Origin of the sequence: Pseudidiomarina tainanensis, from assembly GCF_900115255.1 — a bacterium.
GTDB lineage: Bacteria > Pseudomonadota > Gammaproteobacteria > Enterobacterales > Alteromonadaceae > Pseudidiomarina > Pseudidiomarina tainanensis.
Window position 1 is genome coordinate 115,344 of the sequence record NZ_FOYU01000004.1, and the last position, 57,671, is coordinate 173,014.

A 57,671-nucleotide genomic window follows, 5' to 3' on the forward strand; every position below is an offset into this window, starting at 1 on the left:
TGCTCGTCTATCAACAGGAATTCCACCCAGCCAACGCAATAAGCCATTTACTGGGAAACGAAAAATGGTGTGTTTGCCGAGGTAACTTAAGTTCAGGCCAAGTGCCAACATGGCAAAAACACCAATAAAGAAATCCCAATTCGAGGTATGCGGTGCAACCGGTATAATCGCCTTTTTCACATGCGGCAAATCGCCAACGACACGCCAGCCACCCAACAAACGCAAGCCAACACGACCAACCCAACGACTAAAGGCATTCCCGCGTAACGGAAATGCCCCTTTAACGTTATCCGGTATGGGCTCAGGATAAGATTGTGTCATGGTTGCTTACTGCATTAATGCGTCTTGAATCGCTTCAAGTTTCAATTTGATACGGCGAATATTATCTGGACCGGTACGTAACATTTGCTTCTGTGCTGCTGGCAATGCTTCCAAGGTCGGGTCGGCATAGCGATACATGACGCTATCATCATTTAATTCGATAACGGTTCCAACCGACGGAGTTTCCAGCAACACGTTAATCGCTTCTAACAACATCTGGTTTGGATCTTGGTCGGGGTAACCAATTTCACCAAGGGCTTGCTTCACCAGCGGTTGATAGCGTTCAAACATCGACACCAACACATCTGTATCTAAACTAACAAACCAGTCAACCATTGGGTTGTAGCGATCATAGCTACGCGGGTCGATATAAATTTTGCCGTTTTGTTCGAGCACTCGGAATGACGCGGTAGGGCCTGCAATAACAGCTTTCTCGCGAATCACTAACCCCTGGCGCAAGTTATCGACAAACACAACGGTATCGCGAATCAGTTGCTGACCAGTGATAGGCTCAACGTTTTGCTCTGCAGCTTTCAGTTCATCTAACACTGCCGTGGTGCTATTGGCCATGTCTGGCAACGGTACTTTCGGCTCAGGTTCAGGCTCTAGTTCAACTGTTTCGCTAATTTCAGGCACCGGCTCATCAATTTCTGGCGAGGTTTCGGGTTCAGCTTCGGGCTCTGGTTGTTGAGACTCTTGAACAACTGGCGCAGGTTGCTTGATTTCTGGCTTCGCCGCTTGCTCCTGTTGCTTGGCAAGATAGAACACCACAGCAATTGCTATTGCGAGTAACACAATAACACTGATAATCAACTTACCTTTATTGGTGGTGGTTGTTGCTGCCGGTGATGGATCTTGCCCAAAATCTCTCATTATTTGCCCCTTGCTCGATTATTTCTGATCGCGCTCAGCTCGATAAAAAACCAATTCACTATCGGTAGATTCATCGGCGTTAAATCGATAACCACCGGCGTTGAACTGGCGCAGTTCTGCCACTGACTTCGGCTGTTCGGTCATAATATAGCGCGCCATCATGCCGCGTGCTTTTTTAGCCCAAAAGCTAATAACCTTGTACTCACCGTTTTTCTCGTCCTTGAACACTGGGGTCACAATTTGCGCTTTCAAACGTTTTGTTTGCACGCTTGAGAAGTATTCGTGTGACGCTAAATTAATGACCAGCTCTGAATCGATCGTCTCTAAATCTTCATTGAGCATGTCAGTAATTTCATCGCCCCAAAACTCATACAAATTACGTCCACGCGACGTGTCGAGCTTGGTGCCCATCTCTAATCGGTAAGGCTGCATTAAGTCGAGTGGCCTCAATACACCATATAGACCTGACAATATGCGTAAATGTTCCTGAGCATAGGCAATTGATTCAGCAGATAACTTTTCTGCGGCTAAACCACTGTATACATCACCGTCAAATGCATAAATAGCAGGACGCGCATTGTTTGGCGTAAAGGGCGTATGCCACTCGGCGAACCGAGCAGCATTGAGACCTGCCAACTTATCGCTAATTTTCATTAATTCGCTTAACTGCATCGGAGATAGCGCTTGGCACCGATCCACCAGTTCCTGCGCCCGTTCTAACATGCGCGGCTGCGAATGTTCAGCGGTTGGCAATGGACTGTCGTAATCTAAGTTCTTTGCTGGCGATATGACTACTAGCATCGTTATCTCCGTTTATTTGTGACTTTAGCCCTATGGCATCGGGTCTAAATCTTCACCCTCTTTTTCCACCTCTGACGGCATTAAGTCTTCACGACTGACACCAAGCGCAAGCGCTAATGAGCTGGCAATATAGATTGATGAATAGGTACCAATGATGACACCAAACAATAACGCTGTCGCAAAACCGTGGATTAACTGGCCGCCTAAGAAAAATAGTGCCATCAATACTAAAATCGTGGTTAACGACGTGATCACCGTCCGGCTCATCGTATCTGTTAAGGCACCGTCAATAATCTCCTGCGAGGTACCTTTGTGGTACTTACGGAAGTTTTCACGAATTCGGTCACATACCACCACGGTATCGTTAATTGAATAACCAATCACCGCGAGCAACGCTGCCAATACCGTCAAATCGAACTCAAGCCCGAGAACTGAGAACAAGCCTAGGGTGATGATGACATCGTGTGCCAATGCGCCTACAGCACCGAGAGCAAGTCGCCATTCAAAGCGCAAAGCAATATAAATGAGGATACAGATCAGCGCCGTTAACATTGCTAAGCCGCCCTGTTCCGTCAATTCGTCACCTACTTGCGGCCCAACGAACTCGATCCGACGCATTTCCACTTGACCGTCAGATTCGGCTTGTAGCAAAGATAAGATTTGATTACCTAGCTCTTGTGCTTTAACGCCTTCACGCGGCTCGATACGAATCAATACATCTTGTTGTGTACCGAAGTTTTGTACAACGGCGCCACCGAACCCATTGGCGTCTAGTGTTTGGCGCACTGCTGGCAAATCAGCGGCGGTTTCGTAGCCAACTTCAATCACGGTACCACCGGTGAAATCAAGCCCCCAGTTCAACTGGTTCACGCTCAAACTCACGATAGACGCGATAATCAATAAGCCACTAATAAACCATGCGCCAAGACGATAGCGCATGAATGGTATCGTTTTATTTGTCTTAATAATCTCATGCATAACAGTACCCCTTATACCGACAATTTATCGATGCGCTTGCCACCCCAAACAGCGTTTATAACTGCACGGGTACCGACAATTGCGGTAAACATCGAGGTGATAATGCCGATTGCGAGGGTTACCGCAAAGCCTTTAACTGGCCCTGTACCCACCGCAAACAAGATAATTGCAACAATCAACGTGGTGATGTTGGCATCCATAATAGTCGAAAATGCGCTGTCATAACCATGATGAATGGCTTGTTGCGGACTTCGTTTGTCACGAATTTCCTCGCGAATACGCTCAAATATGAGTACGTTCGCATCAACCGCCATACCAACAGTCAAAACAATACCGGCCATACCTGGCAAGGTAAGCGTGGCGCCAGGGATCATGGACATAACGCCAACAATAAGAACTAGGTTAGCCGTTAGAGCAAGGTTCGCAACCAGACCAAACTTCTTGTAATACAGCACCATAAAGAAGATAACGAGGATAAAGCCCCATAATATGGCTTGTGTTCCCAAGGCGATATTCTCTTTACCGAGACTCGGACCTAGAGTTCGTTCTTCTACGATTTGGATTGGTGCAATCAAAGCACCGGCACGCAGTAACAGCGCTAAGTTCTGAGCTTCTTGTTGCGAACTGATACCAGTAATTCGGAAATTGCTACCTAGGCGGGCTTGAATAGTGGCAACGTTAATCACTTCCGCGTGACGTTCGAACACGATGCGATCGTTCTCGTCACGCTCGCCAGTTGCTTTAAATTCAATAAACAACGTGGCCATCGGTTTGCCAATGTTGTCACGTGTCGCCAGCGACATTTTGTCGCCGCCAGCACCATCGAGTGAGATACTCACTTGGGGACGCTGGTTTTCGTCAAAACCTGACGTGGCATTAACAATATGGTCACCCGTTAAGATCACGTCTTCGCGTAATAAGGTGTTACCACCGTTACGGTTAGGAAACAATTCTGAACCAAACGGCACACGACCCATTTCGGCATCACGCAAACTATTTTCATCATCGACCAAACGGAACTCGAGGGTCGCTGTTGCGCCCAAGATTTCCTTAGCGCGAGCTGTATCTTGCACACCCGGTAATTGAACCACAATGCGCTCAGCACCTTGACGCTGCACGATAGGCTCGGCAACACCAAGCTCGTTCACACGGTTACGAAGAATCGTCACGTTTTGTGAAATGGCGTAATCTTGGGTCTCTTTCAGTTTTGCTTCAGTCATACGCAGACGCAGCGTTTGCGTTGCTTCGTCTTCAATGAGCGTATATCCAGGGTAACGGTTATCTAAGTACTGCTCCGCTGCGGCGTAATCTTCGGCACTGCGCAATTCGACCACAACGTCTGAATCGTCACGGCGAATACTGGTTGAACGAATGCGTTCTTCGCGCAATTCAGAGCGAACGGTGTCACGCATTTGGTCTTGAATTTTACGCACTGCTTCTTGCATATCCACTTCCATTAAGAAGTGAACACCGCCGCGCAAATCAAGACCGAGTTTCATCGGCTCTGCACCGATATCTGCCAACCAGTCTGGCGTCGCCGGGGCTAGATTCAAAGCAACGATATAGTTGGTACCTAGCTCTTTTAACAGCGCATCCCGAGCTTGCAATTGTTCAACATCAGAATTGACGCGAACCAAAATCTGCTCGTTCTCAAGTGTGACACCCTTGGGCGTGATGTCCAATTGCTCAAGGGTTTGTTCAACACGCCCTAACGTATCTGTCGTTACAGATGCATTACGACTTGCCGAGATTTGCACGGCGTAATCTTCACCGTACAAATTAGGGAGTGCGTACAAGGCGGCAATCGCCAGTACGGCGATCACCATCAAGTTCTTCCACAACGGAAACTTATTTAACACGTTAAATCCTTATCTCTTATTACAGAGATTTCATCGTACCTTTTGGCAGTACTGCAGTAACCGCTGATTTCTGAACTGTTACTTCCATACCTTCGGCAACTGTGATCACCATAAAGTCTTTATCGTCTGAAATTTTGCTGATACGGCCAACAAAACCACCGTTCATCAGTACTTCATCACCTTTGCTGATGCTTGATACCAATTCTTTATGCGCTTTCACACGTTTTGCTTGTGGACGGTAAATCATGAAGTAGAAAATCAAGCCGAACATAACCAGCATGAAAACCAGTTCCATACCGCCACCTTGTGGTGCTCCGGCTTCTTGTGCGTACGCTGTTGGAATTAAGAAATCCATGAATATCCCCTTACTGTATTTTTAAGTTATTGAGGTTAGAAATGGGGCTGAATATATTGCAAACAAGCCCTAATTTCTAATTTTTAATGAATGGCGGGCATTCTAACGAATTTCTGCTTAAATAGGGAGTAAATTGACGTAAACTAGTATTTCGTTAGGCGCAACGGTTAGGAACCATATTAGGAAGCACAATAACAACATGGAATTGACCACATTATTTTATTGGATTGACCATTTAGGCGTCGCCGTTTTCGCGGTGTCTGGCACCCTATTGGCGTTTCGCAAAAACATGGATGGCTTTGGCGTCATCGTTCTAGCAACCGTGACAGCTATCGGCGGCGGCACGACTCGTGATCTCATTTTAGATATGCCGGTGTTTTGGGTATACGATCCATACTACTTATACACCGTTGCCCTTGCCGCTTTGGTCACTATTCTATGGTTACGCTACAAAGATTACATTCATCAAAAAACCTTGTTACTCGCTGATGCGGTGGGCGTTTCGTTTTTTACCGTGATGGGCGCCCTGAAAGCCTTTGAAGCAGGTTTTTCACCACTCATCTGCGTGATTATGGGCACCATGACGGCCTGTTTTGGCGGTATGCTACGCGATGTCCTCGCACGCGATATCCCCATGGTGTTAAAAGGTGAGTTGTATGCCACAACTTGTCTCATTGGTGCATCAGTGTTTGTGCTAATTGAGCCATACTCGCAACTGTTTGCCATTTTAATCGGTGGCATCACCACATTATTAATACGCTTAGGCGCGATTCGCTGGCAATGGTCACTCATAGTCTTTCATGAGAATCAGGATGGGCACCGTTAACCATGCTCAGTACTGGGTTTGCTATACTCATCGCAATTATTTATATCGCCATCTTATACAGCATCGCGTATCGCGGTGAGCGCAAACCTCCCAATCAAGTCAAACCCTATCGTTATGCGCTTGCACAAGGTATTCACTGCACCACTTGGGCGTTTTACGGCACCATCACGCAATCCGCTTATTACGGTTGGTCGGTTGCGCCGACATACATTGGCGCCATGTTGGTGTTTTTATTTGCGCACCGCATTCAAATGCGCCTACTACACGTCTGTAAACAGCAAAACTTAACCTCAATCGCTGATGTTATTAGCCATCGTTATGGCAAATCACCCACGCTTGCAGTAACTGTGGCACTGATTGCCCTGATTGGTATCGTGCCCTACATTGCACTGCAATTACGCGCTGTTACCGGAAGCTTTGCGGCGGTTACTGGACTGGCAGAAAAACCGTTGCCATGGTTTGGTGATGTAGCGGCCCTCGTGGCGCTGGCGATGATGATGTTTGCAATATTATTCGGTACTCGACGCATGAGCTTGGCCGAACAGCATTCTGGCTTAATGGACGCCGTTGCATTTGAATCCATTGTTAAGCTACTAGCGTTTATGGGCGTTGGCGCATTCGTGAGTTACGCCATGTTCGATGGCGTTGCCGATGTGTTCATTCAAGCTTCGCAAACAGCCGAAATTAGCACTGTTCTAACGGGTCGCGATGACGGCGCCTTTGTGTATGTCACGCATATTCTACTGGGCGCCATTTCAATGTTTTGTTTACCGCGCCAGTTCCATGTCAGTTACATCGAAAATACCGATCCCGAAGAGCTAAGAGCCGCACGCTGGGCATTTCCGCTGTATTTATTTGCCATTAATTTGTTCATTTTGCCAATTGCCCTGGCTGGTTTGTTACTTGTTCCCGAAGCGGCACAAACGGATACGTTCATGATTACGTTGCTGTTAGAAGCCGACCAACCAGCGGTTACCGCCGTTGCCTTTGTTGGTGGGCTTGCCTCGGCGACCAGTATGGTTATCATCGCGACGCTGGCTCTGAGTATTATGATGTCCAACGACGTTGTGATGCCATTTTGGTTAAAGGCAACCAAGCGTAAATTACGTAATGTGTCATTTACTTCGCAACGTATTTTAGCTATTCGGCGCACCACCATCGCACTGATTATTATTCTGGCGTTTGGCTTTCACAAGTTAACCGAAGCGAATTTACCATTAGTCAACGCCGGCCTCCTGTCGTTAGCTTTATTGGCACAGTTAGCGCCAGCTTTACTCGGCGGTATCATCTGGCAGCGCGGCAACTACACGGGGGCCACTTTTGGCATTGCCGCCGGTACCGCATTGTGGCTATGGCTGTTGTTTCTGCCGTCAGTCCAACTCAACCGCGGTCTATCCGATACTGAATTAAGTTTTGGGGTACTGGTAAGCCTTGGCGTTAACTTAGCGCTATACGTGTTTGCCTCATTCGTTTCTAAATCTTCGACTATCGAGCAACAGCAACGACGTTTGTTCACAGACCCGACGGGTGGTCATGCCGAGCTTTATCAGCATCAGCCCATCACTTGGGGCCGCTTACGCCAATTGTTAGCACGATTTTTCGATTCGGTTGAGCTTGAGCGTTTGAGCGAACGCCTAAATCACGGTCTGACTATCGACAATGCTGACGAGCTGGTGCCTGGCTCATTGCTTGCCCGAATTGAACGTGAACTCTCAGCGGTCATTGGTAGCGCCGCCAGCCGTATCCTGCTCGATACCGTAACCCAGCAACCTTCGGTACCGATTGCGCAAGTAGTCACTTGGGCCACTGAGGCATCGCAGCTTTATAAATTCAATCGTGAGTTATTACAGGCCTCAGTCGAAAATATTCCGCAAGGAATTAGCGTGATTGACCAAGACCTTCGCCTCGTGGCTTGGAATCACCGCTACGTTGAAGTATTTGAATATCCATCAGGATTTCTGCAAGCTGGCATGCCGGTAGCCGATCTCCTCCGTTACAACGCGCAACGTGGCTTAATTAATACGGACTCACAATCTGATTTAAACGATGAAGTTGAAAAGCGCTTAAACTATCTACGCCAAGGCAGCGCCTATCGTTACCAGCGCCAGCAAGGCCAACATGTGATTGAATTACAGGGTGCGCCAATGCCGGGTGGCGGGTTTGTCACGACGTACACCGACATTACGGAGCTCGTTGAAGCGCAGCGCGCACTTGAGAAAGTAAATTTAGAGTTGGAACAACGGGTCGCCGATAGAACCGTTCAGTTGGTTGAAGCAAAACAAGCAGAAGAGCGCGCGCATCAGAGTAAGTCGCGTTTCTTTGCGGCGGTTAGTCACGATTTGATGCAACCATTTAATGCCGCAACATTGTTCTGCGACATGCTAACGCAACGGCTTGACGGTGATGCGGCCAAGCTATCGCGTCAAATACAGCAATCATTACAAAATGCAGAAGAACTGCTGACCATGCTGCTTGAAATGACCCGACTTGAAGCGGGTAACCTTCCGGTCAACAAACAACAAATCGCCTTGCACGATGTGATTCAACCACTGGTTGATAGCCAACGCATTATTGCGGCAGAAAAAAATCTTCAAATACGTTATGTCGCAACTCACGCTCAGCTATTTACTGACCGGAAGATGATTAGCCGTATCATTCAAAATCTTCTGTCTAATGCGGTGCGCTACACCGATTCAGGGAAAGTTATGATCGGTTTGAAACGCCACGGTGATAGCGTCCAACTCAAAATTTATGACACCGGTAGAGGCATACCAGCGGATCAACGCGACAAAATATTCCGCGAGTTTCATCAAGTCAGCCAATCGGGAGATAACCCAGGTTTGGGGCTGGGATTAGCGATTGTAGAGCGAATGTGTCGGCTACTGGGTATTCCACTTTCATTAGAATCAACGGTTGGCAAAGGTACGGTATTCACCTTATCGCTACATAATGTGACGTGGCAAAAGTCGATACCACGGGTCGCACCGCCGCAAACATTGAGCGCTGAACGATTTCTGGAAAATACCAACGTTTGGTTACTCGATAATGATGCGCAAGTGCTGCAAGCAATGGAACAGTTATTTACGCACTGGGGAGCCCGAGTGGTTGTGGCAACCAGTCGCGCGCAATTGCCATGGCATGAACACGAGCCGGACTTGTTAGTATTTGACTACCATTTGGACGAGCAAGATACCGGCATTGCGGTACTTGAAGCGGTTCGCGAGCACTATGAAAATGCGACCATTCCTGCCATTATCAACTCCGCTGACCCCGATGAAACAGTGCGTGAGCAGGTTATTGCCAAGTCGGCACTGTTTACCCCGAAGCCAATCAAAACGGCGGCGTTAAAGCGGCTGGTTAAACGTCTGTTGCGTCGCTAAATTCACTGGCATTCAGCATTTGTTTGAAGAGGATGCCAGCTTGGGTTCGATTGATGACGTTTAGCTTGCGCAAAATGGCAGACACATGCTGTTTAATCGTTGTCTCTTGCACATTCAATTCATAAGCAATCTGCTTATTTAACAAGCCATCAGCTAAACATTCCAACACGCGAAATTGCTGTGGTGTTAGCTGCTCAAGACGCTGCGCAAAATCGAGATATTGTTCTGGATGTTCGGCTTCAACTGCATCACGTAAATGCGTCGGCAACCAAGTGTCGCCCGCAAGCACACAGTGAACAGCTTGCTGTAATTCAGCGAGCGGCATCGATTTTGGAATATAGGCACTAGCACCAAATGCCATGGCTTGACGAATTGTCTGCAATTGTTCGTTAGCCGACACTATAACGACCAAGATATCAGGGTAACGACTACGCAAGGAGGTAAGTCCGGTTAGCCCGCGATTACCTGGCATGGTCAAATCTAACAATACAAGTTCAACTTGGGGTTCTTGCTCAATAACTTGCAACAACTGCTCAAATGAGGCGACTTCGAGAATAGGGGCAACCAGAGTTTCAAGTAATGCTTGTTTTAACGCTGCCCGAAATAATGGATGATCATCTGCAATGATTGCTCGCGCCATGCCTGAACCTATGGAATGTTTATCGAAAGTATCCATGCTAGCGCGTCCAATGAAAAAAGTCAGTGGTTACCTGCCATTTGCGACAGGTAACCACCAAGTGGGGATAAATTAAAACTTATACCCCACAGCCAGGGAAACAGTGCGTGGATCACCGTAGTAACCGACAACTGCGTCATCGCCGAAGGTTGGTCCGAAGTTGTAACCACCAACACGATATTCTTCGTCAGTTAGGTTCTTGCCGTGTACGCCAACCGTCCAGTTGCCGTTAGCCGAATACCACACTACGCTGGTGTTGAGTAAACCGTAACCTTCTTGGTCAAGCGGTGACGGGGCTTCAAACATTTGCACGTCATCACGATAGGCATAGTTTGCTGACCATACAATTTCACCACCCGCCATTTCGAATGACTTATTAAAGCCAATGCTGTACGTCAATTCTGGTGTATTTTGGAATGACCAAGCATCGGTTACATCAGTGGTTTCACCGGTTGCCGGCTCTTCATAGACAACTGAATCGAATTCAGCATCGATATAGCCAAGCATAGCAGTGAAGTTCAAGGTATCGGTTGCCGCGAATACTGATTCAACCTCAAAACCTTTCACCGTCGACTCACCGGCGTTCAATACTTGCGATGAAATACCTGCTGGCACAACACGCTGTACCGTCACTTGCATATCTTGATAATCAGAGTAGAAGATGGCGCTGTTCAGACGCATACGGCCGTCCAACAACTCAGACTTCACCCCGAACTCGACGGTATCAACGATTTCTGGATCGTACGGCTCGTTAATCGTTGGGTTCAACGACTGGTCAGCACGCATATCGACGCCGCCTGACTTAAAGCCATTGCTGTAACTACCGTAAACCATGACATCGTCAGAAACCTTATAGTTTAAGGCAACATGCGGTGAGAATCGGCTCCAATCAGCTTTCGTCGTAAACTCTGAGTTCACCGCAAATGGGTCGCCAAAACTGTCCACTGGGGCCGTATTGACGTAGTGCACACCTAAGTAGGTATAACGGAAGACATCTGCTTCTTTCTCATCTTTGGTGTAACGACCACCGACCGTTAACGTCAGGTCGTCAGTCATTTGATAGTTACCTTGACCGAACACCGCAAAGCTGTCGGTTTGTACACAACCACCATTATCAACTGTTACACCGCCTAAGGCAGCGAGGTACATTGGTAGAACGGTTCCGAATACACCACAAGCTTCACCATCATAGAAGTACACACCACCGACAAAGTCAAAGTTGTCGTTGTTGCTGTAATTTACTTGGAATTCTTGGGTAAATTGCTCGTCTTCATAGATAGCTGGAACCATGAAGATTGGCTCACCGGTCGAGTTAAAGTCGATGTTGGTGTTGGTATAACCTTCACGACTTGCGGTAACCGATTTAAAGCCCCACTCGGCGTTAATATCCCAGTTATAAACCAATGACCATCCTTCGGTTTCAACCAAGTTATCAACTGGCATTGCAGTGTTTGAGTCATACACATCATCAAGTGGCTCTTGGCCGGTCACTGAACTGGTCAGTAAACGATGTGCACCTTTCGCGTTTGATTCGTCTTCAGTGTTGTCGTAAGAGAATTTCAAATCCATATTCTCGTTGATCAACCACTTAGCCGATAACCGGTAGGTCAGTAAATCTTTGTTGTAGTTCTCGTCGCCGGTGTTTAAGAAAGTACCAAAACCATCGCGTTGTAATGAGGCAATGGCGCCACCGACAAAGAAATTATCACTTAACGCAGTTTGACCAGAGATTTTCAGGTCACGTTGGTTGTAACTACCAATGGCACCCTGAACTGATAACTCGTTATATCCAGTCAGCTCTTTGGTGACGTATTTTAACGCACCACCAATGGTGTTTTTACCGTACAAAGTACCTTGTGGGCCACGTAGTACCTCAATACGTTCAATATCGAACACTTCTAAAACGGCGCCTTGAGGACGCGCAACATACACATCATCAATATAAACACCAACACCTGGTTCAAAACCCCAGAGCGGGTCTTGTTGGCCGACACCACGAATATATGCGGTTAGTGTTGAGTTGGTACCGCGACTGACTTGAATGGTGGCGTTAGGAATACGCTGCTGCAATTCGGTGATGTCTTCAACACCAATTTCTTCCAGATCGCCCGCACCAAATGACGATACCGATACCGGAACCTCTTGCAGGCTTTCAGTTTTACGACGTGCAGTAACTTCAATGCGTTCAAGGCCTTGCATTTCATCTTCATTAGCCTGTTCTTGTTGCGCATAGGCTGGCATCGCCATTACCGAAGCAATGGTCATCGCAAGTAATGAGCGGCGAAAAATGGGTTGACTCATGATGTCGTTCTCCCGGATTGTTAAGTTGTTTTGTGTGCTAATTGTTTTAATAATTTTCAGTGCAACGAAAGCAAACTGTTGTCATGGCCTAAGTACCCTAGCCTAAAGTTTTGCTTTTGTATTCTGTACGTTAGTACTATGTAAAAAAAAGTGCGCTTGCAGCATGATACGTCACATCAATGCAGCAGTTCAGGTCATGGCACTCCTGAAACCAACCTTCAAAGAGGTAATGCATGTTAAGCATGATAGGACTTGTTGGGGGCTTAGCCCTGCTCATCATTCTGACTTTGCGAGGAATGAACTTATTTATCAGCGCGCCACTGTGCGCTGTGCTTGTTGCACTATGCAGCAACGTTCCCTTATTCCAGGGTGATTTAAATTTCGTCAGCGCTTATATGAGCGGATTTTCAGGCTTTGTGGCCTCGTGGTTTTTCATGTTTTTGCTCGGATCGATTTTCGGCAAATTCATGGAAGACACCGGTGCCGCCGACAGCGTTGCTAAATGGATTATTGAAAAGCTCGGTCGCAAGCAAGCGATGCTAGCAGTGGTTCTGGCTTGTGCGATTTTGACCTACGGTGGCGTTAGTGTCTTTGTCGTTGCGTTCTCTGTTTATCCCATGGCGCTATCGCTATTTAAAGATGCCAATTTACCACGTCGGTTTATTCCAGCCGCACTCGCCTTTGGCTCGGTGACATTTACGATGACGTCAGCCGGCTCACCAGAAATCCAAAACTGGATTCCGATTGAGTTCCTCGGCACTTCGCCCTATGCGGCATGGGAAGTCAGCCTGTTTGTTGCGATTTTAATGGCACTGTTTGGTTATTGGTGGCTGAGTCGATTGATTCGTCGCGCGGTGGCGAATGGTGAATGCTTTGAAGCGCGCAGCGATGACCCGAAAAACTTAGAGCGTAAACTACCTAACCCCATTAGCGGTCTTGTGCCATTAATCGTGGTGCTTGCACTAAGCTTTATGTTTCATGAAGAGCTCAAGCAAAATGCGTTGATTATTGCGCTTTCTGGCGGGGTTTTAGCGATTGCCATCATTAACCACAAATACTTCCAAAGTATATCGCAAGCATTAACCGAAGCATCCACCGGCGCTTTAGTTGCAATCGGTAATACCGCAGCAGTGGTGGGCTTTGGTAGCATCGCTAAAGTCACACCAGCATTTGAGCAAGCTGTCGCATTAATGACAAGCCTGCCTGGCAATGAACTGGTTGGTGCTGCGGTTGCGGTCAGTGTTATCGCTGGTTTAACTGGTTCAGCGTCGGGCGGTCAAGCCATCGCGCTACCTGTGCTTGGTCCACATTATATTGACGCTGGCGTGAATCCAGATCAGCTTCACCGGATTGTGGCGATTTCTTCAGGTGCGCTCGATTCCTTGCCGCACAATGGCTACGTGGTAACGACCATTCGCGGTATTTGTAAAGAGACCCACCAAGCGGCGTATTGGCCAGTGGCCGCCGTAACCGTTGTTGTTCCATTTGTTGGCCTTGCCGTGGCAATTGGTCTGTTTATATGGCTATAAATTATTTGCATTTAATCGAGGCACTTTATGTTTGAAGTATCTACAAGCGCCGCTGCAAGTCTGCCAGGCGATGTTCAAGATAGTCAGTTACTGATTATCGATTTGCTGCGGCATGCGGTGCGTCGACACCCGCAGCAAGAAATTGTCTCGCGACGGCTAGAAGGTGATATTCATCGGTATTCCTACCAAGCCTGTTACCAGCGCACCTGTCAGCTTGCTCACGCATTAAAACAGCTCGAAATTGAGCCTGGCGATCGCGTGGCGACGCTCGCTTGGAACACCTATCGACATGTTGAGTTATATTATGCGGTTAGCGGAATTGGCGCCGTCATTCACACCGTCAACCCGCGCTTGATTGCCGAACAAATTAAGTGGATTTTGGACGATGCCGAAGCAAGTTGGCTGTTTGTCGATGCCAGCTTTGTTCCGTTACTCGACGAGTTCGCCAACGAGCTAAAAACGGTAAAAGGTATTGTGATTTTAACCGACGCCGAACAACAACCCATGTTGGACCATATCTGGTTGCCGGTACAAAATTACGAAACCTTGCTCAGCGAACAACCACGCGAATTTGATTGGCCTATTTTCTCCGAGCAAAGCGCCGCTTTGTTATGCTACACCTCAGGCACCACCGGCAATCCCAAGGGCGTTTTAACATCGCATCGCTCAACTGTATTGCATGCGCAGGCAACCCTGAGTGCTGAGTTACTCGACTTACGCACCGATACGGTATTGATGCCGATGGTTTCAATGTATCACGTTGGTGCGTGGGGCGCCCCCTACGCTGCCCCGCTTGCGGGAAGTAAGTTGGTGCTACCCGGCGCCGGTATGAGTGGTGCCGACATGCATGAGCTTATTACTTCTGAAAATGTCACTGTAGGTTTGGGGGTTCCAACAATTTGGCTAACCTTGCATAACTACTTGCACGAACATCAGCTGCATATTCCTTCATTAGAGCGTGTATGCGTAGGTGGCGCGGCATCGCCGCTTGGTTTAGTGAAAACCTATGACGAGCTTTATGATGTTTATTGGCAGCCTATTTGGGGCATGACTGAAACGGGCCCGTTAGCCTGCTCTGCGCCACCGACTGCAGCGATAATGGCGCTTCCTGCAACCGAACGCTATGCCATTCAAACTACAGCGGGCCGAGCCTGTTTCGGTGTGGATATGGCGATATTTGATGCATCTGGTCACCCGCTCCCACACGATGGTGTTACTTCGGGAGAATTGAAGGTGCGTGGCCCTTGGATTGCCAGTAGCTATTACCGCCGTGACGACCCTGATATTTTTGCTGATGGCTGGCTTGCCACCGGCGACATTGCGGTGATTGATACGCAGGGTTATATGAAAGTCGTCGATCGCAAAAAAGACGTCATTAAAAGCGGTGGCGAGTGGATTAGCTCGTTAGATATCGAAAATATCGCAAGCCAGCACCCAGATGTTAATGAAGGTTGCGTGATTGGCGTCAAGCACCCGAAGTGGGACGAGCGCCCTCTGTTACTTGTTGTCGCTAACAAAGGGCATCAAATTGATAAGCAGGACATTTATAAATTCCTCGAAGGCAAAATCGCAAAATGGTGGATGCCCGACGACATTATTGTGGTCGATAGCCTGCCACATACCGGCACCGGTAAATTAATTAAAAACGAACTGCGCAAGCAGTACTTAAATTATCTGATGGAGCAATCAGCATGATTCTTCGACTCACAACACTTATTTTTATCATGGCGGTTTCGTCTGTAAACGCCGTGCATGCTTCTGAACTCTTGGTTGAAAAAAAATCATTTACAACCAAAAACTTTGCCACTGTGAGTGGCGAAGTTATCCCGGAAGTGACCATTGGCTGGGAAGCTTACGGTGAACTGAACGAAGCGAAAGACAATGTTATTTTGATTACTCACTTCTTTTCCGGCAATAGTCATGCGGCTGGTAAATACACGCCAAATGACCCGCAGTCGGGCTACTGGGACGCGATTATTGGTCCTGGTAAAGCAATTGATACGAATAAGTACTACGTATTGAGTTCGGATACGCTCGTTAATGCATTTCCGCATTTGCCGCACGTGATTACAACCGGCCCAGCATCAATTAATCCGAAAACTGGAAAGCCTTATGGGTTAGATTTTCCAGTTGTCACTATCCGCGATTTTGTTAACGTACAACATGCGTTGATCACCAGCTTGGGTATCAACAAATTACATGCTGTTGTGGGCGCTTCAATGGGCTCGTTACAAGCGCTGGAATGGTCAGTAGCTTATCCAGATATGGTGGAACGAATGGTATCGGTAATTGGTGCCGGCGCGATGGATGCTTGGACCATTACCGCACTGGAGCACTGGGCGCGTCCAATTAAATTGGATCCGAATTGGAACCACGGTAATTACTATGATGGCGAAGCACCGCTACAAGGCTTAGCCAGCACGCTAACAATGATTACCCAACAAGCGATGCACCCAGTTGCTTTCAATCAATCATCGCCTAAACAAGAAACATTGCCACAAGCAGCACTTGAAAGTGTGACCAATGGCTTGCCTGCAACCGATTTTTGGTTCGGTGCGGCCGCGAAGAACGCGCCATTAGCAGATGCGAATCACATTCTCTATTTAGTGCGGGCGAATCAATTGTTTGTCGCTGGACATGAGCAAGATTTAGCAACTGGCTTAAGTAAGGTAAAGGCAAAAACGCTATTTCTGCCAGCGAAAAATGACCTGCTATTACAGCCTTATTTAGCGAAGCAAGCAGTAGAGATTCTTAAGGAGCAAGACAAAGCACCGCAGTACGCTGAAATTGACGGTATTTTTGGACACCTTGATGGCGTTTACAATATTCAATCCAAAGCCACTGAGCTTGCCGAATTTATCAATCAATAAATGCAGAGAAAAACACCGGCATTTGCCGGTGTTTTTTATTGTGCTTAGCCACCTAAAACGCCTTTCAAACGATCTTTAAGCTTGTCTTCCAGCTTGCTTTCAAACTTAGCTTTAAGCAATTCTTGCAACTTCGCATCGCGCTGGTCTGCATCACCAAGAAGTGTTGAAAAGCTCGCTAAGACGTCTTGGTTTTCACCCAGAAATCCGCCAGTCTGCTCCTGTAATTTAGACTGCAAGCCAGCGAGCTCTGTACGACCGGCATCTAATGCGGCGGCTTTCAAAGCACTCCCTAATTGACGATCTAAATCAGAGTTAAATGAAAACTCCGGAGCATTGAGCGCACCTTGAATATCCGCGTTAATATCCAATCGGTTTAATTGGCGAAGCGCATTGGCAATAACTTCCGTCCAGCGGTTTTGCGCACTCGCCTCTACTTTCATATCAGCCAAACGAACGGTGCCGCCACCATCAAACATATTGTCGCGTAACGACACTTCACCTTCTGAATCGAGCAGTGCCGCCGCCAGAGTAGCGACAAACTCGGCTTGCTCGCTCAACTTGAGGCTATTCAGTTGAATCCCTTTCACCTGCCATTGCTGCTTCGCGTCAATTCCTTCTGCAGTTAGTGCAAGTTCGCCATTTAAGTTTAAGTTTTGCCACAAACTTGAGTTATCGGCACGCGCCATAAATGTTGTCGGTTGACCAAGTTGCTCATGTTGATGGGTAATGTTTGCCCAATCAACATCAAGTACGGTTTCGCCCCAAGCAAACTCAGTTTTTGCCTTTTTAATTAAAAACGATGGTGGTTCGTTGGCGTCACTAAACTCGAACCATATACCCTCGCCACGCTGTGGCTTAACCAAGGTTTCATCTGCTGAACGGGCTAACATTGGCGCCAACTGCTCATAAGCCAACAAGATGTACTGACTCCACTGACGCATTTGCTCACCAAAGAGAACTGCCGTGATTTCACTCAGGCCTTCACTATTAAGTTGCATCAGCTGCTGGGCACGCTCTAAATCTTGCTGCGGGGCAGATTTTACAGCCTCGAAATCAGCTTTTAACGTGTCGACCGCCGCGGATGCTTGTTCTTTTACTTCTTTCAAGCGTGCTCTGTCGGCCTCAAACTTTTCCTTGAGTGCATTAAATTGCTCGCGCCGCTCTTGTAACTGCTGCGGGGTTTTGATCTCGCCTTCAGTAATTTTTTTCAGTTCAGCTTCATAGGCTTTGAGATCTTCTGCAGTGGGCAGGCTATCACGTGCGTCTTCCAGCACAGCTTTTTGCTCGGCGACCGTTGCTTTCGCTCGTTCAATTGCTGCGGGGGTCTGCAAATCAACTCGAGCGATAATATCATCGACATTAGGCATCGAGAGATTCAACTTCGCTAAGCCATCTTTGGTCCAATCCTGGATATCTTGCTTATCCGGGATCTGATATACCTCACCCGGGGCCGAGCGTTGTTGATGGACGCGAATACCACTGCTCACCACGTTCTCGAAATGGAAGCGACCAAGCAATAACTGTTCGACATTAATCTCACCCGTCACATCACCAATTACCAAGCGATTAAATTCGGGCTCTGCGGGATCAGTTACCTGAATACCAGTAATTTTCAAACCCAGTGGGCTCCAGTGATGTTCCACTTGGCTAATATTTACTTCTGCCCCATTTAAGGTGCCTATAGTTCGCTCCAAGGTCCACTTAATAATGGTATCGAGGAGCAACCAAGAAAACGCAACGAGAAGCGCGCAGATAATGATAAAAGCACTCAACCCCGACCAGCGAATAGCGCTTGGGCGAACGGTATTTTTTGTATTAGTTGCGGACATAACAGCTTACCCCCGTAAATCTGAGTAAATGGCCCAAAAACGATTCGCTTTAAGCATTTGCACTAACTTGAGCTTGTTAAACCACTTTTGAATGCGCGTACGATACTGGGTAATGATAAAGAAACTGACAAACAATAGGATGGGCGCAAAGGCAACACTAATTATAAAGCTACCTAAGGTAATACTGTGGTGAAACTGTAACACGCGCCAAAATGCAGATTGATACATGGATTGCCATAGTGGTTGCCAGCTTTCGCTCGACAGCAGATAGAAACCAAACTGATGGAACCAAGGATCAAGTAAATACGCGATTCCTGAGCAAATGATAAAGCTCAGAATAAATCCAGTAAGGTTAATACGAAATAGCAACGCAATCAGCAGTATTGCTAAGTTATGCAGACGCCAAAGTGGCGTGAACCCCATCATCATGCCAAGCACAAAAGCAAACGCTAATGCCCACGCACCAGACTCCGAGTTGAGCGCCTTTAAAAATTTTGCCAGTAATGTAAGCATAACAACATACTCCGAACTATATTTGTAAGCACAAGAATAGCTTACCTAAATTCATTCGGCTATTTTTCAACGTCTTTTTTACAAAAAAAATAATAGAAGAAATTACATAAAAATATCTTTCTGAGCTATTGTAATTTGTTCAAATTAGGCATAAAAATGCGCGGCAATTTCGCTTTGGAGCCACTATGCAAAACGCAGCTTTAATCATTCTTGACGACATTACCGATTGGCAACCTTACTACCCTAGTCAGGCCACGGTTACGGCAAGTGAATACTTACTTCAGTCGACGAGCAAGACACGCACACAAATTCTCAATTTGTGTGGTGACTTGAGTTATTTATCGACTGGCTATTACGTCAGTTTGTTAGCTGAAGCACGAGGCCAACGCGTTTTGCCATCCGTGACAACCATTAACGATTTGGCGAACTTCAGTCACTATCAATTGCTGCTTGCCAATACCGATAAGCACCTCAATAAATTTTTAGCGACGGCTGATAAGTCGTTGCCTGTTCGTGTCCTGATTTGTTTCGGGCAAACCGAAGAACCACTGTTGAATAACTTCGCTCGTCAAATGTTCGACCGTTACCCGTGTCCGATCATGTGGGTCGAATTTAGTTATCAAGGGCGTTGGTTTATCAATCAGTTAGTTGCTGGTGCATTACCGGACCTCTCCGATACGCAACAGACATTTTTTGGTGATGCTCTAGACAGTTTCAGTAAACGGGTGTGGCGCAAGGCACGCGCGCCGAAAGAATATCGCTACGACCTCGCCATTTTGCACGACCCAGAAGAGCCGATTCCGACCAGCGACAAAAAGGCATTACAAAAATTTATTAAAGCGGCCAAAGAAGCTGATATCGATGCAGAATTAATCACAGCCGATGACTACAACCGATTACTTGAGTTTGACGCGCTGTTTATTCGTGAAACCACGCGCATCAACCATTACACCTATCACTTTGCTAAAAAGGCTGAAGCGAATGGCATGGTTGTCATTGATGCGCCGCACTCAATTTTGCAGTGCGCGAATAAAGTATTTTTAAAAGAGTTGCTTGATAAGCACGGTATTCCAACACCGCGCACTGAGTTGTTATTGAGCCAGCAAGATATTGATTACGGAAAAATTGGTCAACGATTGGGATATCCTGTCGTGCTGAAGATTCCTGACGGGTCGTTTTCAATTGGTGTCGAAAAAGCAGAGTCAGAGGAAGAGCTACAACGAGTGGCCGCTGAGCTGTTTAAGAAATCGACTATTTTGCTTGCACAAGAATTCGTGAAAACCGAATTTGACTGGCGTATTGGGATTTTGAACAACCGCCCTATTTATGCCTGTAAATACTTTATGGCACGCAATCACTGGCAAATATACAACCATGCCAGCACGACAAGTCGGGCAAAATCTGGTGGTTTTGAAACCGTCGGCGTTCATCAAGTGCCAAAAGATGTGGTGAAAACTGCGCTACAAGCAACTCGTTTAATTGGCGACGGCTTGTACGGTGTTGATATGAAGGTGACGGCAAAAGGCCCTGTGATCATTGAGATCAACGACAACCCGTCGATTGATTCTGGGGTCGAAGATTTGCTGTTAGGTGATGAGCTGTATCACATTATCATGCGTGATTTTGCCCGTCGCTTGGATGAAAAATAATGCGTGAAAATAGCGCTCGTTGGCATATTCGCGAAGCCACATTCAATGATGTTGGAGCTTTAGTTCAGCTTGAAGAGCGCTGTTTCGATTACAGCCGCATGGGGCGCCGAAGTTTTCGGCGCTTATTAGCCGGGAATACTGGGCATGTTTTCGTTTGTATGAGCGAAGACGGCGCGCTTGCCGGTTACTATTTATTGCTGACGCGAAAGAACAGTCGTCGTTGGCGGCTTTACTCCATTGCTACCGCACCAGAGTCACGTGGCACCGGACTCGGCCGCGTACTCCTCGAGCATGCAATTCACACCGCTCAGCAACAGGGTGCAATTAGTCTGGGATTAGAAGTGAAAGTCGACAATACAGCAGCGATAAGTTTGTACGAAAAGCTCCATTTTGCGGTTATCGACTTACTTCCTGAGTACTACGACGATGGTACGGATGGTTATCGGATGCGAGTTAGTTTTGATACGTCTACAAATCAGGAAAATCGGTAAACACGCCATCGACACCAAGCTCAAGTAACCAGTCTTTGAGTTGCTGATAACTCGTCACGCCTTCCGGTAAATCATCGGCACGCAACGTATAAACGTGTACCTTCAAGCCCGCAGCTTGGGCATGGGCGATAACATCTGAGAACTTTGGCTGGCCGTTCTCATCTAGGCCCAAATAAATATGGTTCAACCAAATACCGACACCACCGGCGTAGCTGCTTAGCGTTTCTAAACCTGCGGCAGTGAGCATCGTGTTGTAATCAATATCGCTCTCATTCCAACTATTTTCAGCGACCAACTGCACCAGTGGTAGCTGTGTCATGAATTCGCGCTTCAACCGGCGTAATACTTCGGGGTCAAAACTTTGCAAATAAATCGGCGCTGGCGGTACAACGTCGCTGAATCCATAGCGTGCTAAAACACCGAGTGTTGCTTGAACGACATCATAATTTTGAGTTTTATGCCAACGCGCCGCCTTGAATTCAATGTATAGGCCGGTATTCGTATTGCGCGTTTGATTTAAGCCAAGAATAAGCTCAATCTGCTGCGCCAGCGACATGATTTTAAAATCCCCGCTGGTCACGGAGAATCGCTGTGGGTAACGCTGCTCGCCATGTTTATTTTTACGTTCGGTGAGTGTTAACTTTTGGAGTTCCGCAAAGGTAAAGTCAACCACATAATAGTGGCCATTGGGACGGTGTTTGTCCGGATAAACCTCTTTGACGTTGGTCACAAAATCCAAAACAATATCGTGCAACACGACGGGAACATGGTCGCGAGTCAGTACTACATCTTGTTCGATGTAGTCGGCATTTTGGGCATGGGCCAAAGCGACCGCAACCGCAGAGTGTTCAGGCGCATAACCTGAAGCTCCGCGGTGAGCAATAATTAACGGTGACTTAGCCTCTTCGCTTGCTGACGGTTCAGTTAACTGCTGTGCCCAACTATTCGAGCATACCAGTCCGCTTACGACCAGAAGAGCGGCGAAGCTGAGTTTACCTTTCATGATTGACGATACCAAACTTTATCACCCTGATTCTGGTAACGACGAATTAACTCAGATATCTTCTCGGGCTCGGTACGAACGCCGCGTTGTTTTAAATAGTCTTCGTTGTAGAGTTTGCTCGCCGAGCGCTCGCCAAGATCACAAGCGAACGTCACGACCGTCTTTCCTGGGCCATGCAATACTGCGGCTTGCAACGCGCCAGCCACGTTTAAACACGAGCTACTGCCAAGCACTAAACCCTCGTGCTCCACAAGGTATCGCGACAACGTCACTAAATCGTCATCAGGAAGGTTTACTGCCGCATCAATACGCGCCTGTTTAAAGTTCTCAACCAAACGCATAATGCCGATGCCCTCGGTGAACGAGCTACCTTGACTGACATATTCTCCAGTTTTCAAATAACTGTAGATGCCAGAACCATCTGGATCAGCCAACCAAACTTGCATGTTCGGGTTGCGCTCTTTGAGATACATTGAGTTACCAGCAATCGTTCCTCCGGTGCCAGCGACAGACACCAAAATATCAATGTTGCCATTGGTTTGCTGCCAAATTTCAGGGCCAGTCGTCAGATAATGAGCTCGCGCATTACTGGTATTCTCAAATTGATTGGCCCACCAATAGTCATCATTTTGTTCAGCCAATCGGCGCGCCGTATGATAAAAATGATTTTCGTTTTTAAAAGGAACTGGGTCAACCGTTTTAAGTTGGGCGCCGTGCAACGTAATCATGCGCTCTTTTTCTTTGCTCTGATCATTGGGCATAACTGCCAGCATGTTCAAGCCAAACGAACGAGCAACCACCGCGAGACCTATTCCAGTGTTTCCGGCGGTGCCTTCAACAATCGTCATACCGGGCTTGAGTTCACCTTTGTCCATCGCATCTTTAATCATTTGCAATGCAGCACGATCTTTTATCGAACCACCAGGGTTTTGCGACTCCAACTTCACCCAAATATCACAACCGGTTAAATCCGAAAGTGAGTTCAATCGCAATAAATCTGTTTGACCGATTAGCTCTGCAGAACGCTTAGCAACTTGCATGACGACTCCTTCTACAATGATTCACTTACTGTAACGGTTGTGCCTGGTGCGCATCACCAGTGCAAATCCAGCGCGCTCGACAATCATCTGTTTGGTCTTGCTGACAACTGCGTAATATCAAACGATTTGCACCGAGTTTTGCCGCCGCAATTTTCATGCGCAGTAAAGCTTCTTGTTGGGTCGGTTTTTCGGAGAACACGTTTGCTTGGCAAGATTCACCTTGTACTTGCCCCAAACTGACAAAGCTCACATCGTTACGTGACAACTCATAAGGTCGCATAAAGTCTACCGACTCTGCCGCAGACATATCTACCTCACTCACTGATGAGTGATTCGATGAACAGCCTGCGAGCACAAATAAGACAGTCATTAAGGATAGATATTTCATGGCGATACCTTTGGTTTCTTTGCGTTAACATTACGGAGCTTACAGCACCTTGTAAAGATTCAATCATTATATGTTATCCCTCAGCAAACCGCATGTGTTCGACTTACCCGTTCGTTGTATGCCACCAATGTGCCCACTCATGTGCCCACCAATGGTGCAAGATCTCTGTAAAAATTAAACAATCGCACCAAATTAGTGCAAGTTTCGCGTATTTTCGGCGATTTTAATCCTTTTTTTGATGCTTTTTTTGGCATGGCAATTGCTTGGTTATTAAGCGGAGACGATGAATAACCCGACTAAATCTAGTTCGCTGAGAAAAAGGAGTCACCATGCAACTTGTTATCGCCATCATAAAACCCGCCAAACTCAACGACGTTCGAGAAGCCCTTGAACAGATTGGCTGTCAGGGTATGACCATTACAGAAGTTCGTGGTTTTGGTCGGCAAAAAGGCCACACCGAACTCTATCGAGGTGCCGAATATCGTATCGATTTTCTACCCAAAATACGCATCGATATTGCCGTCACCGATGAACAGCTCGAAGCTGCTATTGATGCTATTCGAGACGCCGCGCATACCGGCAATACCGGCGATGGTAAAATCTTCGTCACGCCGCTCTCAACCGTGATTCGGATTCGCACCGGCGAAACTGATCGCTTCGCGATATAAGGAGATTCCCATGACTATGACCGAATTAAGTTATGCATTAGATACCTTGTTTATTTTATTAAGTGCGGCATTAGTGATGTGGATGGCGGCAGGCTTTTCCATGCTTGAGGCTGGTTTGGTACGAACCAAGAATACCACCGAAATTCTGGTCAAGAATATCCTATTATACGCTCTCGCATGCCTCTGTTATTTTTTCATCGGCTATCGCCTGATGTATGGTGAAACAACAATTTCCGATTACTCCCCGAGCGCTTACCTGTTCTTCCAAATGGTCTTCGTCGCAACCGCGATGTCAATTGTATCCGGAGCCGTGGCAGAGCGCATGAAGCTCTCAATGTTTCTGGTATTTACCCTTATCATGACGAGTGTCATCTATCCGCTTGTTGGTAGCTGGACTTGGGGCGGTGGCTTTTTAAGTGAGATGGGATTTGTAGATTTTGCCGGTTCAGGCGTTGTACATATGACGGGAGCTGCTGCTGCTCTTGCTGGTGTGATGATTCTTGGTCCGCGTAAAGGTAAATATGGACATAGTGGTGCTATTTATCCAATCCCTGGCGCCAATATGCCGCTGGCAACTCTCGGTACACTTATCCTTTGGTTTGGCTGGCTAGGCTTTAATGGTGGTTCGCTCTTAAGCATTCACACTGTGGAAAACGCCAATGCGGTGGCCAATATCTTTCTCAATACGAATTTGTCAGCTGCTGCCGGTGCCGTTTCTGCTTTTGCTATTACTCGCCTCATTTGGCGCAAAGCTGATCTCACCATGATTTTGAACGGTGTACTTGCAGGCTTAGTCGCAATTACAGCTGAACCTGCGGCTGCAACAGCAACTAGCTCGGTACTAATCGGTACGGGTGCGGGTGCGCTTGTTGTGGCTTCCATAGTATTACTCGACCGCTTAAAAATTGACGACCCAGTTGGTGCTATTTCGGTGCACGGCGTGGCAGGCCTTTATGGGTTGATTTGTGCGGTGCTGACATCTGTATCGGCATCAATTTCGGTTCAATTACTCGGTGCTGCCATTATTTTTCTCTGGGTATTTTCAAGTAGTTTGCTGGTGTGGTGGTTTTTAGCCAGAGCATTTGGCATTCGCCTCTCTATGGAGCATGAATATATAGGTGCTGATATTTCGGAATGTGGCGTTGAAGCCTATCCCGAATTTGTGGCGTCTAAGTCACGCTAGAACTTATTTGGCAGCCGTGCAAATGCCGTTATCTTGACTACACTTGTGCGTAAATCGTGTCACTGGAGGTAGCATGGCGAACGCACAAGCATTTGTTAGTGAGTTATTAGCTCCGGCCGATATCCAACTCAATGGAAATCGGCCGTGGGATATGCAATTGCGCGATGCCTCATTTTTAGGTGACGTGATAGCTCGCGGTAATCTTGCACTCGGTGAGGCCTATATGGCTGGCGATTGGGACTGTGAGCAACTTGATGTGTTCTTTTGCCGACTATTAGCTAATCGCGTTCAAGATCAGGTTCGAACTTCACGACTCATTTGGCATTACCTTAAAAACCGCGTAATAAATTTACAGTCTCCGCAGCGCTCTTGGCTGGTTGGTCAACATCACTATGATCTAGGTAACACATTGTATCAATCCATGCTCGACCCGCACATGGTTTATACCTGCGGCTATTGGCAGACAGCGCAGTCGCTCGAACAGGCGCAAATAGACAAGCTCGAACTGGTATGTAAAAAACTACAGCTACAACCAGGTATGCGCATTCTTGATATCGGTTGCGGCTGGGGTAGCTTTATGAAGTATGCCGCGGAGCATTATGGCGTTGAATGTGTCGGTGTGACCGTTTCTAAAGAACAAGTGAAACTAGGTCAGCAGCTATGTGAAGGTTTACCGATAGAATTTCGTCTGCAGGACTATCGACAACTGAATGAATCTTTTGACGCTATTGTCAGTCTCGGAATGTTTGAGCACGTAGGTCATAAAAATTACCGAAGCTACATGAACGTTGTCGCTGATTGCCTCAAACCTAGTGGTTTATTCTTATTGCATACGATTGGCCGAAATCGTGATGTTCGTGGTACCGACCCATGGATAGCCAAATACATATTTCCGAACGGCGAGTTACCTTGCCTAAGTCACATTGACGATGCATCACGCGACTTATTGTGTGCTGAAGATGTCCATAATTTGGGTGCCGATTACGATCCGACGTTAATGGCGTGGCACGACAATTTTGAGCGTTCGTGGCCGCAACTAAGCGAGCATTATGACACCACATTTTATCGTATGTGGCGCTACTACTTATTATCGTGCGCGGGCGCTTTTCGCGCCCGCGATCTACAAGTATGGCAATGGGTGTTCAGTAAGCCGAACCTCATTGGCGGCTACCGACGGCCGTAATGATTTACTCAGTAGTCTCCGACTGCTCTTTTAATTTGGGCTCATCGTTGAATGCGGGTTCATCATTGAAGTCCGTCATAAATATTTGCCACACCGCCATAAAAAGTGCGGCGACCAATGGCCCAATCACAAAACCATTGATACCAAATAACGAAATACCGCCAATGGTTGAAAATAACACGATGTAATCCGGTAACTTGGTATCGCGACCGACTAAAATTGGGCGTAACACATTATCTGCTAAACCGATAATAATCGCGCCGTAGGCCATTAATACCGTGGCACTAATCCAATCGCCAATAGCGTATAGATACAACCCTGCGGGGAACCAGACTAGCGCTGCGCCGACCGCTGGAATCAGCGATAAAAATGCCATGATGACGCCCCACAATAATGGAGCTGGAATATCAAGAAGCCAAAAAATGAAACCACCGAGCGCCCCTTGCACGACGGCGACAACAAGGTTGCCTTTTACAGTCGCGCGGGTCACTTCGACAAACTTCTCAAATAATGCGTGCTCTCGTTCATCGCCAATGGGTAATGCTTTAATGAGTAAGTCACGCAATTGTGAGCCGTCGCGTAGCAAGAAGAAGGTCAGGTACATCATCAGCGCAAGGCTGACTAAGAAGCTAAAGGTATTTTGACCAATGGTCAGTGTTTCTTTTGCTAAGAATTTAGAAGCGCCCTGCACGGCACTAATTACCTGCTCTCGAATGTCGTTTGGATTTACACCGAACTCAACCAACAGCTCGTCGACAATCGGAAACGCGTCGCGCAACTTCATTAACATTTCACGCGGATCGATATCGCCCGAGTCTAATTTTTGATAGAGCTGAATACCTTCTTGTATAAATGCGGTACTGATGAAAATCACTGGAATCACGACAATGAGCATGCACACTGTCAACGTCACTAGTGCGTTAATATTCGGGTGACTCCCCCACTTTCGTTCGAGTAGTTGTTGGAGTGGGAAGAAAATAACGGATACCGCGCAAGCCCAAAAAATGGCTGACCAAAATGGTTCCAGAATAAAGCCAAAAGCAATAGTCACTGCCGCCAGTAAAATCAAAAAGGCACGACGTTCGAGTTGTTCCCGCATGGGTTGTCCTTGTTCTTTATTAGAATCAGGTTAATATTGGCAATAAAACAATAGGTGAGCAAGCCATGAAAACAATTACAGAACATTTAGCCGGATATGCTGCATACCATCGTGATCGTCGCAATATCATGACGCATTTAGTTGGCATTCCTTTGATTGTTATCGCAATCGAAATTTTATTATCACGCCCCACCTGGTTTATCGCTGACTTTATGCTCTCACCCGCCATTATTGTGAGTGCGATTGCAGCGTTGTTTTACCTCAAACTCGATGTCGCTTTAGGGATTTTAATGACTTTGCTACTCGGGCTAGCCGTATGGTTAGGTAGCCAAGTTGCGATGCTTGAGACTTCTTTGTGGTTAGCCTGGGGTATCGGGTTATTTGTCGTCGGCTGGATTTTTCAGTTTGTTGGCCACTATTTTGAGGGCCGTAAGCCCGCATTTGTCGATGACATTATGGGGCTTGCTATCGGTCCATTGTTTGTTGTCGCGGAAGTTGTTTTTATGCTTGGCGGTAAGAAACAACTTCATCAGTCTATTGAAGCAAAATTTAAATAAAGAACACCCTCACAAACTTGCAAATGCGAACCATTCTCATTAATATGAGATTCAGTTTGTGGGGGATGTCTTTATGCAACGAACAAAAATTAAACTGACTTTATTTCTATTAATGGCATTGCCGTTATTATTTAATTTACTCTTAGTTGCTGGAAGCTTGCTTGTCAGCAGCTAAGTAATTTCGAGTCATTGCGGCGCTAAAAATTCCACATAGTCCAAATGCCAATTTCACTCTGCTCTTGGTCAATCATCAAACTATCAACATGACTCTGTTTCGCAACCAGCGCAACAGTGAGGAAACTTGTCGCTTTCCAATCCAAGCCAACTTGAAAATAATCGCGTTTTAGCTGAGGGTTTAACCGCCGACTCGGATGCGTTAAATCATAGCGCGCAAATACCGAATAATCCGGTAGAAAGCGATTACTTGCCCAAATACTCCAACCATCGCTGGCATCTTGCTCAAGTTGACTGACTTGCGTCCAATTATCGTTGTAGGCGTATTCTATGCCGACTCGCGTGCCTTTTAATTGATAGCTCAACGCCAGGTTCCAGCGCTGTGCCGCATGGTATTTGGGCTTTTCATCTTTATCGAGAGTTCGAGTTCCCTCATACCATCCTGTGGCCAGATCGACTGCATTCGAGATATGCCAAACACCGGTCACTTCAATATCGACTTGATCGCCAACACGTGGCTTCTGGAAACCGCCACCGGTTATTACGGAAGCTGCAAACGTAACATCTTGATTATTAAAGCCGTAATGCACGCCCAGATCAGTCGGTCCGGCCAGCTTATTCTTCGGAGTAAGGCTCGGGTCAATATATCGGTAGCCTACGCGACGAGCGATATAGTCTATCCAAGGTAATTCGGCGATACCCAATTTAAACTCATTATGCTCATTCAATTGATACGCAACATACGCATGTCGAAACCAAACATCAGTCGGGTCTTGCTGGCGTTGCCACTGCACATCCGTGGTCACTTTCAACTTCCATTTATCGCTCCACTGGTGGTCAAGATTGATATAAAAGCGCTTCAGATCGGCCTGCCATCCTTCGGTTTCTGCCTGTCGGTCGTCGATTTGAAGATTGCTAAAGTTAGCAAAAACTTGACTCGATAAACTCGTCTCACTCGCGCTTGCCCAGTTAGGCATACCGCACAACAAACCGATAGCAACGAGCAGTTGTTGAGCTGAAGTTCGTTTCATTACATCTCCTTGAACTCATTTCCTTACAATTAATATGGATTATATATTAGAATGTCCTAAAATATAGGCTGCTTCGCCAATTTAATGGAAATAAGGATTCACCATGAAGCTCAATTCAGTTGTTATGATTGCAGTATGTTCGCTCTTGATTCCCTCAGCCTTCGCGGCCAGCGATGCACAACGAGGTCAGCAGTTGTCGATGCAAGGCGACGGTAGCGGCGCACCATGTTTGGCGTGTCACGGTGCCAGCGGTGAAGGTAATGCTGCTGGAGCGTTTCCGATGTTGGCGGGGCTTAACGAAGGTTATTTATTTCGCACCATGAAAGCATACCAAGACGGAACACGCATTAATCCGGTCATGAGTATGAACATTGACAATTTTTCCGAACAAGATTTACGCGATCTTGCCGCCTACTTCGCACAGCTTCCAGTGCCGCAAACAGCTGCGTCATCGGCTCCACAAGAGCTTCTAAATGCAGGTGAAAAACTTGCGACACTTGGCAATTGGGATGCTTATATTCCGCCATGCAGTAGCTGTCATGGCCCAAATAATCTGGGCGTTGATGAAAATTTTCCGCGTATAGCGGGTCAACATGCCAGTTATATTGAGCAGCAATTGAAAGCTTGGCAACAAGGGCAACGAAGCTCTGACCCAGTGCAGTTAATGGAGGCCATCGCAAAACGTCTTAGTGACGAACAAATCAAAGCAGTTGCCGCATATCTCGCCAGTCAGCCGGCGCAGTAATTAAGACAAGGAGACGACTGATGACTCATTTAACGAAATTGACCTACGCCATGGCGGCTTTATTCACTGCGAGTTTTTCTGTTGCGGTAATTGGTGCACAATCAAAAGCGCCTGAAGAAATTAAACTACCAACTCCAAAAGCTGGGCAGTATCAGCATAAGTCACCGACACTTGCCGATATTGAAAATGATAAGGACCTGCATCCGGAGTTACGTAAGGTTATTTTGAAAGGCCGTGATTTATTTATGAATACGCAACAACTGCGCGGTGAGTTTGTATTCAATGATTTGAATTGTAAATCTTGCCATATGGGTGAAGGCCGTATGGCATGGTCGGGCCCTGTATGGCCGGCTGCGACAACATTGCCAGATTTTCGTGGCAAAAACGGGCACGTTAACTCGCTTGAAGAACGTATCGCTGGCTGTTTTTCGTTTTCGATGAATGGTAAAGCGCCAGAATACGGTAGTGATACCATGTTGGCGCTCTCAGCCTATCACCAGTATATGGCGAAAGGAGCGAAGATGTACGATAAGAATATTGCTGGGCGCGGCTTTAATCATCTCGGCAATACGATGCCTAAAGCAACCACGTATGCTAATGGCGAAAAAGTATACAACGCGAATTGCGCCGTCTGTCACGGTTCTAATGGTGCGGGTAAGAAGATAGCCGGTGAAATTGTCTATCCGCCACTATGGGGAGACGGTTCATACAACTGGGGGGCAGGCATGACTCGCGTCTTTACCGCCGCCTCGTTTATTCAAAACAATATGCCATTGGGTCAACCTGGACGATTAACGGATCAAGAAGCGTGGGACGTTGCACTATTTATTAATTCGCATGAGCGACCGCAAGACCCACGCTATACCGGCGATGCTAAGGAAACACGTGAGAAATTCATAAATTTCCACAAAGCAACGATGTATGGAACTGAAGTCAACGGAAAGGTTTTGGGACAGCATGACAACACGGGTGAAAAACCGTTCTTGAAGCCGGACGTGCTAAAACCTCGCACCTTCAAGTAATCTAACTTCTCAAAGTTGACGTATGAAAAGCCTGTGATACAACTGCACAGGCTTTTTTGTTTTTATACGAGAGAATTATGTATCGAACACTTACCGCTCTACTGCTTACCACATTATTGATTGGTTGCTCATCAGCGGATTGGCGAACCGCCTCGCGCGAACCTGCAGGTATCGCGCCGAACCCGGTGACGGAAACCGAGCCGGTGATTGAGGTCTATGCCGCCGATGCATTTGGTTGGCGCGGTTGGTTCGCTGTGCACACCTGGATAGCCATAAAACCAGCGGATGCCACAGAATATACAGTATACGAGGTCGTGGGTTGGCGCATAAACCGCGATCAGCCAGCGCTTTATCATTATCAAACGACGGCACCTGATCGATATTGGTATGGTGCGAAACCAGAAAAAGTATTATCGCTTGTGGGTAGCAAAGCCGGAAAGCTGATTCCACAAATTATTGAGGCCGCGGAACGTTATCCGTGGGCAAATGAATATGAAGCCGTTCCCGGTCCCAATAGTAATACATTTCCGGCGTGGATAGGTCTCCAAGTGCCTGAGCTCGGACTTGAACTACCCTTCAGTGCTATTGGCAGTGGTTATGCGGAAAATGACCAGAATTAAGGAAAATCGACGAACTAATTGTCATTTTGAGACGGAAGGCATGACTGACTTCATTTTAATACATTGATTAATAATGGTTTATTCATATTGGCCTAGATATTGCATGATTTTTGGCTATAGTGATTAAATTAAGAACGAGGAAGCAATCATGCCAGTAAAACTTGAAGACCGTCCTATCGAGCAAGTTCGTGAAGAGACCGTCGATAAACTCATTATTAACTATAGCCACGCTATAATTTCCGCAGAGGCGTTTGAGCGCCGTCTTGATGACGCCATGGCAACGGATTCTCATCAACAATTGGTGGAGCTCGTTGAAGACTTACCATTAGAGGCAGATGCCAGTTACGACGCCAAAAAAGAGCGTTCGTTTACCCCGAATTATGGTGCTGGAGAGGAATCGCAAGACGACAAGCTTGTCAGTATTTTGGGGTCAAGCGTACGTGAGGGTCAGTGGGTTGTTCCCAAGAAAATTAATGTTGTTGATGTATTAGGGTCCACCAAAATTGATTTCACCGACGCTATTTTTCAACATCAAAATATTGAAGTAAACGTGGCTAATGTGTTGGGTAGCTTAGAGATATTTGTTCCTGAAAGCGTCAACGTGACGATTCGCATGTACGATATTGTGGGTTCATCAGAAAATAAAGCGCCTTCGATGGCAGGTCGTCAAGCACCGCAAATAACGATTACTGGTTATAGCGTGCTTGGTTCAGTCGAAGTCTCTGTAAAACAAACGATGAAAGAAAAGTTCGTCGCGTTTGCCAACAGCATGCGCGAAGCGCTAGGAATGTCTAAAAACAGCTAGTGATCGTCGATCACTTCTTGTCGTTCGCGCATGTACTCATCGTATGATTTGTTCGTGCGCTCAAGACATTCGTGATAGGGAATCCCCTGTTCTTCAACACATTCACGTAATTGCTCGCGTTGCATTTCGTGGTAAGCACCACGATACGTGCAACCCGCGAGTAAAGTTAGACTGACGCACAACGTTATCATGCCGACAGCTAATTTTGTCGTCTTCATCGCGAACATCCCTCGTTTCTCCCGCCAAAATTTGAATTCACCAAGACAATTTAACTCAAACACGAGATAATAGCCGCTGAATTTTTAATCGTGGTATAAATGAGCTCATGGAAATAAAAGTAAACTTTTTGGATAACTTGCGTCTAGAAGCCAAGTTTGACGATTTCACGGTGATAACCGACCAACCTATTCGCTATAAAGGCGACGGTTCAGCGCCCAGCCCATTCGATTATTTCCTAGCATCATCCGCGATGTGTGCGGCCTATTTCGTCAAAGTGTATTGCCTTTCGCGCAATATCCCAACGGATAACATTCGTTTATCGCAAAACAACATTGTTGATCCTGAAAACCGCTACAACCAGATTTTTAAGATTCAGGTGGAATTACCAGAAGACATTTCTGAAAAAGACCGCCAAGGGATTTTGCGTTCAATCGACCGGTGTACCGTTAAGAAAGTAGTGCAAACCGGCCCTGAATTCCAAATTGAAGTCGTTGAGAACCTCGATGAAGACGCCCAAGCCTTATTGATGGGACAACCTGAAGGTAGCTCGCTGACTTATATCGAAGGTAAAGACCTTCCACTTGAGCAAACCATTGCCAACATGACGAAAATTCTTGCTGACCTCGGCATGAAGATCGAAATTGCATCGTGGCGTAATATCGTGCCGCATGTGTGGTCTCTGCATGTACGCGATGCCGCCTCACCGATGTGTTTTACCAATGGCAAAGGCGCCACCAAAGAAGCCGCATTAGCTTCTGCGCTCGGTGAGTTTATTGAGCGACTCAACTGCAATTTCTTCTATAACGACCAGTATTTCGGAGAAGAAATTGCGCATGCTGACTTTGTTCATTATCCGAATGAAAAGTGGTTCCCGTTAACCGAGAACGATGCGATTCCGGACGGGCTGCTTGATGATTATTGTTTGGCGATTTATAACCCCGACAACGAGCTACAAGGCTCGCACTTAATCGACACCAATTCAGGGCGTATTGACCGCGGAATTTGCGCACTGCCGTTTCAGCGTCACTCCGATGGTGAGACCATTTACTTCCCGTCGAACCTGATTGAAAACTTGTATCTAAGTAACGGTATGAGTGCCGGTAATACGCTGCCTGAGGCACAAGTACAGTGTCTTTCGGAGATTTTCGAGCGCGCTGTTAAAAAGCAAATTATTGAACATGAAATTGCGTTGCCGGATGTGCCGGCTGACGTGTTAGCAAAATACCCAGATATCGTTGAAGGAATTCAGGCGCTCGAAGCGCAAGGCTATCCAATTTTAGTCAAAGACGCTTCGTTAAGTGGTCGTTTCCCTGTCGCTTGCGTGACGTTAATGAACCCGCGTACTGGTGGTGTGTTCGCTTCGTTTGGTGCGCATCCAAGCTTTCATGTGGCACTTGAGCGCAGTCTCACCGAGCTCATGCAAGGTCGCAGCTTCGAAGGCTTAAATGACTTCTTACCACCAACCTTTAATAGCATGGCGGTGACTGAACCGAATAACTTTGTTGAGCACTTCATTGACTCCTCTGGTGTGGTGTCGTGGCGTTTCTTCAGTGCACGAAGTGACTATGAATTCTGTGAGTGGGACTTCTCAGGCACCAACCAAGAAGAGGCCGAAAATCTATTCGGTATTCTTGAAGGTATGGAACTTGAAGCTTACATGGCGGTTTATTCCGAACTTGGTGCGCCGGTTTGCCGCATCCTAGTGCCCGGCTATTCTGAAGTCTATCCGATTGAGGATCTAGTTTGGGATAACACCAACAAAGCTCTCGATTATCGCGAAGATATTCTTAATTTGCACCGTCTTACGGACGAACAGCTTGAAGATTTGGTTGAGCGTTTAGAAGACAGTCAGTTGGACAACTATATTGATATCATCACGCTGATTGGCATTGAGTTCGATGAGAATACCGTATGGGGTCAATTAACGATTCTGGAGCTTAAAATACTGATTTACTTAGCGCTGGGACGGCATGAAGATGCTTATGATTTAGTTGAAGCGTTCTTGCAATATAACGACAACACGGTTGCCCGTACCTTATTCTATCGCGCGGTAAGTGCAGTGCTCGAAATTGCGTTAGACGATGAAATGGTGTTGGCAGACTACTTACCAAACTTCAAGCGCATGTTCGGTGACCAAACAATGGCTGACGTAGTGGGTGCGGTCGAAGGCTCGGTTCGCTTCCCTGGTTTAACGCCAACCAATATGCAATTAGAGGGGCTTGATCGCCACCTGCGGTTAATTGAAAGCTACAAAAAACTCCATGCTGCTCGCGCTGCAAAAGCACAAAGCTAGAAAGTTATAAGCGGTATCCGTACGGGAATTCACCAACGGATACCGCTTGATACATTAGTTACCTTGCCCACCTGAGAGCACATCCCTCAAACTGCCCTGACCTTTTTCAGGTTTATTCACGGCACAAACACTGCCGGTGTCAGCGCAACCAACGCCTTGAATACGTGAACCAATTGAGCGGTTATCAAAGTTGCCCGAAGCATCAATTTGGTCAATTAAGCGACCAAGTTGGGTACGATAATGGCTTGCATCGGCGGTAACCGTGATGCGTTCCATGCCCGCTTCTGCAGCTTGCAAACGTTTCGCCTCTTCAGTGTTATCCATACCAGCTTGCGCGAGTTGCTGATTGATTAAACGTAACTGCTTTTGTGCATCGGCATGCCCAGTGCGCGCCAGTTTGGCATACAGTGCGCCAGCAGCGGTTAGGTCTTGTTCAACCAACGTTCCAGTTTGGGTAAGCCGAGCAAGCACGTACATCGCACTCACCAATTTGGTGTCGGCCGCCGCTTGGATGAGCTTGACGCCCTCTTGTTGATTATTGGCATCGGAAGTTGCGAGCAGTTGCATACCACGCTGATACTGCGCTGGGGCGTAACCGAGATCGACTGAACGTTGCAACCATTGTTGTGCTTGCGCATCATTTTGTTCAACCACGAAGCCGCGGCTATGCCAATCTGACAACACAAACATTGCCATCGCATTACGACGGCGCGCGCCTTGTTCAATGAAGTCTTTTGCTTTCTCGAGATCTTGTTTGACACCGTCGCCACTGGCGTACGCCATCGCTACCACGGCTGCTGCATCGCCACTACCCTTACGCGCAAAACGCTCCAGCTCAGCGATATCACGCCCGCAATCACCTTGTTGGCAAATCGTCACATTCTGAGTCGCGTCGGCCTGAGCATTTGGGATTGTGCCTAGGGTAGCGAGGATACCTAAGACAACGAAAGATTTATTTAAAGAAGAAAACATTTGAGCTCTCTCAACAGCTTAATCGAGAGCTCAAATTTAGCAGTTACACCACTAGAACAACAGGTTGGCATCGTAAGCAATTGTTTCCACAGTTACATTTGCGCTTTAGCTTATTTACCAAGCTGCGAGCGAATAAACTCTCGCGTATCTTTAAGTAATGCTTGGCGTGCTGGTTCATGTACGTACATCATGTGACCACCGTGATAATAACGATAGATGATGTCATCTTTTGCGATGCCATGACGATTCAAGGTGTATTCCGCATCAAAAAATGGCGTGATGAGATCATAATAGCCAGAGCCAACCATGACTTTTAATGCCGGATTACTGCGCAGCACGGATGCTAAATCTGGTGCGGTGTTCACATAATGCGGTTCCCACGAGCGCCCTTCCGGCAACGGACTCCAACGCCATTTACCAGATAATTCAGGATCAGATGGATTCAGGTATTTCCGGTTCCAATTGATGCCTAAATCGTTACGCATGTAATGCATGAGTGAAGCTTTATAAGCCGGCGAAATCGATCGTGCTGCGTCAGCTTCTGGGCGAGCTGCCACATCATCGCGTTCATCGTTGATATAACGGCTGTCGAGTAAACCTACCGCAACACCATCGTCACGGCGTAATTCCTTCGCAAAGCGAAACGCATTAATGCGCAGATCCACTTGCTCAATGTACTCTTTACTCAAACCCGTGAAACGTTGAAGTTGGCTCACTAAACGCGCGCGCTTTTCTGCACTAAGTAAGTTACCTTGAAAGAGTGCTGGTAACAGTTCTTGTGATGCAAAATCACGACTTTGCTGAATAAAGGTTTCAAAATCACCCGAATTATCAACTTTACCGTGATACCAAGCGGTAGCCGCCATGGTTGGCACGTAGGTGATGTAAGAAATGATATTGTCATCGACATACGGCGTTGAGCCTTGATAATCGAGTGCCTGTGAAACGAACACAATACCGTTTACATTAATCACGTAATCATCGAGTAATACTTTAGCAACCGCAGCAGCTCGCGTTGTACCAAAGCTTTCGCCGAGTAAAAATACCGGCGAATTCCAGCGGTTATTCTCTGTTAACCACTCGGCAATAAACGCCGCCATTGAGTTTGCATCTTCGGTTAATCCCCAAAAATCCTCTTTCTTGCCTTTACCAATAGCGCGTGAAAACCCTGTGCCGACTGGGTCAACAAAGACCATGTCGGTAACATCTAAAATGGTTTCAGGGGCATCTTTCAAGGTGTATGGCGCCGCACCTGGATTCTCGGCATCGCTCGGCACCACGATACGCTTTGGACCATAACCGCCCATGTGCAACCAATTCGAAGATGAGCCTGGGCCGCCATTCCAGATAAACGTGACTGGGCGGTTTTGTTTACTATCGACTACATAATCGAATGAGAAAATTGCGGCTGTTGGGTCACCATCGTTGTTACGAATGTAGGTTTCGCCAGCATCTACGGTGTACGTGAGCCGAGTACCGTTAAACGTGCCTTTGTGCTCTGAACGGAAATTGGTTGGCTCTGGAACTGATTGTTCCGCTGTTTCCTGCTTGGCTTCTGCGTCTTGCGCCTGAGTAGTGGCTGGCAACAGCAATGCGGTGAAAAGAGATAAGCAAACTAAGTAGTTATTTAATGGTTTCACGTTGTTACTTCCTATCTGGTTGATATCCGCAGATTACCACAAATAAGAATTACAAAACCACGTGGGATGATAAATGGTGGCCCCTCCCAGATTTGAACTGGGGACCAACCGATTATGAGTCGGCTGCTCTAACCACTGAGCTAAGGGGCCATTACAGGTAGGACGTTATTCCCGTGGGAATAACAAAGCGGGCGCAAGTATATGAAATTTCGACCCGCTTGTCATGACCCCGATTGGGGTTTTTTAAAGGTTTATATGATAGAAATCCGCGGCGTTGCCGGCGAACACTTTATCAATGGCTTTGTCGTCGCCAAGCGCTTCGCACACGGTTTCAATATCACGCACATTGAACGGACGCTCAGCTCGTGTTGATGGTAAGTCCGTGCCAAACATCAAGCTTTCTGGATTGATGGCGTAAATGGCTTTCACAGCTTTGCCGACATCCACTTCGGTACGTCCGAAGCCTGATGCTTTTATGTGAACACCATTCTCAGCGAGCTTTTGAATTTGTGATAAACCAGAACGCGCCATCCCTAAATGGTCAACCGACACTTTGGGAAGCTTCAGTAACTTCGGAATCACCTCGTCGAGCTCACGGCTATCCACGTAAATTTCTAGATGCCAGCCAGCTAAGTCCCAAATACGCTGACCGAAATCGACTAAGTTATCGAGACCACTAACTACTCGGCGTTTTAAGTTCACGCGAATTCCGCGAATGCGATGATCTCGTAATTTAAGAATTTCTTCATCGGAGACGCTACTCGGCAAGTTGGTGATGCCAACAAACTGGTCGCCCATATCTGCTAGAGCAGACTTTAAATAGCTCTGATCGAACCCTTGCACAGAGCCCGACACAATCACCCCACCACGGATATTAAAATCCTTGGTGCGATGGCGATAATCTTCAATGGAAAATGGTGCCGGCAAGAAGCCTTGGTTCTCTATTAACGGAAATGAATCGTTATAGATATGAAAGTGCGCATCGATAATTCGACGCGGTTGCTGGAATTCGGTGTTGTTCTGATCAACTGCGATCATATTTCATCCTTTTCAGCGAAGTTAGCCGGCATTTTAACAAATTTCGCGCTAAAAATAAAAAAGCCCTAACCACAAGGGCTAGAGCTTCTTAAGACGTTTTTTACGTGAATTCGTTCAGATTAAATCTGAGCTTATTCGTCCAAGAACGATTTCAACTGCTCAGAACGACTTGGATGACGCAGCTTACGCAAAGCCTTGGCTTCAATCTGACGAATCCGTTCACGGGTTACGTCGAACTGTTTACCAACTTCTTCCAATGTATGGTCGGTATTCATATCGATACCAAAGCGCATACGCAGTACTTTCGCTTCACGCTGGGTCAAGCCACCTAACACTTCGCGAACTGCGTTGCGTAGGCTTTCAGACGTTGCTGAGTCCACCGGTAGATCCAATGTGGTGTCCTCAATGAAGTCGCCAAGATGCGAATCTTCATCGTCACCAATTGGTGTCTCCATTGAAATCGGTTCTTTCGCAATTTTTAGAACCTTACGGATCTTGTCTTCCGGCATCACCATACGCTCGGCCAACTCTTCTGGTGTCGGTTCACGACCCATTTCCTGAAGCATTTGACGCGAAATACGGTTCAACTTGTTGATCGTTTCGATCATGTGAACCGGAATACGAATGGTACGAGCCTGGTCAGCAATTGAACGCGTAATCGCCTGACGAATCCACCAAGTTGCATAAGTTGAGAACTTATAACCACGACGGTATTCGAACTTGTCCACGGCTTTCATCAAACCAATGTTACCTTCTTGAATTAAATCCAAGAACTGTAAACCACGGTTGGTATATTTTTTCGCGATGGAGATAACCAAACGCAAGTTCGCTTCAACCATCTCTTTTTTCGCACGGCGAGCTTTCGCTTCACCAATCGACATACGACGGTTGATATCTTTCACTTTAGCGATGGTTAGGCCAGTTTCCACTTCCACTTCGGCGAGCTTGTGGATACAGCGCTCTAACTCAACCTGAAGCGTTGATAATGACTCAGAGTACGCTTCACCATCGTCAATGGCTTTCGCTAACCAAGCGGTGCTGTTTTCGTTACCAGCGAACGCTTTCATGAATGCGCGCTTCGGCATACCAGCCTGCTCAACACACATCTTCATGATCAGACGTTCTTGCACACGTACACGATGCATCATGTCGCGCATGTCTTTCACTAAGCGATCAAACTGCTTCGGTACTAGACGGAATTGCTTGAAGAGTTCGCTCAACGCTTCGATTTCTTTACGCGCTTTGGCGTTGTCACGACCATGCTTGCTTATCGCAGCACGCGTTTTCTCGTATTGGTCACGGAGTTCTCCAAACTTTTGACGCGCAAATTCAGGATCGATGCCGCTATCTGAGCTGTCATCATCACTATCATCGTCGTCATCATCAGCGTCGTCATCTTCATCATCGAGTTGATCGTCGCTGAGTTCAGAACCAATGTGAGTTGCCACAACAGGCGCTTCATCAACTTCATTCGGGTCAATGAAACCAGAAATGATGTCGGTTAAACGCATTTCTTCGGCTTCACATGAATCCCACTGATCCAGTAAGAAGTTGATGGCTTCAGGATATTCCGCAACCGAACATTGAACTTGGTTAATACCATCTTCAATGCGTTTTGCGATGTCGATCTCGCCTTCACGAGTTAACAATTCAACTGTGCCCATTTCACGCATGTACATGCGCACAGGGTCTGTGGTGCGACCCAACTCACCATCTACGCTTGCTAATGCTTGCGCGGCGGCTTCAGCTGCGTCTTCATCAGCGGTATCTTCGCTCATCATCAATTCATCGGCATCGGGTGCGTTTTCAAACACCTGAATACCCATGTCATTGATCATGCCGATGATGTCTTCGATTTGATCCGAATCAACGATCTCAGAAGGTAGGTGATCGTTCACTTCAGAAAAAGTGAGATAACCTTGCTCCTTACCTTTGGCAATAAGAAGCCTGAGCTGTGATTGACGACTCTGCTGCATACAGATCTACCACCTGTTATTAATGAGAAATGTAACCGGTCTTAAACTTACGGCGACTCAAATAGGTACGAATATGTACTCTAATTAGATGAGTGCGTGAGGTATAAAATTCAAGACCGGAAATTGTAGCAGATACTGTCGTTTTCAGCCAGAATTTAATCAGTTATTCTGAGGAATCCGTGACAACGCGAATTCGCCTGTGCCAATTAAATTGCCATTTGCAAAGACAACCGGCGTACATTCATCACGGGTCGTATTACCATCGGCGTGAACGCGCTGAGTGCGATAATAAAGTACGCGATAACGTACGTTATCGACGGTCCACAAATCTGAAAATTCAGGCGTGCCCAATTCATTTTGCACGGTTTCAACGGTCATGCCGTCAGTGAATGATGCGATTGCAGCGCGATTGCTGGCTTCTTTTTTGCTGACGCTATCACTCGTGCTGTAATTTTCGCCGTCGCCGTTGACGGCAATCACACAACCTTGTAATCCAGCAGACAAGATAACAACAGCACCGATCATGGCTAATTTTGGGAACTTCATGTTTTACTCCTAATTGTTATTCGAATTTGATTTATGTTTTGTACACAAGAGGTTATGCAAGACTAATGCCATAATTCTACTGCGTTGTTTTGATTGGGTTTTTAACGATTTGATGAGTTTACGCGATAGCGGAAACTACTAATTTGTGGCAATTTCTAACGGCTATTAGCGCTTTTCACGATCTTTCAGATATTGCAACAAGGTGAGATATTCTTGCTTTTCCGATTTGCTCAATGGCGCAGTACGTTCCTTTTCGAGCAGTTCATTGGCTCGTTGTTCAACAAACAAATCAATGAAGTAAGCGAAGATATCGAAGAATTCGTGGACTGCTTTTTCGGCATCAAGATGATGCTCCCAAAGCGCCAATTGACGCAGAGCCTTCTCTTCCGGCTCTCCTCGCCATAACTCTAATATTTGAGCTGAGGTTAACGATTGTGCATGCGTCTGCTCATGCAGCTTCAACAACAAATCGATACCGGGTTGCTTCAATGCTTTTAACTCTGCATGTAGCGGAATCTCGCGGCCAATTTCGGGATGTTGAACTAATAACCCAATGGCTCGGCGCATCGGTGTCATTTTGAGCGTCGAACGCTCGGGCTTCGCGCGTTCTGGGGCTTTAATTTGTGCTTCGAGTTGCGAGGTTTCACGGCGCAGCAACCGTGCTAAGCGTTCCATCAAAGTTTCACGATAGAAGTCACTGGCAATCCGTTCAATGAGCGGTTTGGCTTGCTTCAGCAGTAATGACTTTCCAGCATCCGATTGAACATCAATGGTTTCGGTTAAATGTGCGAAAAAATAATCGGTGAAACTTTGCGCTTGCTGCAAACGGCGGGCGAATTCGTCAGCACCCTCTTTGCGTACCAAGGTATCTGGATCTTCGCCGTCGGGAAGAAACAAGAAGCTCAACTCAATGCCGTCATTAAGCAGTGGCAAGGCATTTTCTAAGGCTCGCCAGGCGGCGTCTCTGCCGGCGCGATCGCCATCGTAACAACACACGACTTTACGTGTGGCGCGAAACAGCATCTGTAATTGTTCGGTCGTGGTTGCAGTGCCAAGCGATGCGACAGCAAAGCTGATGCCAGCTTGTGCTAATGCGACCACGTCCATGTAGCCCTCAACGATAACGACCTGTTCCAGCTCGCGATTGGCCTGCCGAGCTTCATAGAAACCATAAAGCTCACGGCCTTTATGAAAAATTCTGGTTTCCGGCGAGTTTAAATACTTCGGGCCATCGCCCTCGAGTATACGTCCACCAAAACCGACAACACGGCCACGTCTATCGCGAATCGGAAACATCACGCGGTCGCGGAAGAAGTCATAAAGGCGACCCTGATCATTCTGATTAACTAGCTTCAGATCAACTAATTGCTGTTTTGATCGTTGATCTGATCCTAACGCACTGAGTAAACCATCCCAGCCATCTGGCGCATAGCCAATTTGAAATTGCTTGACGATATCGCCGCTGAGTCCGCGCCCTTTGAGGTATTCGATGACACGGCTTGAGTTAGTATGGTGGCGGAGTTGATGAGCAAAAAACTTCGAGGCCCGCTCCATTTGTTCATAGTCACTTGATTCTTGTGCCCGCTTACGGGCATCAGCGACAGGATTACTTGACGTTTCTCTCGGTACTTCAAGCCCAAGCATATGCGCGAGTTCTTCAACGGCTTCAGGAAACTCAAGCCCATCGAATTTCATTAAAAAATCAAGCGCATTGCCATGCTCACCGCAACCGAAGCAATGATAAAACTGCTTGTCAGGCGCCACCGTAAAACTTGGTGACTTTTCATTATGAAATGGGCAGCAGGCTTGGTAGTTACGACCAGCCTTTTTCAGCGGAACTCGGCTATCGACAATCTCTACAACATCAGCACGTTCAATGAGATCGTGAATAAAGCTCTTTGGAATTAAACCTGCCATGGTCTGCCTGTGTTGCGTGATGGTGAAATTGCGAAGCTAGAATTGTACTCGCTGTTGGAATTGGTGCAACCCAGATATGAAAAAGCCGGACTGAGTCAAACTCATTCCGGCTCTTCGAGGTCTGTGCTGTAGTGAAACGCAAGTGGCGTTATCGCTACGTTACCAGTGACACACCAGTTACTTAGTACAGACGAGTGCGACGTGCATTTTCACGCGACAATTTTTTCGCGTGACGCTTAACCGCAGCTGCTTTTTTGCGCTTACGCTCAGAAGTTGGCTTCTCGTAGAATTCACGACGACGAACTTCTGATAATACACCTGCTTTCTCGCAAGAGCGCTTAAAGCGACGCAAAGCTACGTCAAACGGCTCGTTTTCTTTTACTTTAACAACTGGCATTAAAATCTCACCTCAATGAAAATTCTGTTGTTGAATTGGTTGAATCAACTGTGGATTTGTAAAACTGGTTAATAAATAACCACCACGATTAAATTTGGTGCTGAATTGTAGCGAGTTCAGATCCTGATGTAAAGCCCAAGATCAATTTAAATCGGAATGTATTGAGAGGTGGAAGCACCGCCGCTATGAGACAGGCTGAACAGGCTCACATTGGGGTGCGGCAGCACTTCCAATAGCGTTATGAACCACCTTAACGGGTCAGTTCGATTTAATTTTCGCACAACTATGCGACGAAAACTGACGTTGTACTTAAGTATTTTCTAAAATAATTTAAAAATCATGCAGTTCTGCTCATTAGTTTGTACACTATGTGCACTTATATTGTGTCCTTACACTTTGCTCGGAGCTTGTCATGTTGGATACCTTTTTATTTCAGTTCACTTCGCTGTTCACCATGATTAACCCTATTGCAGCGGTTCCAATCTACATTGCGTTAACCGAAGCCATGGCACCAAAAGCTGCGCGTTGGGTTGCGATGCGTGCGGCAATTACGGCTTGTATTGCACTGTGTGTATTCGCACTCGTTGGTGAGGCGATCTTTAGCTTTTTTAATATATCTGTGAACGGTCTACGCGTTGCGGGCGGTATTTTATTCTTTGTGATGGGTTTCGAAATGCTCCGTGGTCGCACCGTACCAAAACGCGTTGATGGTGAAACTGAAAGCGATTTTGGCTCTGACGTCGCAGTGACACCTATCGGTATCCCGATGGTTGCTGGTCCAGGTGCCATCACTATGGTTATCTTGTTTATTCAGGAAAGTCCTGCAACTTCAAATACCATCAGCTTATTCGCTGCAATTATTGCTGTGTGTATTTTAACTGCGTTTGTATTGGCAACTGGGCGTCAGTTAATGGCAAGGCTTGGTCGTAGCGGAAGTAAAATATTGATGCGCTTGATGGGCTTAATTGTGATGTTGATTGCCGTCGAGTTTTTCTTCGCCGGCATCAAGCCATATGTTATCGATATTGCCCGCGCTATTTAAGCGCGGGTACTTCCATGCCGCGTTTCGCATAAAACTCAGCAACATGATCATCTAGCCGATCGGCTTCAATGGCATCACGTAAATCTTGCATAACCTTTTGATAGAAATGCAGGTTGTGAATCGTATTTAAACGTCCACCAAGCATTTCGTTTGAGCGGTCCAAGTGATGTAAATACGCACGCGAGTAGTTTTTACAGGTGTAACAATCGCACTCAGGGTCCAATGGCCCAGTATCAGTACGATGCACGGCATTACGAATTTTAACCACGCCATTACTGACAAACAGATGGCCGTTACGGGCATTTCGGGTAGGCATGACGCAGTCAAACATGTCCACACCGCGACGCACCGCTTCCACCAAATCTTCAGGTTTTCCAACGCCCATTAAATAGCGTGGCTTATCAACCGGCATCTCTGGCGCGATATGATCCAAAATGCGCATCATGTCTTCTTTTGGTTCACCAACTGACAAGCCACCGATAGCATAACCATCAAAACCGATATTAGTCAGACCTTCGAGAGAGATGGTTCGTAACTCTTCGTACATGCCACCTTGAATGATTCCAAACAGCGCCGATGGATTATCACCATGAGCAGCTTTTGAGCGCTCAGCCCAGCGTAACGATAGCTCCATTGAAGAGCGTGCTTCAGCTTGGGTCGCGGGATAAGGTGTGCACTCGTCAAAAATCATGACAATGTCAGAGCCAAGATCACGCTGCACTTCCATTGATTTTTCTGGCGTTAGTAAAATTTTTTCGCCATTAATCGGTGAGCGGAAAGTTGCTCCCTCTTCCGTGATTTTACGAAGTTCGCCGAGGCTAAATACCTGAAAGCCACCTGAATCGGTCAAAATAGGTTTGTCCCAATTCATAAAATCATGCAAATCACCATGCTGCTTAATAATCGAGGTGCCTGGGCGCAGCATTAAGTGGAAGGTGTTGCCTAAACAGATTTGAGCGCCGGTTGCTGCCACTTCTTCTGGCGTCATACCTTTGACGGTACCGGCGGTTCCAACTGGCATAAACGCTGGCGTTTCAACCACACCACGCTCAAAAACCATACGACCACGGCGCGCTTTGCCCGAGGTTTTTAATAATTCAAATTTCATTTTTTCACCGACAAGTTATCACGGAAAAACAGTCCGAGGTGCGTAGTATACCTTAGCGCTCAGTTCGGGTCACAAACATCGCATCACCGTAACTGAAGAAACGGTAGCGTTCTTGTACCGCAGCAGCATACGCAGCTAATACGTGTTCTCGTCCTGCAAACGCCGAAACCAACATAATCAGTGTCGATTCAGGCAGATGGAAGTTGGTAATCATGGCGTCCACGACTTGGAATTCGTAACCCGGATAGATAAAGATATCGGTATCGGAAAAGAACGGCTGTAGTGGTTCACCTTTTTGCTTTGCCGCTTGTGCGGCAGATTCAAGTGAACGGACTGAGGTCGTACCGACTGCAATCACCCGCCCGCCACGGGCACGAGTTGCCTCAATGGCGGCAATAGTCACTTCAGGCACTTCAGCGTATTCGCTGTGCATATGGTGCTCTTCAATGTTATCCACGCGCACCGGTTGAAAAGTTCCTGCGCCAACATGCAACGTAACGTATGCAAATTCAGCACCTTTCTCGCGTAGCTGGTTCAATATGGATTCATCGAAATGCAAGCCTGCAGTCGGCGCTGCCACGGCACCAGGCTTTTTATTGTAAACCGTTTGATAACGTTCGCGGTCGCTGTCTTCATCTGGCCGATCGATATACGGTGGCAATGGCATATGGCCATATTGCTCAAGCACGTTTAATACTGGTTCTTTGGTATTGAATTGCAATTCGAACAAGGCATCTTGGCGGCCGATCATTTCTACTTCGACTGCGCCCTCAAGTATCATTTTCGCGCCAGGTTTCGGTGAGCGATTACTCCGCAAATGTGCAAGCACCCGGTGCTCGTCAATAATCCGCTCGACCAATACTTCGACTTTTCCACCAGAAACTTTCTCACCTAGCATGCGCGCTGGAATAACGCGAGTATCGTTAAAGATCAACAAATCACCGGGGCGAATATGTGCAACGATATTTTTGAAGGTTTCATGTGCGACAGTACCGGTTGTGCCATTGAGGCATAACAATCGGCTAGCGCTACGCTCCGGTTGTGGATAGCGAGCGATCAACTCATCGGGCAATTCGAAACTAAAGTCTTTAACGTTCATGGCGGTTTCATCACAATTTCAATTGGCGCGTACTTTACCGTTTTTGGCTGGTGAAAAAAAGCTCTGCAAATACGTGCATGAGGCTATAGACAAAAAAAAGCGCGCCGAAAGGGGCGCGCTAAAAACGAGATGACAACCGATCAGGGTGACCGGTTGATATATGTACGTTGCTTTATCAAAAACTGGATCAAAAAAAGAGCACCGAAGTACTCTTTTTTATTTCTTCAGTCATTAAGCGCCAAAGGCTGCCTTAATAATGAAGAAGAAAATAATCGACATGATAGCGCCGGCCGGCAATGTCACGACCCATGACACGACGATATTACGCACAACGCCGAGGTTCAACGCGGCAATACCGCGCGCCATACCAACACCCAAGACAGCACCAACTAATGTTTGTGTAGTTGAAATTGGTAAGCCTGTACCAGATGCGATAACAACCGTTGTTGCAGCAGCCAATTCAGCGGCAAAACCACGGCTTGGCGTTAAGTGTGTAATTCCTTTACCGATTGTTGCAATAACGCGACGGCCAAGCATGGCCAAACCGAGCACAATACCAAATGCACCAACCGGGAGAACCCACCATGCTAGTTTTGCTTTTGAAGCGATTTCACCGCCACTTTCGACCACGCTAACAACCGCAGCTAGTGGACCGATCGCATTGGCAACGTCGTTTGAACCATGCGCAAATGCCATGGCACAAGCTGTAACAATCATCAAAATGGCGAATACTTTTTCAACGTTGGTGTAGTGCATGTTTTTGTCGGCAGCTGGATCAAATTTCAAACGCGAAATTAGAATCTTACCTAACACGCCGACAACGACTGCAATACCGATAGCTAGCGAGTATCCTTCGAAACTAGTCAGCTCAATGCCAACATGCTTCAAGCCCTTCTTGATCGTCACCAAAGAGATCATGAAGCCCGTTAAAGCCATATAAAAAGGCACATAACGTTTCGCCATGTTCAACGGGTTTTCGCTATCAAAAATAAGTTTTTGGGCACTCAAGAATACAAAGTAGGCAATAATACCGGCAATCATTGGGGTAATAACCCAACTACCAATAATACCGACAACTGAACTCCAGTTCACCGATTCAACCCCAATACCAACGGCTGAGAAGCCAACAATGGCACCAATGATTGAATGGGTTGTTGATACCGGCCAACCGGCCCAAGAAGCGATTAGCAACCAAGTTCCCGCGGCTAACAAAGAGCCGATCATACCAAATACGAGTAACTCTGGTGTGTCAACGAAATAGGCGGATTCGATAATGCCTTTGCGAATCGTTGAGGTGACTTCGCCACCCGCCAAATACGCACCGGCAAACTCGAAAATCATTGCAACAATAATGGCTTGCTTAATGGTCAAGGCTTTAGAACCGACTGAGGTTCCCATGGCGTTGGCAACGTCATTCGCACCAATACCCCACGCCATAAATAAACCAAATACCGCAGCAAGCACGATCAATGTCATGCTATATGTGCTTAAAATATCCATCTATTTTACCCCGACTTAGACTCGTGCAAGCATGAGCTCAAAACGTGCACCCACGCGCTCGGCTAGGTCGGCTAAATCACCAACCCAATCTAAAATTTGATACAAGAACATGGCATCAAGCGGATTCATATCCTGCTCAAGCGCACGTAACTGGCGACGCAGTTTCACTTGCAACGCATCAGTATCTTGTTCAATTTCGTCCAATTCAGAAATCATTTTATCCACGAGGTTACGCTCGCGACCTTTGAAACCAACCTCAAGCAGGTCATCAAATTCGCCAATGGTCTCTTTCGCTTTATCTGTTGCATCAAGGCAACGCGCCAAATAAGCATCGAAACCTTCAACCATTGAGGTAGGAATTTGCATTTCGCGGCCGGTCATTAGGCCTGAAATGTCTTTGGCTTTGTTCGCAATACGGTCTTGCTGTGATACCAATTCGAGCAAATCAGTGCGCTCAACCGGCATGAACAAACCACCAGGAAGGTTTAAGCGGATTTCTCGTTTTAAATCGTCAGCGGCTTTCTCTTTTTTGACAATTTCTTTTCGGTGGGTTTCAGCTTCTTCCCAGTTACCAGCGTATACTGCTTGGAAGAAAGGTTTTAAAGTCATGGCACAATCGTGCACTTGATCAATATGCTCGATCATCGGTTTGATCGGTGACTTGGCAAATACACCAAGAAACGAATTTGCAGACATAAAAGTTCGCCTTTGTTGCTGCGGAAATATACGTTAATTAAACCTGATTTCAGGTGCGCGAATACTAACGAAGATTCCTAACCTGCGCAAAGAATAATTTAACAGTTGTGCTTAAACAATAACCTAATTATTGTGAATAAGTCACATAACTCATGGAGAGGTATACAATGTTTGAATGGATCATGATGCCTGAAGCATGGTTAGCTTTATTGACGCTAACGCTGCTCGAAATCGTTCTTGGTATCGACAATATCATCTTCATTTCCATACTGGTTGGGCGCTTACCTGAAGCTCAACGTCAAAAAGCACGGCAAGTCGGCCTCATGCTTGCCATGGGCATGCGTATCGCACTACTTCTCGCCATTGTTTGGGTCATGGGTCTCACCAAACCATTATTTACCATACTTGAATTTTCATTTTCTGGGCGAGACCTCATCCTGCTCGGCGGTGGTTTATTCCTACTTGCGAAAAGTACTCTCGAAATACACCACTCACTGGAGGGTGAAGAGAGTCATCAAAAAGCTGGAAAAGCCGCAACTTTTGGCGCAATTATCACGCAAATTGCGGTCATCGATATTGTATTTTCTTTAGATTCGGTGATTACCGCGGTTGGCTTGGTCGAACACGTTAGCGTGATGATTATCGCGGTCATTATTGCCGTTTTGGTCATGCTTGTTGCAGCAAAGTCGATTGGAGATTTCGTCGATGCACATCCAACAATTAAGATGTTGGCCTTAAGCTTCTTAATACTGATTGGCTTTACGCTGGTAGGCGAAGGATTAGGCTTCCACGTTCCGAAGGGCTACGTATATTTCGCTATGGCGTTTAGCTTAGGGGTGGAGTTACTGAACTTACGGATTCGCAAACGTCGCGAACCGATACATTTGAAAAAGCGTATTGGCGACGGACTCTAGTCCGTCGCAATACTAATTTAACTGGCTTAGAAAGAATAAACTAAGGTTACCGCAGTTTCGGTATCGAGTTTTTCTTTCGTCACGTCTTCAAGATATGAGTTATGCGAGCCCGCCACTGAGAATTTCAGCGCAAGAGAGCTATTAACGTTTGCAGAAATAGATACTTCTGCTCGCGTTTTTGTATTCTCTTCACCAACTTCCGTTGACGCTAACGCATTAAACTTCGAGTTTTTCGTAATATCCCAAACAAGGTTACCAGCTAAACGCAAAATTGCGCTGCTTTCTTGTTCTTGTGGAACTCCGCCAACGATTGGCTTATTCACCGAGTAACCAGGACCCACTTCGTAGTCAGCATAAAGTGCTTCGCTGTAACGGTAGCGGGCACCATAACCAACCGCAAAGGTACCTTGGTATTCATAACCACTGAATTTGTCTTCTTCATACGAGCCAAAGACAAACACAGAAGAACGGCTTTCTGGTGCGAACTTATAGTTACTTTGGGCTGACAAGAAGGTCTTGTCGCCGGTCAAAATGGTGTCACCGGTCGCTTGGTCTTGCTGCTCTGAGCGATAGTAATCAATAACGCCTTTGTGTCGCCAATTTTCTACATCACGAGCAAGATTCAGCTTTGCCTTGAAGGTTTCTGTTTCCGTGTTACCTGAGGTAAACAGTAAACCGAGTTCAGCACTGGCATCCCATTCAGTTTTTGTTTCGGTATCTAAGTCACTCACATCGTCGTACATAAAAATACTAGCTGATGCTGGTGAGCTAGCTAAACCAAGAGCGGATACTAAAGTAATTGATAATAGTGTTAAGCGCACGTGACCCCCAAGTCCATCTTTAAATTTCAAATTTCCTGCGAAACCTTACGCCACAGTATACAGAATAAGGTTTCGCTCGCTAAGAGAGAATTAATTCACTTTAGCGTCTAATTCGCCCCGTTCATAGCGCTTGAACATTTCTTCAAGCGATACAGGCTTAATTTTGCTCGCTTGACCGGCACAACCAAATGCTTCATAACGCGCCTTACAAATTTCGTACATGGCATCGGTTGATGCTTTTAAGTATTTACGCGGATCGAAGTTGCTGGTGTTTTGCGCTAAGTGACGACGGATCGCACCCGTTGAGGCTAAACGTAAATCGGTATCGATATTTACTTTACGCACACCATGTTTAATACCTTCGGCAATTTGCTCTACCGGCACGCCATAAGTTTCTGGGATTTCACCGCCGAACTCGTTGATAACCTTGAGCCATTCTTGCGGCACCGAAGATGAACCATGCATAACCAAATGCGTGTTTGGAATACGCTTATGGATTTCTTTAATGCGATCAATCGCTAAAATATCACCTGTTGGTGGACGCGAGAATTTGTATGCGCCGTGTGAAGTACCACAAGCAATCGCCAGCGCATCAACATTCGTTGCACGCACAAACTGTGCTGCTTCTTCTGGATCGGTCAGCAATTGGTCATGAGTTAGCTTGCCTTCTGCACCAACACCATCTTCTTCGCCAGCTTCGCCAGTTTCAAGTGAACCTAGTACACCAATTTCACCTTCTACAGAAACGCCACAAGCATGCGCCATTGCTACTGCTTGCTGGGTGACTTTCACATTGTAGTCATAGTCTGCTGGTGTTTTACCGTCTTCTTTTAACGAGCCATCCATCATCACTGAGCTAAAGCCAAGCTGGATTGAACGCTGACAAATCGCTGGTGAAGTGCCGTGATCTTGGTGCATCACAACCGGAATATGTGGCCACTCTTCAATGGCAGCCAAAATTAAGTGGCGCAAAAACGGGGCGCCAGCGTAGGTGCGTGCACCTGCAGATGCCTGCACAATCACCGGACTATCAGTGGCGTCCGCGGCTTCCATGATAGCGCGCATTTGCTCAAGATTATTCACGTTAAAAGCTGGTACGCCGTAGTTATTTTCAGCTGCGTGATCAAGCAACTGACGTAATGAAATCAATGCCATATTCTATTCTCCTAATTTCCTATTTGGTTTGGCGTATTAGCCATTTAACGCGCGTTCTTCCAGAATCGCGACAGCAGGTAACTTCTTACCTTCTAAAAACTCTAAAAATGCACCGCCGCCGGTTGAGATATAACTGATTTTATCAGCGATACCGTACTTATCAATTGCTGCAAGCGTATCACCGCCGCCAGCAATCGAGAACGCCTTACTGTTTGCAATGGCATGCGCTAACACTTTCGTACCTTCACCGAACTGGTCAAATTCAAATACGCCCACCGGTCCATTCCAAACAATAGTACCGGCCTGTTCAAGAATCTTGGCAAACGCTGCCGCAGTATCTGGGCCTATATCAAAAACCATGTCGTCAGTGGTAATTGTATCAACCGCTTTGATCTCAGCTTCTGCGTCTGCACTAAATTCTTTGCCGGTAACAACGTCAGTGGGTAGTGGAATATCGCCACCTTTTGCTTGCGCGGCTGCGACAAGGCGTTTTGCCTCATCGATTAAATCTTCTTCGTACAACGACTTACCCACGTTGTGCCCTGCTGCAGCAATGAAGGTGTTGGCAATACCACCGCCAACAATGAGTTGGTCAACCACGCTTGATAACGATTCTAACACCGTCAACTTGGTTGAGACCTTGGAGCCACCGACAATGGCAACCAACGGACGAGCCGGGTTCGCCAGAGCTTTACCCAGTGCATCAAGTTCTGCAGCCAGCAATGGGCCAGCACAGGCAACATCGGCAAATTTAGCTACGCCATGAGTGGACGCTTGTGCACGATGCGCGGTACCGAAAGCATCCATCACAAATACATCACACAATGCCGCCAGTTTTTGTGCCAGCGCGTCATCGTTTTTCTTCTCGCCTTTATTAAAGCGAATATTCTCAAACACCACCACTTCGTTGGTGCTCACTTCGATACCATCAAGGTAATCTGTTGCGAGACGCACCGGAACATCTAGCGCATCGTTTAGGTAATCGACAACAGGTTGCAGCGAAAACTCAGCAGCATAAACGCCCTCTTCAGGACGTCCCAAATGAGACATCACCATAACTTTCGCGCCAGCATCTAATGCGGCTTGAATAGTCGGCATTGCTGCACGCAAACGCGCATCAGAGGCAACCTTGCCATCTTTAATGGGTACGTTTAAATCTTCGCGAATGAGAACTCGTAATCCTTCAAGGTCTAAATCCGCCATGGTAATTACAGCTGACATATCTTTGCCTCGTTTATTAAATTCAAATTATTCGTTACTTCTGCGCCAGCATAACTTGCGCAGTATCCAACATGCGGTTGGCAAATCCCCATTCGTTATCACACCAGCACAGCACTTTAATCAACCGTTTGTCGGCGACGCGTGTTTGTGTGCCATCAACAATGCTCGAACGCGGATCGTGGTTGAAATCGATTGATACCAAAGGTTCTTCAACAAACCCTAAGATATTCGCCATGGGACCGCGCGCCGCATCAGCTAATACTTCGTTGACGCGGGCCACAGTCACTGCGGTATTCACCGTTACGCTGAGGTCCATTGCGGTCACATTGGTGGTGGGTACACGCACTTGTATGGCTTCAAAGCGCCCCGCAAATTTCGGTAAAATTCGCTCAATCCCGCGCGCTAAACGCGTATCCACAGGAATAATTGATCGTCCTGCGGCGCGAGCTAATCGTGGATCAGTGTGATAAGCATCGATGACTTGCTGGTCATGCATTGCCGCATGAATCGTAGTAATCGCACCGCTATCAATACCGAAAGCGTCGTCTAGTACTTTGATGACAGGAACGATACAGTTCGTGGTGCAACTGCCATTTGAAACCCATTTATGGCGTGGTTTGAGATCTTTCGTATTCACACCAAAAATAGCCGTGAAGTCTAATTCGGCACTCCCGGGTTGCGAAAACAACACCCTTGGCACACCCACTTGCTCGTATGCGGCACCGTGATCCGGATCGCCATGAACACCCGTGCAGTCGAGCACTAAATCAAGCGCCATATCGTGCCAGTTCAAGTTCTGGATTTCGCTTTCAGCTGACACCACAATACTGTCGCCTGCCACTTCTAGATGATGTTCATCGCGAACTGCCACAGGGCTTTGAAATCGCCCATGACTGGTATCGTACTTCAACAAATGAGCCATTGCTTCAACCGGCGCTAATTCATTAATGGCTACCACCTCTACATGCTGGCGATACCCACGCTCGTAGAGTGAGCGCAGAACACTACGCCCAATACGACCAAAGCCATTAATAGCAATACGCGCCGGTTTTACACTCATACGTTTAGAAGTTCCTGTGCAGTCGCAATAACGTTTTCGGTTGTGAAGCCAAAGTGTTTGAACAAGTCACCTGCCGGCGCTGATTCACCAAAACTAGTCATACCAACAATACGACCATTTAAGCCAACGTATTTGTACCAGTAATCAGCAATTCCAGCCTCAACCGCGATGCGCTTGGTCACATTGCTCGGTAACACCTGCTCACGATAAGCCGCATCTTGTTGCTCAAAGACATCCGTTGCCGGCATTGAAACGACACGTACTTGATGCCCTGACGCTTGTAACGACTTCGCGGCACTCACAGCTAGCGCAACTTCTGAGCCAGTCGCAATGAAGATAAGTTCTGGCGTTTGCTCACAATCAAGCAACACATAACCACCGCGCTCGATATTTTTCAGTTGCTCACTATCGCGCTGCTGTTGCGCCAAGTTTTGACGACTGAAAATCAGCGACGTTGGCCCATTTTTGCGTGTTAAGGCATATTTCCATGCCACCGCTGATTCCACTTGGTCACATGGGCGCCACGTGCTCATATTCGGAGTCAGGCGCAAACTCGCAATTTGCTCAACCGGCTGATGGGTTGGTCCGTCTTCACCCAGACCGATTGAATCGTGGGTATAGACAAATATACTTTGCTGTTTCATCAATGCTGCCATACGCACGGCGTTGCGCGCATATTCCATGAACATTAAGAAGGTTGCGCCATACGGGGTAAAACCACCATGCAATGCAATACCGTTCATAATCGCCGACATACCGAACTCACGCACGCCGTAGAACACATAGTTACCATTGGCGTCATCTTTACTAACACCCTTGGAACCACTCCATAATGTTAAATTGGAACCGGCTAAATCTGCAGAACCGCCTAGCAGTTCTGGCAATAACGGGCCATAGGTGTTCAATGCGTTTTGCGATGCTTTACGGCTTGCGATATCCGCTGGCTCTGCTTGCAATTTGGCAATGTAGGCGTCGGCTTGAGCAACGAAATCCGCCGGCAAGTCGCCAGCTAAACGACGCTTTAATTCAGCCGCTAGTTCTGGGAACTCTTGCGCATAGGCATCAAAGCGTTGTTGCCATTCGGTTTCAGCCGCAGCGCCAGCTTCTTTTGCCGACCATGCTGAATAGACATCTTGCGGAATTTCAAACGGGTCATGTTGCCAGCCTAACTGCTGACGCGCTGCAGCAATTTCATCAGCGCCTAATGGTGCACCGTGACAACTTTCTGTGCCTTGTTTGTTCGGTGCGCCAAAGCCGATAATGGTTTTGCAGATAATCAGTGTTGGCTTGTCGGTTTGCGCACGGGCAGCTTCCACGGCAACTTTCACCGCATCTGCGTCGTGGCCATCTACATCGGCAATCACATGCCAGTTATAGGCTTCAAAACGCTTCACCGTATCATCAGTAAACCAGCCTTCAACCTCACCATCAATGGAGATGCCGTTGTCATCGTAAAATGCGATTAGCTTACCAAGCCCCAGTGTTCCAGCAAGCGAACAGGCTTCGTGAGAAATACCTTCCATTAAACAACCATCACCAAGGAAGGTGTAGGTATAGTGGTTGACCACGTCGTGACCTGGGCGATTAAACTGTGCCGCTAACGTTTTCTCTGCAAGTGCCATACCCACTGCGTTGGTCACGCCTTGGCCAAGTGGCCCAGTGGTGGTTTCAATACCAGGCGCATAACCATACTCTGGATGGCCTGGCGTTTTTGAGTGCAATTGACGAAAGTTTTTCAACTCGTCGAGGCTCAAATCGTAACCGGTGAGGTGCAATAGTGAATAAATCAGCATAGAACCGTGACCATTTGATAACACAAAACGGTCACGATCCGCCCAGTTCGGGTTAGCAGGATTATGTTTTAAGAAATCGCGCCACAGTACTTCGGCGATATCCGCCATGCCCATAGGCGCGCCTGGATGCCCAGAATTCGCTTGCTGCACGGCATCCATGCTTAACGCACGAATCGCATTGGCTAGGTATTTTCGCTCAGTTACTGCTGTTGTCATAACAAACCCCGAAGTTTAGCGTAAGAAAATTGCACAAATGGTGCGCGTATTCTCCACAATTCGGGGCTTTGACGCAAATTAGATATCAGCGCGAAGAGCTTCAGCTTTGTCAGTTTTTTCCCACGGGAACTCATCACGGCCAAAATGACCATAAGCTGCTGTCGGCTGATAAATTGGGCGTTCAAGGTCGAGCATTTGAATTAAGCCATAAGGGCGCAAATCAAAATGCTTACGAACCAGTGCGATCAATTTTTCTTCGCTGTGCTCGCTGGTACCAAAAGTCTCGATGCTGATCGACGTTGGCTCAGCAACACCAATGGCGTATGAAACTTGAATTTCTAGGCGCTCAGCTAAACCGGCAGCAACCAAGTTTTTCGCAACATAACGCGCAGCGTATGCCGCACTGCGATCAACTTTCGACGGATCTTTACCAGAGAATGCACCACCACCGTGACGTGCCATACCACCATAAGTATCAACGATGATTTTACGCCCAGTTAAGCCGCAATCGCCCATTGGTCCACCAATCACGAATTTACCGGTTGGATTGATAAAGATTCGATCTTGGCTTTTAGGGAACCACTCTTCAGGTAGCACTGGCTTGATAATGGTTTCAATCACTGCTTCACGCAGATCTTTCTGACTAATATCTTGATGATGCTGAGTCGATAGAACCACAGCATCAATACCTACTGGACGCCCGTCTTCATAAATGAACGTTAACTGCGATTTCGCATCAGGACGCAACCATGGCAAGGTACCGTTCTTGCGAACTTCCGCTTGGCGTTGCACGAGGCGATGCGCATAGGTGATTGGTGCCGGCATCAACACGTCAGTTTCATTCGAGGCATAACCAAACATTAAACCTTGGTCACCAGCGCCTTGCTCTTCTAACGAACCACGGTCAACACCTTGATTGATATCTGGCGATTGCTTACCAATGGCGTTTAATACCGCACACGAGTCGGCATCGAAACCCATATCAGAGTGCACATAACCAATATCACGAACCGTGTTGCGGGTAATTTCTTCGATATCGACCCAAGCGTTGGTATTAATTTCGCCACCGACCAGAACCATACCGGTTTTCACGTAGGTTTCACAGGCCACGCGCGCACGCGGGTCTTGGGTCAGAATCGCATCGAGTACCGCATCAGAAATTTGGTCGGCAATTTTGTCTGGATGACCTTCTGATACAGATTCAGAAGTGAATAAATGCTGTGCCATGCTTTGCAATCTCTAATCAAAGTTGGAAAGAAAAAAGTGGGCGTAGTTTAAC

The 57,671-nt window shown here is 47.0% G+C and carries 51 protein-coding genes and 1 tRNA gene (1 of these 52 only partly in view); 18 read left to right on the forward strand and 34 right to left on the reverse strand.

Annotated elements, in window-relative coordinates; genetic code table 11:
- The 6 genes in view from BM292_RS10755 to yajC are tightly spaced (at most 30 nt apart) and all read right to left on the reverse strand, a layout consistent with a single transcriptional unit that may run on beyond the window.
- Window positions 1-321, reverse strand: partial view of a lysophospholipid acyltransferase family protein gene (locus BM292_RS10755; protein WP_092858438.1) — the 5' portion only. The gene continues 288 nt to the left of window position 1, outside the view; only the first 321 of its 609 coding nucleotides appear in the window; its start codon is at window positions 319-321; its stop codon lies beyond the left edge, outside the window.
- Window positions 322-327: 6 nt separating this feature from the next.
- The gene (locus tag BM292_RS10760; protein WP_092858440.1) at window positions 328-1,194 is read right to left on the reverse strand and encodes a DUF3014 domain-containing protein; all 867 of its coding nucleotides are present in this window, start codon (window positions 1,192-1,194) and stop codon (window positions 328-330) included.
- An 18-nt stretch (window positions 1,195-1,212) separates the two neighbouring features.
- Window positions 1,213-1,995, reverse strand: a complete 783-nt coding sequence (gene yaaA / locus BM292_RS10765) for a peroxide stress protein YaaA (RefSeq protein WP_092858442.1) — start codon at window positions 1,993-1,995, stop codon at window positions 1,213-1,215.
- Between the two features lie 30 nt (window positions 1,996-2,025).
- Window positions 2,026-2,973: a protein translocase subunit SecF gene (gene secF / locus BM292_RS10770; RefSeq protein WP_092858444.1), complete on the reverse strand. Its 948-nt coding sequence runs from the start codon at window positions 2,971-2,973 to the stop codon at window positions 2,026-2,028.
- Between the two features lie 11 nt (window positions 2,974-2,984).
- Entirely contained in the window at window positions 2,985-4,832 is a 1,848-nt protein-coding gene (gene secD, locus BM292_RS10775) for a protein translocase subunit SecD (RefSeq protein WP_092858446.1), read from the reverse strand.
- A 19-nt stretch (window positions 4,833-4,851) separates the two neighbouring features.
- Window positions 4,852-5,187, reverse strand: a complete 336-nt coding sequence (gene yajC, locus BM292_RS10780) for a preprotein translocase subunit YajC (protein WP_092858448.1) — start codon at window positions 5,185-5,187, stop codon at window positions 4,852-4,854.
- Between the two features lie 205 nt (window positions 5,188-5,392).
- Between yajC and BM292_RS10785 the strand changes: the two genes are divergently transcribed.
- Window positions 5,393-6,013 (forward strand): trimeric intracellular cation channel family protein, encoded by a 621-nt coding sequence (locus BM292_RS10785; protein WP_177203842.1) that lies wholly within the window; start codon window positions 5,393-5,395, stop codon window positions 6,011-6,013.
- A gap of 2 nt (window positions 6,014-6,015) precedes the next feature.
- Window positions 6,016-9,393 carry a hybrid sensor histidine kinase/response regulator gene (locus tag BM292_RS10790; protein WP_092858452.1) on the forward strand — a complete coding sequence of 1,126 codons (3,378 nt, stop codon included), beginning with the start codon at window positions 6,016-6,018 and terminating at the stop codon, window positions 9,391-9,393.
- On the opposite strand, the gene BM292_RS10795 is transcribed toward BM292_RS10790, so the two are convergent.
- Window positions 9,371-10,069: a response regulator gene (locus BM292_RS10795; RefSeq protein WP_233340254.1), complete on the reverse strand. Its 699-nt coding sequence runs from the start codon at window positions 10,067-10,069 to the stop codon at window positions 9,371-9,373. The two genes, BM292_RS10790 and BM292_RS10795, sit on opposite strands and share 23 nt — an antisense overlap.
- Window positions 10,070-10,141: 72 nt before the next feature.
- Complete coding sequence (locus BM292_RS10800) at window positions 10,142-12,370, reverse strand: TonB-dependent receptor (protein WP_092858456.1); 2,229 nt, start codon at window positions 12,368-12,370, stop codon at window positions 10,142-10,144.
- Window positions 12,371-12,603: 233 nt separating this feature from the next.
- Here BM292_RS10800 and BM292_RS10805 point away from each other — a divergent pair, with 233 nt between their 5' ends.
- Genes BM292_RS10805 through BM292_RS10815 form a run of 3 tightly spaced genes read left to right on the forward strand, consistent with a single transcriptional unit; the run spans window position 12,604 to window position 16,769 of the window.
- Entirely contained in the window at window positions 12,604-13,899 is a 1,296-nt protein-coding gene (locus BM292_RS10805) for a GntP family permease (protein WP_092858458.1), read from the forward strand.
- 27 nt (window positions 13,900-13,926) lie between these two features.
- Complete coding sequence (locus BM292_RS10810) at window positions 13,927-15,594, forward strand: long-chain fatty acid--CoA ligase (RefSeq protein ID WP_092858460.1); 1,668 nt, start codon at window positions 13,927-13,929, stop codon at window positions 15,592-15,594.
- The gene (locus tag BM292_RS10815) at window positions 15,591-16,769 is read left to right on the forward strand and encodes an E22 family MetX-like putative esterase (protein ID WP_177203838.1); all 1,179 of its coding nucleotides are present in this window, start codon (window positions 15,591-15,593) and stop codon (window positions 16,767-16,769) included. The genes BM292_RS10810 and BM292_RS10815 overlap by 4 nt, the downstream gene beginning before the upstream one ends.
- 44 nt (window positions 16,770-16,813) lie before the next feature.
- Here BM292_RS10815 and BM292_RS10820 read toward each other — a convergent pair whose 3' ends face one another.
- Together BM292_RS10820 and BM292_RS10825 are read right to left on the reverse strand one after the other, a co-directional pair.
- Window positions 16,814-18,598 (reverse strand): TIGR03545 family protein, encoded by a 1,785-nt coding sequence (locus tag BM292_RS10820; protein WP_092858462.1) that lies wholly within the window; start codon window positions 18,596-18,598, stop codon window positions 16,814-16,816.
- Between the two features lie 6 nt (window positions 18,599-18,604).
- Window positions 18,605-19,111 carry a TIGR03546 family protein gene (locus tag BM292_RS10825; RefSeq protein WP_092858464.1) on the reverse strand — a complete coding sequence of 169 codons (507 nt, stop codon included), beginning with the start codon at window positions 19,109-19,111 and terminating at the stop codon, window positions 18,605-18,607.
- A 185-nt stretch (window positions 19,112-19,296) separates the two neighbouring features.
- Between BM292_RS10825 and BM292_RS10830 the strand changes: the two genes are divergently transcribed.
- On the forward strand, window positions 19,297-20,760 hold the full coding sequence (locus tag BM292_RS10830) for a RimK family ATP-grasp domain-containing protein (RefSeq protein WP_092858466.1): 1,464 nt from the start codon (window positions 19,297-19,299) through the stop codon (window positions 20,758-20,760).
- Entirely contained in the window at window positions 20,760-21,251 is a 492-nt protein-coding gene (locus tag BM292_RS10835; RefSeq protein WP_092858468.1) for a GNAT family N-acetyltransferase, read from the forward strand. Before BM292_RS10830 ends, BM292_RS10835 begins: the two co-directional genes overlap by 1 nt.
- Here BM292_RS10835 and glpQ read toward each other — a convergent pair.
- From glpQ to rcsF, 3 genes are read right to left on the reverse strand one after another with little or no spacing between them, the layout of a single operon-like run.
- Entirely contained in the window at window positions 21,229-22,254 is a 1,026-nt protein-coding gene (gene glpQ / locus BM292_RS10840) for a glycerophosphodiester phosphodiesterase (RefSeq protein WP_092858470.1), read from the reverse strand. The two genes, BM292_RS10835 and glpQ, sit on opposite strands and share 23 nt — an antisense overlap.
- Entirely contained in the window at window positions 22,251-23,294 is a 1,044-nt protein-coding gene (locus tag BM292_RS10845) for a cysteine synthase A (protein WP_092858472.1), read from the reverse strand. Before BM292_RS10845 ends, glpQ begins: the two co-directional genes overlap by 4 nt.
- A 25-nt stretch (window positions 23,295-23,319) precedes the next feature.
- Window positions 23,320-23,682 (reverse strand): Rcs stress response system protein RcsF, encoded by a 363-nt coding sequence (gene rcsF / locus BM292_RS10850; RefSeq protein WP_092858474.1) that lies wholly within the window; start codon window positions 23,680-23,682, stop codon window positions 23,320-23,322.
- Window positions 23,683-24,011: 329 nt separating this feature from the next.
- Here rcsF and BM292_RS10855 point away from each other — a divergent pair, with 329 nt between their 5' ends.
- The 3 genes from BM292_RS10855 to cfa all read left to right on the forward strand — a co-directional run bounded on the left by BM292_RS10855 (window position 24,012) and on the right by cfa (window position 26,716).
- Window positions 24,012-24,350: a P-II family nitrogen regulator gene (locus tag BM292_RS10855; protein WP_092858476.1), complete on the forward strand. Its 339-nt coding sequence runs from the start codon at window positions 24,012-24,014 to the stop codon at window positions 24,348-24,350.
- 10 nt (window positions 24,351-24,360) lie between these two features.
- The gene (locus tag BM292_RS10860; protein ID WP_092858478.1) at window positions 24,361-25,533 is read left to right on the forward strand and encodes an ammonium transporter family protein; all 1,173 of its coding nucleotides are present in this window, start codon (window positions 24,361-24,363) and stop codon (window positions 25,531-25,533) included.
- 73 nt (window positions 25,534-25,606) lie between these two features.
- Window positions 25,607-26,716, forward strand: a complete 1,110-nt coding sequence (gene cfa / locus BM292_RS10865; protein WP_092858480.1) for a cyclopropane fatty acyl phospholipid synthase — start codon at window positions 25,607-25,609, stop codon at window positions 26,714-26,716.
- A gap of 4 nt (window positions 26,717-26,720) precedes the next feature.
- Here the strand turns inward: cfa and BM292_RS10870 are convergent, their stop codons facing one another.
- Window positions 26,721-27,815, reverse strand: coding sequence for an AI-2E family transporter (locus BM292_RS10870; protein ID WP_092858482.1), 1,095 nt, complete (start codon window positions 27,813-27,815; stop codon window positions 26,721-26,723).
- Between the two features lie 65 nt (window positions 27,816-27,880).
- Between BM292_RS10870 and BM292_RS10875 the strand changes: the two genes are divergently transcribed.
- On the forward strand, window positions 27,881-28,372 hold the full coding sequence (locus BM292_RS10875) for an Mpo1 family 2-hydroxy fatty acid dioxygenase (RefSeq protein WP_092858484.1): 492 nt from the start codon (window positions 27,881-27,883) through the stop codon (window positions 28,370-28,372).
- Between the two features lie 197 nt (window positions 28,373-28,569).
- Here BM292_RS10875 and BM292_RS10880 read toward each other — a convergent pair whose 3' ends face one another.
- Window positions 28,570-29,577 carry a hypothetical protein gene (locus BM292_RS10880; protein ID WP_092858486.1) on the reverse strand — a complete coding sequence of 336 codons (1,008 nt, stop codon included), beginning with the start codon at window positions 29,575-29,577 and terminating at the stop codon, window positions 28,570-28,572.
- A gap of 103 nt (window positions 29,578-29,680) precedes the next feature.
- Between BM292_RS10880 and BM292_RS10885 the strand changes: the two genes are divergently transcribed.
- The 4 genes from BM292_RS10885 (at window position 29,681) to BM292_RS10900 (ending at window position 32,769) form a co-directional block, all read left to right on the forward strand.
- Window positions 29,681-30,322 (forward strand): c-type cytochrome, encoded by a 642-nt coding sequence (locus BM292_RS10885; RefSeq protein WP_092858488.1) that lies wholly within the window; start codon window positions 29,681-29,683, stop codon window positions 30,320-30,322.
- A 20-nt stretch (window positions 30,323-30,342) separates the two neighbouring features.
- On the forward strand, window positions 30,343-31,344 hold the full coding sequence (locus BM292_RS10890) for a c-type cytochrome (RefSeq protein ID WP_092858490.1): 1,002 nt from the start codon (window positions 30,343-30,345) through the stop codon (window positions 31,342-31,344).
- 77 nt (window positions 31,345-31,421) lie between these two features.
- Window positions 31,422-31,964 carry a DUF3750 domain-containing protein gene (locus tag BM292_RS10895; RefSeq protein ID WP_092858492.1) on the forward strand — a complete coding sequence of 181 codons (543 nt, stop codon included), beginning with the start codon at window positions 31,422-31,424 and terminating at the stop codon, window positions 31,962-31,964.
- 148 nt (window positions 31,965-32,112) lie between these two features.
- Window positions 32,113-32,769 (forward strand): LiaF domain-containing protein, encoded by a 657-nt coding sequence (locus tag BM292_RS10900; RefSeq protein WP_092858494.1) that lies wholly within the window; start codon window positions 32,113-32,115, stop codon window positions 32,767-32,769.
- Here the strand turns inward: BM292_RS10900 and BM292_RS10905 are convergent.
- A complete protein-coding gene (locus BM292_RS10905) occupies window positions 32,766-32,987 on the reverse strand; it encodes a hypothetical protein (RefSeq protein ID WP_143434093.1) in 222 nt (73 codons plus the stop codon). The two genes, BM292_RS10900 and BM292_RS10905, sit on opposite strands and share 4 nt — an antisense overlap.
- A 107-nt stretch (window positions 32,988-33,094) precedes the next feature.
- On the opposite strand from BM292_RS10905, the gene BM292_RS10910 reads away from it, so the two are divergent.
- Entirely contained in the window at window positions 33,095-35,281 is a 2,187-nt protein-coding gene (locus BM292_RS10910; RefSeq protein ID WP_092858498.1) for an OsmC domain/YcaO domain-containing protein, read from the forward strand.
- A gap of 54 nt (window positions 35,282-35,335) precedes the next feature.
- Here the strand turns inward: BM292_RS10910 and BM292_RS10915 are convergent, their stop codons facing one another.
- From BM292_RS10915 to rpsU, 8 genes are all read right to left on the reverse strand, one after another.
- Window positions 35,336-36,253 (reverse strand): tetratricopeptide repeat protein, encoded by a 918-nt coding sequence (locus BM292_RS10915; protein ID WP_143434094.1) that lies wholly within the window; start codon window positions 36,251-36,253, stop codon window positions 35,336-35,338.
- Between the two features lie 110 nt (window positions 36,254-36,363).
- Complete coding sequence (locus tag BM292_RS10920; protein WP_245751930.1) at window positions 36,364-37,893, reverse strand: S10 family peptidase; 1,530 nt, start codon at window positions 37,891-37,893, stop codon at window positions 36,364-36,366.
- Window positions 37,894-37,967: 74 nt separating this feature from the next.
- Window positions 37,968-38,043: transfer RNA gene (locus tag BM292_RS10925), tRNA-Ile, on the reverse strand.
- Window positions 38,044-38,136: 93 nt separating this feature from the next.
- Window positions 38,137-38,931: an amidohydrolase family protein gene (locus tag BM292_RS10930; RefSeq protein WP_092858502.1), complete on the reverse strand. Its 795-nt coding sequence runs from the start codon at window positions 38,929-38,931 to the stop codon at window positions 38,137-38,139.
- Between the two features lie 131 nt (window positions 38,932-39,062).
- Window positions 39,063-40,907 (reverse strand): RNA polymerase sigma factor RpoD, encoded by a 1,845-nt coding sequence (gene rpoD / locus BM292_RS10935; RefSeq protein WP_092858504.1) that lies wholly within the window; start codon window positions 40,905-40,907, stop codon window positions 39,063-39,065.
- A gap of 159 nt (window positions 40,908-41,066) precedes the next feature.
- Window positions 41,067-41,453, reverse strand: a complete 387-nt coding sequence (locus BM292_RS10940) for a DUF3192 domain-containing protein (protein ID WP_092858506.1) — start codon at window positions 41,451-41,453, stop codon at window positions 41,067-41,069.
- 165 nt (window positions 41,454-41,618) lie between these two features.
- A complete protein-coding gene (gene dnaG, locus BM292_RS10945; protein WP_092858508.1) occupies window positions 41,619-43,370 on the reverse strand; it encodes a DNA primase in 1,752 nt (583 codons plus the stop codon).
- A gap of 181 nt (window positions 43,371-43,551) precedes the next feature.
- Window positions 43,552-43,767, reverse strand: coding sequence for a 30S ribosomal protein S21 (rpsU, locus tag BM292_RS10950; RefSeq protein ID WP_034733010.1), 216 nt, complete (start codon window positions 43,765-43,767; stop codon window positions 43,552-43,554).
- 412 nt (window positions 43,768-44,179) lie between these two features.
- Here rpsU and BM292_RS10955 point away from each other — a divergent pair, with 412 nt between their 5' ends.
- Window positions 44,180-44,809 carry a MarC family protein gene (locus BM292_RS10955; RefSeq protein ID WP_092858510.1) on the forward strand — a complete coding sequence of 210 codons (630 nt, stop codon included), beginning with the start codon at window positions 44,180-44,182 and terminating at the stop codon, window positions 44,807-44,809.
- Here BM292_RS10955 and tgt read toward each other — a convergent pair.
- The 4 genes from tgt to BM292_RS10975 all read right to left on the reverse strand — a co-directional run bounded on the left by tgt (window position 44,802) and on the right by BM292_RS10975 (window position 49,212).
- On the reverse strand, window positions 44,802-45,917 hold the full coding sequence (gene tgt / locus BM292_RS10960; protein WP_092858512.1) for a tRNA guanosine(34) transglycosylase Tgt: 1,116 nt from the start codon (window positions 45,915-45,917) through the stop codon (window positions 44,802-44,804). The genes BM292_RS10955 and tgt overlap by 8 nt on opposite strands.
- A gap of 52 nt (window positions 45,918-45,969) precedes the next feature.
- The gene (gene queA, locus BM292_RS10965) at window positions 45,970-47,016 is read right to left on the reverse strand and encodes a tRNA preQ1(34) S-adenosylmethionine ribosyltransferase-isomerase QueA (protein WP_092858514.1); all 1,047 of its coding nucleotides are present in this window, start codon (window positions 47,014-47,016) and stop codon (window positions 45,970-45,972) included.
- A 231-nt stretch (window positions 47,017-47,247) separates the two neighbouring features.
- The gene (locus BM292_RS10970) at window positions 47,248-48,516 is read right to left on the reverse strand and encodes an inorganic phosphate transporter (protein WP_092858516.1); all 1,269 of its coding nucleotides are present in this window, start codon (window positions 48,514-48,516) and stop codon (window positions 47,248-47,250) included.
- A gap of 15 nt (window positions 48,517-48,531) precedes the next feature.
- Window positions 48,532-49,212 (reverse strand): TIGR00153 family protein, encoded by a 681-nt coding sequence (locus tag BM292_RS10975; protein WP_092858518.1) that lies wholly within the window; start codon window positions 49,210-49,212, stop codon window positions 48,532-48,534.
- 167 nt (window positions 49,213-49,379) lie between these two features.
- Here BM292_RS10975 and BM292_RS10980 point away from each other — a divergent pair, with 167 nt between their 5' ends.
- The gene (locus tag BM292_RS10980; protein WP_092858520.1) at window positions 49,380-50,126 is read left to right on the forward strand and encodes a TerC family protein; all 747 of its coding nucleotides are present in this window, start codon (window positions 49,380-49,382) and stop codon (window positions 50,124-50,126) included.
- Window positions 50,127-50,152: 26 nt separating this feature from the next.
- Here BM292_RS10980 and BM292_RS10985 read toward each other — a convergent pair whose 3' ends face one another.
- The 6 genes from BM292_RS10985 to metK all read right to left on the reverse strand — a co-directional run bounded on the left by BM292_RS10985 (window position 50,153) and on the right by metK (window position 57,619).
- Window positions 50,153-50,947, reverse strand: a complete 795-nt coding sequence (locus BM292_RS10985; protein ID WP_245751932.1) for a DUF481 domain-containing protein — start codon at window positions 50,945-50,947, stop codon at window positions 50,153-50,155.
- 90 nt (window positions 50,948-51,037) lie between these two features.
- Window positions 51,038-52,102 (reverse strand): class II fructose-bisphosphate aldolase, encoded by a 1,065-nt coding sequence (gene fba, locus BM292_RS10990; RefSeq protein WP_092858522.1) that lies wholly within the window; start codon window positions 52,100-52,102, stop codon window positions 51,038-51,040.
- 36 nt (window positions 52,103-52,138) lie between these two features.
- Complete coding sequence (locus BM292_RS10995) at window positions 52,139-53,323, reverse strand: phosphoglycerate kinase (RefSeq protein WP_092858524.1); 1,185 nt, start codon at window positions 53,321-53,323, stop codon at window positions 52,139-52,141.
- 34 nt (window positions 53,324-53,357) lie between these two features.
- On the reverse strand, window positions 53,358-54,383 hold the full coding sequence (locus tag BM292_RS11000) for a glyceraldehyde 3-phosphate dehydrogenase NAD-binding domain-containing protein (protein ID WP_092858526.1): 1,026 nt from the start codon (window positions 54,381-54,383) through the stop codon (window positions 53,358-53,360).
- Window positions 54,380-56,392: a transketolase gene (tkt, locus tag BM292_RS11005; RefSeq protein ID WP_092858528.1), complete on the reverse strand. Its 2,013-nt coding sequence runs from the start codon at window positions 56,390-56,392 to the stop codon at window positions 54,380-54,382. The genes BM292_RS11000 and tkt overlap by 4 nt, the downstream gene beginning before the upstream one ends.
- Before the next feature lie 78 nt (window positions 56,393-56,470).
- The gene (metK, locus tag BM292_RS11010) at window positions 56,471-57,619 is read right to left on the reverse strand and encodes a methionine adenosyltransferase (RefSeq protein WP_092858530.1); all 1,149 of its coding nucleotides are present in this window, start codon (window positions 57,617-57,619) and stop codon (window positions 56,471-56,473) included.
- Window positions 57,620-57,671 lie beyond the last annotated feature (52 nt).

Bases quoted from the DNA above. Each gene is read 5' to 3' on its own strand.
- BM292_RS10760 (WP_092858440.1), bottom strand. From the start codon at position 1,194: ATGAGAGATTTTGGGCAAGATCCATCACCGGCAGCAACAACCACCACC.
- yaaA (WP_092858442.1), bottom strand. From the start codon at position 1,995: ATGCTAGTAGTCATATCGCCAGCAAAGAACTTAGATTACGACAGTCCA.
- secF (WP_092858444.1), bottom strand. From the start codon at position 2,973: ATGCATGAGATTATTAAGACAAATAAAACGATACCATTCATGCGCTAT.
- yajC (WP_092858448.1), bottom strand. From the start codon at position 5,187: ATGGATTTCTTAATTCCAACAGCGTACGCACAAGAAGCCGGAGCACCA.
- BM292_RS10790 (WP_092858452.1), top strand. From the start codon at position 6,016: ATGCTCAGTACTGGGTTTGCTATACTCATCGCAATTATTTATATCGCC.
- BM292_RS10795 (WP_233340254.1), bottom strand. From the start codon at position 10,069: ATGGATACTTTCGATAAACATTCCATAGGTTCAGGCATGGCGCGAGCA.
- BM292_RS10800 (WP_092858456.1), bottom strand. From the start codon at position 12,370: ATGAGTCAACCCATTTTTCGCCGCTCATTACTTGCGATGACCATTGCT.
- BM292_RS10805 (WP_092858458.1), top strand. From the start codon at position 12,604: ATGTTAAGCATGATAGGACTTGTTGGGGGCTTAGCCCTGCTCATCATT.
- BM292_RS10810 (WP_092858460.1), top strand. From the start codon at position 13,927: ATGTTTGAAGTATCTACAAGCGCCGCTGCAAGTCTGCCAGGCGATGTT.
- BM292_RS10815 (WP_177203838.1), top strand. From the start codon at position 15,591: ATGATTCTTCGACTCACAACACTTATTTTTATCATGGCGGTTTCGTCT.
- BM292_RS10820 (WP_092858462.1), bottom strand. From the start codon at position 18,598: ATGTCCGCAACTAATACAAAAAATACCGTTCGCCCAAGCGCTATTCGC.
- BM292_RS10825 (WP_092858464.1), bottom strand. From the start codon at position 19,111: ATGCTTACATTACTGGCAAAATTTTTAAAGGCGCTCAACTCGGAGTCT.
- BM292_RS10830 (WP_092858466.1), top strand. From the start codon at position 19,297: ATGCAAAACGCAGCTTTAATCATTCTTGACGACATTACCGATTGGCAA.
- BM292_RS10835 (WP_092858468.1), top strand. From the start codon at position 20,760: ATGCGTGAAAATAGCGCTCGTTGGCATATTCGCGAAGCCACATTCAAT.
- glpQ (WP_092858470.1), bottom strand. From the start codon at position 22,254: ATGAAAGGTAAACTCAGCTTCGCCGCTCTTCTGGTCGTAAGCGGACTG.
- BM292_RS10845 (WP_092858472.1), bottom strand. From the start codon at position 23,294: ATGCAAGTTGCTAAGCGTTCTGCAGAGCTAATCGGTCAAACAGATTTA.
- rcsF (WP_092858474.1), bottom strand. From the start codon at position 23,682: ATGAAATATCTATCCTTAATGACTGTCTTATTTGTGCTCGCAGGCTGT.
- BM292_RS10855 (WP_092858476.1), top strand. From the start codon at position 24,012: ATGCAACTTGTTATCGCCATCATAAAACCCGCCAAACTCAACGACGTT.
- BM292_RS10860 (WP_092858478.1), top strand. From the start codon at position 24,361: ATGACTATGACCGAATTAAGTTATGCATTAGATACCTTGTTTATTTTA.
- cfa (WP_092858480.1), top strand. From the start codon at position 25,607: ATGGCGAACGCACAAGCATTTGTTAGTGAGTTATTAGCTCCGGCCGAT.
- BM292_RS10870 (WP_092858482.1), bottom strand. From the start codon at position 27,815: ATGCGGGAACAACTCGAACGTCGTGCCTTTTTGATTTTACTGGCGGCA.
- BM292_RS10875 (WP_092858484.1), top strand. From the start codon at position 27,881: ATGAAAACAATTACAGAACATTTAGCCGGATATGCTGCATACCATCGT.
- BM292_RS10880 (WP_092858486.1), bottom strand. From the start codon at position 29,577: ATGAAACGAACTTCAGCTCAACAACTGCTCGTTGCTATCGGTTTGTTG.
- BM292_RS10885 (WP_092858488.1), top strand. From the start codon at position 29,681: ATGAAGCTCAATTCAGTTGTTATGATTGCAGTATGTTCGCTCTTGATT.
- BM292_RS10890 (WP_092858490.1), top strand. From the start codon at position 30,343: ATGACTCATTTAACGAAATTGACCTACGCCATGGCGGCTTTATTCACT.
- BM292_RS10895 (WP_092858492.1), top strand. From the start codon at position 31,422: ATGTATCGAACACTTACCGCTCTACTGCTTACCACATTATTGATTGGT.
- BM292_RS10900 (WP_092858494.1), top strand. From the start codon at position 32,113: ATGCCAGTAAAACTTGAAGACCGTCCTATCGAGCAAGTTCGTGAAGAG.
- BM292_RS10905 (WP_143434093.1), bottom strand. From the start codon at position 32,987: ATGAAGACGACAAAATTAGCTGTCGGCATGATAACGTTGTGCGTCAGT.
- BM292_RS10910 (WP_092858498.1), top strand. From the start codon at position 33,095: ATGGAAATAAAAGTAAACTTTTTGGATAACTTGCGTCTAGAAGCCAAG.
- BM292_RS10915 (WP_143434094.1), bottom strand. From the start codon at position 36,253: ATGTTTTCTTCTTTAAATAAATCTTTCGTTGTCTTAGGTATCCTCGCT.
- BM292_RS10930 (WP_092858502.1), bottom strand. From the start codon at position 38,931: ATGATCGCAGTTGATCAGAACAACACCGAATTCCAGCAACCGCGTCGA.
- rpoD (WP_092858504.1), bottom strand. From the start codon at position 40,907: ATGCAGCAGAGTCGTCAATCACAGCTCAGGCTTCTTATTGCCAAAGGT.
- BM292_RS10940 (WP_092858506.1), bottom strand. From the start codon at position 41,453: ATGAAGTTCCCAAAATTAGCCATGATCGGTGCTGTTGTTATCTTGTCT.
- dnaG (WP_092858508.1), bottom strand. From the start codon at position 43,370: ATGGCAGGTTTAATTCCAAAGAGCTTTATTCACGATCTCATTGAACGT.
- rpsU (WP_034733010.1), bottom strand. From the start codon at position 43,767: ATGCCAGTTGTTAAAGTAAAAGAAAACGAGCCGTTTGACGTAGCTTTG.
- BM292_RS10955 (WP_092858510.1), top strand. From the start codon at position 44,180: ATGTTGGATACCTTTTTATTTCAGTTCACTTCGCTGTTCACCATGATT.
- tgt (WP_092858512.1), bottom strand. From the start codon at position 45,917: ATGAAATTTGAATTATTAAAAACCTCGGGCAAAGCGCGCCGTGGTCGT.
- queA (WP_092858514.1), bottom strand. From the start codon at position 47,016: ATGAACGTTAAAGACTTTAGTTTCGAATTGCCCGATGAGTTGATCGCT.
- BM292_RS10970 (WP_092858516.1), bottom strand. From the start codon at position 48,516: ATGGATATTTTAAGCACATATAGCATGACATTGATCGTGCTTGCTGCG.
- BM292_RS10975 (WP_092858518.1), bottom strand. From the start codon at position 49,212: ATGTCTGCAAATTCGTTTCTTGGTGTATTTGCCAAGTCACCGATCAAA.
- BM292_RS10980 (WP_092858520.1), top strand. From the start codon at position 49,380: ATGTTTGAATGGATCATGATGCCTGAAGCATGGTTAGCTTTATTGACG.
- fba (WP_092858522.1), bottom strand. From the start codon at position 52,102: ATGGCATTGATTTCATTACGTCAGTTGCTTGATCACGCAGCTGAAAAT.
- BM292_RS10995 (WP_092858524.1), bottom strand. From the start codon at position 53,323: ATGTCAGCTGTAATTACCATGGCGGATTTAGACCTTGAAGGATTACGA.
- BM292_RS11000 (WP_092858526.1), bottom strand. From the start codon at position 54,383: ATGAGTGTAAAACCGGCGCGTATTGCTATTAATGGCTTTGGTCGTATT.
- tkt (WP_092858528.1), bottom strand. From the start codon at position 56,392: ATGACAACAGCAGTAACTGAGCGAAAATACCTAGCCAATGCGATTCGT.
- metK (WP_092858530.1), bottom strand. From the start codon at position 57,619: ATGGCACAGCATTTATTCACTTCTGAATCTGTATCAGAAGGTCATCCA.